47 protein-coding genes and 4 tRNA genes (1 of these 51 running past the window's edge) are annotated in these 57,671 nt (G+C 48.6%); 26 read left to right on the top strand and 25 right to left on the bottom strand.

Going from position 1 to position 57,671, the window contains the following annotated elements; all coding sequences use genetic code 11:
• Nucleotides 1–1,334, top strand: partial view of a Re/Si-specific NAD(P)(+) transhydrogenase subunit alpha gene (gene pntA, locus P7M01_RS07350; protein ID WP_317483434.1) — the 3' portion only. Its footprint begins 199 nt before the window's first position; only the last 1,334 of its 1,533 coding nucleotides appear in the window; its start codon lies off the left edge, out of view; it ends in the stop codon at nt 1,332–1,334.
• 11 nt (nt 1,335–1,345) lie between these two features.
• The gene (pntB, locus tag P7M01_RS07345) at nt 1,346–2,797 is read left to right on the top strand and encodes a Re/Si-specific NAD(P)(+) transhydrogenase subunit beta (protein WP_317483433.1); all 1,452 of its coding nucleotides are present in this window, start codon (nt 1,346–1,348) and stop codon (nt 2,795–2,797) included.
• A gap of 100 nt (nt 2,798–2,897) precedes the next feature.
• Here the strand turns inward: pntB and recG are convergent, their stop codons facing one another.
• The 4 genes from recG to gmk are packed head-to-tail and all read right to left on the bottom strand — an operon-like array spanning nt 2,898 to nt 7,876.
• Nucleotides 2,898–4,979, bottom strand: coding sequence for an ATP-dependent DNA helicase RecG (recG, locus tag P7M01_RS07340; protein ID WP_317483432.1), 2,082 nt, complete (start codon nt 4,977–4,979; stop codon nt 2,898–2,900).
• 25 nt (nt 4,980–5,004) lie between these two features.
• Nucleotides 5,005–6,867, bottom strand: coding sequence for a RelA/SpoT family protein (locus P7M01_RS07335; protein ID WP_202935798.1), 1,863 nt, complete (start codon nt 6,865–6,867; stop codon nt 5,005–5,007).
• Nucleotides 6,868–6,914: 47 nt separating this feature from the next.
• Nucleotides 6,915–7,181, bottom strand: a complete 267-nt coding sequence (rpoZ, locus tag P7M01_RS07330; protein WP_202935797.1) for a DNA-directed RNA polymerase subunit omega — start codon at nt 7,179–7,181, stop codon at nt 6,915–6,917.
• A gap of 56 nt (nt 7,182–7,237) precedes the next feature.
• Nucleotides 7,238–7,876, bottom strand: a complete 639-nt coding sequence (gmk, locus tag P7M01_RS07325; protein ID WP_317483431.1) for a guanylate kinase — start codon at nt 7,874–7,876, stop codon at nt 7,238–7,240.
• Between the two features lie 275 nt (nt 7,877–8,151).
• On the opposite strand from gmk, the gene gap reads away from it, so the two are divergent.
• The gene (gene gap, locus P7M01_RS07320; protein ID WP_317483430.1) at nt 8,152–9,171 is read left to right on the top strand and encodes a type I glyceraldehyde-3-phosphate dehydrogenase; all 1,020 of its coding nucleotides are present in this window, start codon (nt 8,152–8,154) and stop codon (nt 9,169–9,171) included.
• 173 nt (nt 9,172–9,344) lie between these two features.
• Here gap and mrcB read toward each other — a convergent pair whose 3' ends face one another.
• From mrcB to erpA, 3 genes are all read right to left on the bottom strand, one after another.
• Nucleotides 9,345–11,735, bottom strand: coding sequence for a penicillin-binding protein 1B (mrcB, locus tag P7M01_RS07315; protein WP_317483429.1), 2,391 nt, complete (start codon nt 11,733–11,735; stop codon nt 9,345–9,347).
• A 133-nt stretch (nt 11,736–11,868) separates the two neighbouring features.
• Complete coding sequence (locus P7M01_RS07310; RefSeq protein ID WP_202935793.1) at nt 11,869–12,237, bottom strand: YacL family protein; 369 nt, start codon at nt 12,235–12,237, stop codon at nt 11,869–11,871.
• Between the two features lie 20 nt (nt 12,238–12,257).
• Nucleotides 12,258–12,599 (bottom strand): iron-sulfur cluster insertion protein ErpA, encoded by a 342-nt coding sequence (erpA, locus tag P7M01_RS07305; RefSeq protein ID WP_202935792.1) that lies wholly within the window; start codon nt 12,597–12,599, stop codon nt 12,258–12,260.
• 128 nt (nt 12,600–12,727) lie between these two features.
• On the opposite strand from erpA, the gene map reads away from it, so the two are divergent.
• Entirely contained in the window at nt 12,728–13,531 is an 804-nt protein-coding gene (map, locus tag P7M01_RS07300; protein WP_317475900.1) for a type I methionyl aminopeptidase, read from the top strand.
• A 53-nt stretch (nt 13,532–13,584) separates the two neighbouring features.
• A complete protein-coding gene (glnD, locus tag P7M01_RS07295; RefSeq protein ID WP_317483428.1) occupies nt 13,585–16,161 on the top strand; it encodes a bifunctional uridylyltransferase/uridylyl-removing protein GlnD in 2,577 nt (858 codons plus the stop codon).
• A gap of 13 nt (nt 16,162–16,174) precedes the next feature.
• Here glnD and cueR read toward each other — a convergent pair whose 3' ends face one another.
• Entirely contained in the window at nt 16,175–16,573 is a 399-nt protein-coding gene (cueR, locus tag P7M01_RS07290) for a Cu(I)-responsive transcriptional regulator (protein ID WP_202935789.1), read from the bottom strand.
• Between the two features lie 100 nt (nt 16,574–16,673).
• Here cueR and P7M01_RS07285 point away from each other — a divergent pair, with 100 nt between their 5' ends.
• Nucleotides 16,674–19,415, top strand: a complete 2,742-nt coding sequence (locus tag P7M01_RS07285) for a cation transporter (protein WP_317483427.1) — start codon at nt 16,674–16,676, stop codon at nt 19,413–19,415.
• A gap of 145 nt (nt 19,416–19,560) precedes the next feature.
• Here the strand turns inward: P7M01_RS07285 and P7M01_RS07280 are convergent, their stop codons facing one another.
• The 9 genes from P7M01_RS07280 to P7M01_RS07240 all read right to left on the bottom strand — a co-directional run bounded on the left by P7M01_RS07280 (nt 19,561) and on the right by P7M01_RS07240 (nt 28,309).
• Nucleotides 19,561–20,928, bottom strand: coding sequence for a sodium-dependent transporter (locus P7M01_RS07280; protein WP_317475896.1), 1,368 nt, complete (start codon nt 20,926–20,928; stop codon nt 19,561–19,563).
• 78 nt (nt 20,929–21,006) lie between these two features.
• Nucleotides 21,007–21,642 carry an endonuclease III gene (gene nth / locus P7M01_RS07275; protein ID WP_317475895.1) on the bottom strand — a complete coding sequence of 212 codons (636 nt, stop codon included), beginning with the start codon at nt 21,640–21,642 and terminating at the stop codon, nt 21,007–21,009.
• A complete protein-coding gene (locus tag P7M01_RS07270) occupies nt 21,639–22,292 on the bottom strand; it encodes an electron transport complex subunit E (RefSeq protein ID WP_317483426.1) in 654 nt (217 codons plus the stop codon). The genes nth and P7M01_RS07270 overlap by 4 nt, the downstream gene beginning before the upstream one ends.
• Before the next feature lie 48 nt (nt 22,293–22,340).
• Nucleotides 22,341–22,943 carry an electron transport complex subunit RsxG gene (gene rsxG / locus P7M01_RS07265; RefSeq protein WP_317483425.1) on the bottom strand — a complete coding sequence of 201 codons (603 nt, stop codon included), beginning with the start codon at nt 22,941–22,943 and terminating at the stop codon, nt 22,341–22,343.
• A gap of 1 nt (nt 22,944) precedes the next feature.
• Complete coding sequence (gene rsxD / locus P7M01_RS07260; protein WP_317477571.1) at nt 22,945–24,012, bottom strand: electron transport complex subunit RsxD; 1,068 nt, start codon at nt 24,010–24,012, stop codon at nt 22,945–22,947.
• A gap of 66 nt (nt 24,013–24,078) precedes the next feature.
• Complete coding sequence (rsxC, locus tag P7M01_RS07255; RefSeq protein ID WP_317483424.1) at nt 24,079–26,289, bottom strand: electron transport complex subunit RsxC; 2,211 nt, start codon at nt 26,287–26,289, stop codon at nt 24,079–24,081.
• Nucleotide 26,290: 1 nt separating this feature from the next.
• Nucleotides 26,291–26,845, bottom strand: a complete 555-nt coding sequence (gene rsxB / locus P7M01_RS07250) for an electron transport complex subunit RsxB (RefSeq protein WP_317483495.1) — start codon at nt 26,843–26,845, stop codon at nt 26,291–26,293.
• A 6-nt stretch (nt 26,846–26,851) separates the two neighbouring features.
• Nucleotides 26,852–27,430 (bottom strand): electron transport complex subunit RsxA, encoded by a 579-nt coding sequence (gene rsxA / locus P7M01_RS07245; protein ID WP_202935781.1) that lies wholly within the window; start codon nt 27,428–27,430, stop codon nt 26,852–26,854.
• Nucleotides 27,431–27,568: 138 nt separating this feature from the next.
• Entirely contained in the window at nt 27,569–28,309 is a 741-nt protein-coding gene (locus P7M01_RS07240) for a SanA/YdcF family protein (protein ID WP_202935780.1), read from the bottom strand.
• A gap of 197 nt (nt 28,310–28,506) precedes the next feature.
• Here P7M01_RS07240 and metX point away from each other — a divergent pair, with 197 nt between their 5' ends.
• Nucleotides 28,507–29,580 (top strand): homoserine O-acetyltransferase MetX, encoded by a 1,074-nt coding sequence (metX, locus tag P7M01_RS07235; RefSeq protein ID WP_317475889.1) that lies wholly within the window; start codon nt 28,507–28,509, stop codon nt 29,578–29,580.
• A 57-nt stretch (nt 29,581–29,637) separates the two neighbouring features.
• On the opposite strand, the gene folK is transcribed toward metX, so the two are convergent.
• The 3 genes from folK to dksA all read right to left on the bottom strand — a co-directional run bounded on the left by folK (nt 29,638) and on the right by dksA (nt 32,099).
• Nucleotides 29,638–30,129 (bottom strand): 2-amino-4-hydroxy-6-hydroxymethyldihydropteridine diphosphokinase, encoded by a 492-nt coding sequence (folK, locus tag P7M01_RS07230; protein WP_317483423.1) that lies wholly within the window; start codon nt 30,127–30,129, stop codon nt 29,638–29,640.
• Complete coding sequence (gene pcnB, locus P7M01_RS07225; protein WP_317475921.1) at nt 30,129–31,430, bottom strand: polynucleotide adenylyltransferase PcnB; 1,302 nt, start codon at nt 31,428–31,430, stop codon at nt 30,129–30,131. Before pcnB ends, folK begins: the two co-directional genes overlap by 1 nt.
• Before the next feature lie 222 nt (nt 31,431–31,652).
• Nucleotides 31,653–32,099, bottom strand: a complete 447-nt coding sequence (gene dksA, locus P7M01_RS07220; RefSeq protein ID WP_202935777.1) for an RNA polymerase-binding protein DksA — start codon at nt 32,097–32,099, stop codon at nt 31,653–31,655.
• 232 nt (nt 32,100–32,331) lie between these two features.
• On the opposite strand from dksA, the gene P7M01_RS07215 reads away from it, so the two are divergent.
• The 8 genes from P7M01_RS07215 (at nt 32,332) to P7M01_RS07180 (ending at nt 41,751) form a co-directional block, all read left to right on the top strand.
• Nucleotides 32,332–34,707 carry a DNA internalization-related competence protein ComEC/Rec2 gene (locus P7M01_RS07215; RefSeq protein WP_317486335.1) on the top strand — a complete coding sequence of 792 codons (2,376 nt, stop codon included), beginning with the start codon at nt 32,332–32,334 and terminating at the stop codon, nt 34,705–34,707.
• 40 nt (nt 34,708–34,747) lie between these two features.
• On the top strand, nt 34,748–36,499 hold the full coding sequence (gene msbA, locus P7M01_RS07210; protein WP_317483421.1) for a lipid A ABC transporter ATP-binding protein/permease MsbA: 1,752 nt from the start codon (nt 34,748–34,750) through the stop codon (nt 36,497–36,499).
• 87 nt (nt 36,500–36,586) lie between these two features.
• Complete coding sequence (gene lpxK / locus P7M01_RS07205) at nt 36,587–37,564, top strand: tetraacyldisaccharide 4'-kinase (RefSeq protein ID WP_317483420.1); 978 nt, start codon at nt 36,587–36,589, stop codon at nt 37,562–37,564.
• A 1-nt stretch (nt 37,565) separates the two neighbouring features.
• On the top strand, nt 37,566–38,345 hold the full coding sequence (gene kdsB / locus P7M01_RS07200; RefSeq protein ID WP_317483419.1) for a 3-deoxy-manno-octulosonate cytidylyltransferase: 780 nt from the start codon (nt 37,566–37,568) through the stop codon (nt 38,343–38,345).
• Nucleotides 38,346–38,381: 36 nt separating this feature from the next.
• Nucleotides 38,382–38,993 (top strand): YidB family protein, encoded by a 612-nt coding sequence (locus P7M01_RS07195; protein WP_317477581.1) that lies wholly within the window; start codon nt 38,382–38,384, stop codon nt 38,991–38,993.
• A 111-nt stretch (nt 38,994–39,104) separates the two neighbouring features.
• A complete protein-coding gene (gene uvrC / locus P7M01_RS07190) occupies nt 39,105–40,931 on the top strand; it encodes an excinuclease ABC subunit UvrC (protein WP_317483418.1) in 1,827 nt (608 codons plus the stop codon).
• 47 nt (nt 40,932–40,978) lie between these two features.
• Complete coding sequence (locus P7M01_RS07185; RefSeq protein WP_317483417.1) at nt 40,979–41,569, top strand: DNA glycosylase; 591 nt, start codon at nt 40,979–40,981, stop codon at nt 41,567–41,569.
• A gap of 8 nt (nt 41,570–41,577) precedes the next feature.
• Nucleotides 41,578–41,751 carry a YoaH family protein gene (locus P7M01_RS07180; protein ID WP_202935770.1) on the top strand — a complete coding sequence of 58 codons (174 nt, stop codon included), beginning with the start codon at nt 41,578–41,580 and terminating at the stop codon, nt 41,749–41,751.
• Nucleotides 41,752–41,836: 85 nt separating this feature from the next.
• Here P7M01_RS07180 and tehB read toward each other — a convergent pair whose 3' ends face one another.
• Both tehB and P7M01_RS07170 read right to left on the bottom strand, forming a co-directional pair.
• Nucleotides 41,837–42,697 carry an SAM-dependent methyltransferase TehB gene (tehB, locus tag P7M01_RS07175; protein ID WP_317475880.1) on the bottom strand — a complete coding sequence of 287 codons (861 nt, stop codon included), beginning with the start codon at nt 42,695–42,697 and terminating at the stop codon, nt 41,837–41,839.
• Nucleotides 42,698–42,857: 160 nt separating this feature from the next.
• Nucleotides 42,858–43,466, bottom strand: coding sequence for a DedA family protein (locus P7M01_RS07170; protein WP_317475879.1), 609 nt, complete (start codon nt 43,464–43,466; stop codon nt 42,858–42,860).
• 203 nt (nt 43,467–43,669) lie between these two features.
• Here P7M01_RS07170 and rplY point away from each other — a divergent pair, with 203 nt between their 5' ends.
• The 5 genes from rplY to purF all read left to right on the top strand — a co-directional run bounded on the left by rplY (nt 43,670) and on the right by purF (nt 47,379).
• Nucleotides 43,670–43,957 carry a 50S ribosomal protein L25 gene (gene rplY / locus P7M01_RS07165; protein WP_317475878.1) on the top strand — a complete coding sequence of 96 codons (288 nt, stop codon included), beginning with the start codon at nt 43,670–43,672 and terminating at the stop codon, nt 43,955–43,957.
• A 142-nt stretch (nt 43,958–44,099) separates the two neighbouring features.
• On the top strand, nt 44,100–44,894 hold the full coding sequence (truA, locus tag P7M01_RS07160; RefSeq protein ID WP_202935766.1) for a tRNA pseudouridine(38-40) synthase TruA: 795 nt from the start codon (nt 44,100–44,102) through the stop codon (nt 44,892–44,894).
• Nucleotides 44,895–45,335 carry a terminus macrodomain insulation protein YfbV gene (yfbV, locus tag P7M01_RS07155; RefSeq protein ID WP_317483416.1) on the top strand — a complete coding sequence of 147 codons (441 nt, stop codon included), beginning with the start codon at nt 44,895–44,897 and terminating at the stop codon, nt 45,333–45,335.
• 73 nt (nt 45,336–45,408) lie between these two features.
• Nucleotides 45,409–45,900 carry a CvpA family protein gene (locus P7M01_RS07150; protein ID WP_202935764.1) on the top strand — a complete coding sequence of 164 codons (492 nt, stop codon included), beginning with the start codon at nt 45,409–45,411 and terminating at the stop codon, nt 45,898–45,900.
• A gap of 12 nt (nt 45,901–45,912) precedes the next feature.
• Nucleotides 45,913–47,379 carry an amidophosphoribosyltransferase gene (gene purF / locus P7M01_RS07145; protein ID WP_317477589.1) on the top strand — a complete coding sequence of 489 codons (1,467 nt, stop codon included), beginning with the start codon at nt 45,913–45,915 and terminating at the stop codon, nt 47,377–47,379.
• A gap of 339 nt (nt 47,380–47,718) precedes the next feature.
• On the opposite strand, the gene P7M01_RS07140 is transcribed toward purF, so the two are convergent.
• The 3 genes from P7M01_RS07140 to P7M01_RS07130 all read right to left on the bottom strand — a co-directional run bounded on the left by P7M01_RS07140 (nt 47,719) and on the right by P7M01_RS07130 (nt 50,212).
• Nucleotides 47,719–47,804 (bottom strand) — tRNA-Leu (locus tag P7M01_RS07140).
• Nucleotides 47,805–47,827: 23 nt separating this feature from the next.
• Nucleotides 47,828–48,178: a preprotein translocase subunit SecG gene (gene secG, locus P7M01_RS07135; RefSeq protein WP_202935757.1), complete on the bottom strand. Its 351-nt coding sequence runs from the start codon at nt 48,176–48,178 to the stop codon at nt 47,828–47,830.
• Nucleotides 48,179–48,277: 99 nt separating this feature from the next.
• Nucleotides 48,278–50,212 carry a DNA topoisomerase III gene (locus P7M01_RS07130; RefSeq protein WP_317483415.1) on the bottom strand — a complete coding sequence of 645 codons (1,935 nt, stop codon included), beginning with the start codon at nt 50,210–50,212 and terminating at the stop codon, nt 48,278–48,280.
• A 273-nt stretch (nt 50,213–50,485) separates the two neighbouring features.
• Here P7M01_RS07130 and P7M01_RS07125 point away from each other — a divergent pair, with 273 nt between their 5' ends.
• The 6 genes from P7M01_RS07125 to P7M01_RS07100 all read left to right on the top strand — a co-directional run bounded on the left by P7M01_RS07125 (nt 50,486) and on the right by P7M01_RS07100 (nt 57,589).
• Complete coding sequence (locus P7M01_RS07125; RefSeq protein WP_202937787.1) at nt 50,486–52,324, top strand: NAD(P)-binding protein; 1,839 nt, start codon at nt 50,486–50,488, stop codon at nt 52,322–52,324.
• Nucleotides 52,321–55,128 carry a formate dehydrogenase subunit alpha gene (gene fdhF, locus P7M01_RS07120; protein ID WP_317480845.1) on the top strand — a complete coding sequence of 936 codons (2,808 nt, stop codon included), beginning with the start codon at nt 52,321–52,323 and terminating at the stop codon, nt 55,126–55,128. The genes P7M01_RS07125 and fdhF overlap by 4 nt, the downstream gene beginning before the upstream one ends.
• A 111-nt stretch (nt 55,129–55,239) precedes the next feature.
• On the top strand, nt 55,240–57,171 hold the full coding sequence (locus P7M01_RS07115; protein ID WP_317483414.1) for an ABC transporter ATP-binding protein: 1,932 nt from the start codon (nt 55,240–55,242) through the stop codon (nt 57,169–57,171).
• A gap of 139 nt (nt 57,172–57,310) precedes the next feature.
• Nucleotides 57,311–57,387: transfer RNA gene (locus P7M01_RS07110), tRNA-Arg, on the top strand.
• A 28-nt stretch (nt 57,388–57,415) separates the two neighbouring features.
• A tRNA-His gene (locus tag P7M01_RS07105) sits at nt 57,416–57,491 on the top strand.
• Between the two features lie 21 nt (nt 57,492–57,512).
• A tRNA-Pro gene (locus tag P7M01_RS07100) sits at nt 57,513–57,589 on the top strand.
• Nucleotides 57,590–57,671: the final 82 nt, after the last annotated feature.

Below are 57,671 nucleotides of genomic sequence, written 5' to 3'. Positions count from 1 at the left end.
ACATTATTTTCAAAGTGAATGCCCCGACGGAAGAGGAAATCGCGCTGATAAAAGACGGGGCGACGCTGGTCAGTTTTATTTGGCCGGCGCAAAATCCGCAATTAATGGAAAAGTTAGCGGCGAAAAAAATTAACGTGCTGGCAATGGATGCCGTGCCGCGTATTTCGCGGGCTCAGGCGCTCGACGCCTTATCTTCCATGGCAAATATTTCGGGCTATCGCGCCGTGATTGAAGCGGCGAACGCTTTCGGCAGTTTCTTTACCGGACAAATTACCGCCGCGGGAAAAGTACCGCCGGCGAAAGTGCTGGTGATTGGTGCGGGCGTGGCCGGTTTGGCGGCTATCGGTGCGGCAAACAGTCTGGGCGCTATCGTGCGCGCTTTTGACTCCCGTCCCGAAGTGAAAGAGCAGGTGAAATCCATGGGCGCCGATTTCTTGGAAATCGATTTTGAAGAAGAAGGCGGTTCCGGCGACGGCTATGCCAAGGTGATGTCGGAAGAATTTAACCGTCGAGCCATGGAACTCTATGCGGCACAAGCGAAAGAAGTGGATATTATCATCACTACCGCTGCGATTCCGGGCAAACCGGCTCCGCGTTTAATCACTAAAGAAATGGTGGATTCCATGAAACCGGGTTCGGTGATTGTGGACTTGGCGGCGTTAACCGGCGGTAACTGCGAATACACCAAAGCGGGTGAAGTGGTCGTGACGGAAAATCAGGTCAAAGTCATCGGTTATACGGATTTTCCGGCCCGTCTGCCGACCCAATCTTCCCAACTTTACGGTACCAATTTAGTCAACCTGTTGAAATTGCTGGCGCCGAATAAAGACGGTCAGATTGATATTAATTTTGATGATGTGGTCTTACGTGGCGTGACGGTTATTCGCGACGGCGAAGTCACCTGGCCGGCTCCGCCGATTCAGGTTTCCGCCCAGCCGCAACAAAAAGCGGCGGCGGCACCGGCGGCGAAGAAAGAAAAAGAACCGATGAATCCGCGTGTGAAATACGGCATTATGGCGGCGATCGTTGTGCTATTCCTGTGGTTGGCGGCGGTGACGCCGGCGTCATTCTTGTCTCATTTTACGGTATTTGTGTTGTCTTGCGTGGTGGGATATTACGTAGTCTGGAACGTCAGTCATGCGCTGCATACGCCGTTAATGGCGGTAACCAATGCCATTTCGGGGATTATTATCGTCGGTGCGGTTTTGCAAATCGCGCAGGGCAGTTTTTATGTCAGCGTTCTGGCGTTTATCGCGATTTTAGTCGCCAGCATCAATATTTTCGGCGGCTTTAAAGTCACTCAACGTATGCTTTCCATGTTTAGAAAAGGTTAAGGAGAAATATAATGTCAGTAGGTTTAGTACAAGCCGCATACATTGTATCGGCATTGCTGTTTATTATGAGCCTGGCGGGTCTTTCTAAACATGAAACGGCAAAAGCGGGTTGTTGGTATGGTATCGTTGGGATGACCATTGCGCTGATTGCAACGATTTTCGGTCCGCAAACCGAAGGTCAGTTCTGGATTATTGTAGCAATGATCATCGGCGCGGTTATCGGTATTCATCGTGCGTTAAAAGTTGAAATGACGGAAATGCCGGAATTAGTCGCCATTCTGCACAGTTTTGTGGGTTTAGCCGCCGTTTTGGTCGGTTTTAACAGTTTTGGTCTGCATGTGGAGCCGGAATTTGTTGCGCCTGTCGGCACGGCGTTTGTCAGCGAAGCGGCGCAACAGGCGGCGAGAGAAGCGTTTGACGCGGAACAGACGGTGTTAAACAACATTCATAACGTAGAAGTGTTCTTAGGCATCTTTATCGGGGCGGTAACCTTTACCGGCTCAGTGGTGGCTTTCGGAAAATTGCGCGGTATAATCAATTCCAAAGCGTTGATGTTACCGCATCGCCATAAATTGAATTTAGCGGCGTTGGTGGTTTCTGCGTTGTTAATGGCGGCATTCTTGAATAATCCGGAAAATATTTTCCCGGTTTTATTGATGACGGCGATTGCTCTTGCTTTTGGCTGGCATTTGGTGGCTTCTATCGGCGGCGCCGATATGCCGGTGGTGGTTTCCATGTTGAATTCTTATTCCGGTTGGGCGGCCGCGGCGGCAGGTTTCATGTTAAACAATGACTTGTTGATTGTGACCGGTGCGTTAGTGGGATCTTCCGGTGCGATTCTGTCTTACATTATGTGTAAAGCCATGAACCGTTCCTTCATTAGCGTGATTGCCGGCGGATTCGGTAACGATATCGTTTCATCTTCCGGTGCCGAACAAGGCGAACACCGCGAGACAACGGCGGAAGAAGTGGCGGAATTGCTGAAAAATGCCGGTTCGGTCATTATTACTCCGGGATATGGTATGGCGGTGGCGCAAGCGCAATATCCGGTTGCGGAAATGACGCAAAAACTGCGCGAACGCGGCGTGAACGTGCGTTTCGGTATTCATCCGGTTGCGGGACGTTTGCCGGGCCACATGAATGTGTTGCTGGCGGAAGCGAAAGTGCCTTATGACGTGGTGCTGGAAATGGATGAAATCAACGATGATTTCGAAGATACCGACGTAGTGTTGGTTATCGGCGCCAATGACACGGTGAATCCGGCGGCATTGGACGATCCGAACAGCCCGATTGCCGGTATGCCGGTGCTGGAAGTATGGAAAGCACAAAATGTGATCGTATTCAAACGGTCAATGGCGGTAGGTTACGCCGGCGTGCAAAATCCGTTATTCTTCAAAGAAAACACTCAAATGTTATTCGGCGATGCCAAAGAACGTGTGGATGACATTTTGAAAGCGTTGTAATTAAGAAAAAAACGTTACGTTTTTCGCCCGTACTTTGATCATTACTGTAAAGTGCGGGCGATTTTTTTATCGTTTTTTAAAGGGATGAACAAGGAGGATGTCAGGCGTTGCTGTAAATTTCGCGGTTGTTCAACCAGCGTTTGATCAGCGCTTCGGCGGTGTCCGGGTATTTGGCTATAAGCTGTTTGGCGTAATGTTGGACTGTCGGGATCATGCGGCGATCGCGCATTAAATCGGCCACTCTGAATTCTGCGATACCGGTTTGTTTGGTTCCCAACACTTCGCCCGGGCCGCGGATTTCCAAATCTTTCTCCGAAATCACGAAACCGTCCTGACTGTCACGCAAAACCTGCAATCGCTTTCGGGAAATTTTACCCAGCGGCGGCTTGTACATTAATACGCAAAATGATGCGGTGCTGCCGCGTCCGACCCGTCCGCGTAATTGATGCAACTGCGACAAACCGAGCCGCTCGGCGTTTTCGATAATCATCAGGCTGGCGTTGGGAACGTCCACTCCCACTTCAATGACGGTGGTGGCGACTAACAGATCCAGTTCGGCCGCCTTGAAACGCGCCATAATGTCCTGTTTTTCGGCGGGCTTCATACGCCCGTGAACCAATCCGATCCGCAAATGGGGTAGCGCTTTTTGCAAATCTTCCGCGGTGGCTTCCGCCGCCTGCGCTTCCAGCACTTCGCTTTCATCGATAAGCGTGCAAACCCAATAAGCCTGACGTTTTTCATGGGCGCAGGCGTGGTGTACGCGCGCGACAATTTCCGCGCGGCGCTCTTCCGACATCACCACGGTGGTGATGGGCGTGCGTCCCGGCGGCAGTTCGTCGATAACGGAAGTATCCAAATCGGCGTAAACCGTCATTGCCAGGGTGCGGGGAATCGGGGTGGCGGTCATGATCAGCTGGTGTGGATAAACGCCCGAATTTTCGCCTTTTTCACGTAACATTAAACGTTGATGCACACCGAAACGGTGTTGTTCGTCGATAATCACCAAAGCAAGATCGGCGAATTTCACTTCTTCCTGAAACAGCGCGTGAGTGCCGACCACCATTTGTACTTCGCCCTGTTGAATTTCACTCAATACGGCCTGGCGCGCTTTACCTTTCACTTTGCCGGCCAGCCAGCCCACGCGGAGATTAAAAGGTTCCAGCCAGCGACGGAAGTTTTCCGCGTGCTGTTCCGCCAGAATTTCCGTCGGCGCCATTAACGCTACCTGCTTGCCGTTGTCGACAGCGGCGATGGCGGCTAAGGCGGCGACTAAGGTTTTACCTGAACCGACATCGCCCTGGACCAAACGCATCATAGGATGCGATTGCGCCAAATCCCGCTCGATATCGGCGGTGACGCGTAACTGCGCGTTGGTGGGGCGGAAAGGGAGTTGCGCCAGAAAGCGTTGTTTTAAATCCGTTTGATGAACCAGCGGCAAAGCGTAATGTTGCTGCGTACCAAGCCGGACTTTCTGCATCGCCAGATTATGCGCCAATAACTCTTCAAAAATTAACCGCACTTGCGCCGGATGTTGACCTTTTTCTAAGGTTTCCAGCGACACGTCCGGCGGCGGACGGTGCAGAAAACGCAGCGCCTCTTTCAGGCTGAAAGGATGCGGGTTAAATTCATCGGGCAAAATTTCCGTCAGCTGAACTTTATCCAGCAACGCCAGTGCCTGATCCGTTAATTTCCGCAATGACGCCTGTTTTAAACCTTCAGTGGCGGCGTAAACCGGAGTGAGCGTTTCTTCCAGTTGAATGGGGTGATTATCGCGAATGATTTGGTATTCGGGATGATGAATTTCCGCCATAAACCGGCCGCGCTTAATTTCGCCGAAAGCCTTAATCCGTGCGCCGATTTGAAAACCGTTGCGCATGCCGGCGTTAAAATTGAAAAAGCGCAACATGATTTTTGAGCTGCCGTCGGATAGGCTGACGGTCAGAATCGGTCGTCGTCCGAATTGCACTTCGCAAGTTTGCACCGTGCCTTCGATGGTGGCGTATTGTTCGGGACGGACATCGGCGATAGGCGTAATGTGGGTGCGATCTTCGTAACGGGCGGGCAGATGGAACAATAGATCCTGCAGATTATTGATGCCGATTCGGCTTAATTTGGCGGCAACCGCCGCACCCACGCCGGACAGTGTGGTAAGCGGAACGGCATCAAGTAATTGCGTAGTCATCGGTTCGGCACCGTTTCGAAAATTGTTAAGCGTTGATATTGCGTTTAACGCCCGTCACGCCCGATACGCGACGAATGAGATGAATAATGCGCGCCAAATGTTCCGTATCTTTTGCCGTGACTAACAGAATCGCCAGACTTTCTTCATCGGCGTCTTCGGTCCAAATGCTGTGTACCGTGCTTTGTGCCGCAGAAATCGCATTCATTAAACGGCCCAAAGTGGATTGGGTTTGCATCTGAATGCGTAATTCCGCTTCAAATTCGCTTTGTTCGTTATCCAGCGACACCGGCACAAGGTGGTCGGTATGTTTGCGTAAATTGATGCATTGCTGATGGTGCACGGTGATTTCTTTGGCCGACGTTTCATAACCGGCAACGGGATCGCCCGGAATCGGGTGACAACATTTGGCGCAATGAAGCGGCAGCTTATTGTCGGAAAGTGCGGTCGGATTTTCATGAGTTTTTAAGGTTTGACGGATTTTCGATTTGGCGCGTCCCGTCACCACAAAATTCAACCAACCGGCTTTTGGTCGGGCGTTCGGCGAAGTGATAATTTCAACGGTTTGTCCCGAAACCAACGGCTGAGACAGCGGATAATCGGCACGTTCCACTTTGGCGCCCACACAGGAATTGCCTACGTCAGTGTGTACCGCATAGGCAAAATCCACCGGGGTGGCGCCTTCCGGCAGCTCGATAATCCGTCCTTTCGGGGTAAAAACATAAATTTCATGAGAGAACAAATCGGATTTAACACTTTCAATAAATTCGAAAGAATTGCCCGCACTTTGCTGTAAATCGATGATATTCTGCAGCCAGTTTTGTGCTTTAATTTGAGCGGTCGTACCGTCGTTTTTGCCGCCTTGTTTGTAAACCCAATGCGCCGTCACGCCCATTTTGGCGATTTGATCCATTTCTTCCGTACGGATTTGCACTGCAACCGGCACGCCCTTCGGACCGATGGTAAAAGTATGTAAAGCCTGATAACCGTTGGATTTCGGCACGGCGATGTAATCTTTAATTTGGCCCGGTCTCGGTTTATAGAAACTGTGAATGCAACCCAGCGCCCGATAGCAATCGTCTATGGTGGTCACGACCACGCGAAAGTTGTAAATATCCAGAATCGAACGGAATTTTTGTTCGCGTTGGCGCAAGGATTTGTAAATGTAATACAACGGCTTTTCGCGACCGTACACCCGCGACGGAATATAGGCGGCGCGTAGTCGTTGTTCAAGTTCTTCCAGAATCGGTTCGATGAGCTCGTGCTGGTTGCCGCGGGTGTTTTCGATAACCTTGGTTAACACGGCGTAACGTTTGGGATGCATCGCCTGAAAGCATAAATCTTCCAGCTCGTTTTTCACATGTTCGATACCGAGACGATGAGCCAGCGGGCTATAAATTTCCAGGGTTTCTTTAGCGATACGGCGACGTTTATCGGGACGCAACGAACCCAGCGTTCGCATATTATGAGTGCGGTCGGCCAGTTTAATTAACACCACGCGAATATCTTTCGTCATGGCGAGAATCATTTTACGGAAACTTTCCGCCTGCGCTTCCTGGCGCGTCCGGAATTTCAGTTTGTCCAGTTTGGATACGCCGGCCACGATTTCGGCGACGTTTTGCCCGAATTCCGCGGCAAGTTGTTCTTCGGTATAAGGCGTGTCTTCGATGACATCATGAAGCAGTGCGGCCATGACCGCTTCGTGATCGAGGCGCATTTGCGCAATAATACTTGCGACGGCCACGGGATGTGTGATGTACGGTTCGCCGCTGGAGCGGAATTGTCCTTCGTGGGCGTCGCGCGCAATCACGAATGCGCGCTTCACCAATTCGATTTGCTCGGGGGGCAAATATTCCTGAATAATGTGATCTAAAGGTTCAAACAAATCCATAAGTCCCCCTTAAAATTATTCAAAAATCGACCGCACTTTTAATAGAATTAAGCGGTCAATAAAGAAATGGCGGCTTCTTCGCTCTGATTTTGCAATAACGCGTCCTGACGCTCTTGCGCATCCATAATATCGTCGTTGATTAAGCCTTTTTCGATTTCCCGTAACGCAATCACGGTCGGTTTGTCGTTGTCTTCCGGTACCAAGGGTTCGCGTTGATTTAACTGCAACTGTCTTGCTCGACGGGCTGCGGTTAAAATTAAATCAAAACGGTTACCGATTTTTTCCACTGCATCTTGCACTGTTACGCGCGCCATAATTATTTACTCCAAATTTATTCTTTTAAGTTCGTTTTAAAGGATTTTTAATCATACTAAAGTGCGGTCTGTTTTGCCAGTAATTCCTGAATTAATGCGCGATTTTGTGTTTCCTGATAAGCCAGAGTTAATTTTTCCGCCCGCAGAATGTGGACTAAATCCGCCAATGCCTGATGAAAATCGTCGTTTACGATCACATAATCGTATTCGTTGTAATGGGATATTTCATCCACCGCTTTCGACATGCGATCCGCGATTACCTCGGCGCTGTCCTGACCGCGTCCGATAAGGCGGCGCTCCAGTTCCTGCAAAGAAGGCGGAAGAATAAAAATACTTTTTACATTCGGCACTTTTTGGCGAATTTGTTGAGCGCCCTGCCAGTCGATGTCCAGAAAAACGTCAATCCCCGCGGCGAGGTTTTTTTCGATTGCCGGCAGGGAGGTGCCGTAATAGTTGCCGCCGAACACTTTGGCGTATTCCAAAAAGGCGTCCTGTTCAATCAGAGTTTCGAATTCTTCGACGTTCACAAAATGGTAATGCACGCCGTTTTGTTCGCCGGGACGGGGTGGGCGCGTGGTGTGGGAAACGGCCACCGTCATGGAGTTTTGCGTATCGTTTTTCAGCAGTGCCGCGATGAGTGACGATTTGCCCGCGCCGCTCGGGGCGGAAAGGATGTATAAATTGCCTTGAGCCATGGTTTTACCTCTGTTCTTTTTGCTTCATTATGCCAAATTTTACGCAAAAGTGCGGTGAAATTTTTCATAGTTTTTTGAATCGTTTGGAATTGTGCGGGGAAACGGGAAAATTTGACATAGATCACGAAATACTTATCTGTTATAGTTATTTCCGTAGTCTGGATTGTTCTGTAAGGAAACCGTGCTATAATCACGAAGTAACAGGTAGATACTTAATCATGAGTAAATCGGACTGTAATAATTTTGTTTAACTTAGAAAAGAAGGTGAAAATCTTATGGCAATTAAAATTGGTATCAATGGTTTCGGTCGTATCGGTCGTATCGTATTCCGTGCTGCACAACAACGTGATGATATCGAAGTTGTGGGTATCAACGATTTAATCGATGTTGAGTACATGGCATACATGCTGAAATATGATTCAACTCACGGTCGTTTCGATGGTTCGGTTGAAGTGAAAGACGGTAACTTGGTGGTTAACGGTAAATCTATCCGTGTAACGGCTGAACGTGATCCGGCGAACTTAAACTGGGGCGCAATCGGTGTTGATATCGCAGTTGAAGCGACAGGTTTATTCTTAACGGACGAAACCGCTCGTAAACACATTACCGCAGGTGCGAAAAAAGTAGTTATGACCGGTCCTTCAAAAGACGCCACTCCAATGTTCGTACGCGGCGTTAACTTCAACGCATACGCAGGCCAGGACATCGTATCCAACGCATCTTGTACAACTAACTGTTTAGCGCCGTTAGCCCGTGTTATTCACGAAACTTTCGGTATCAAAGACGGTTTAATGACAACCGTTCACGCAACAACGGCAACACAAAAAACCGTTGACGGTCCTTCAATGAAAGACTGGCGCGGCGGCCGCGGTGCAGCTCAAAACATCATCCCGTCATCAACCGGTGCGGCAAAAGCCGTGGGTAAAGTATTACCTGCATTGAACGGTAAATTAACCGGTATGGCGTTCCGTGTTCCTACACCAAACGTTTCCGTTGTTGACTTAACCGTGAACTTAGAAAGACCAGCTTCGTACGAAACCATTAAAGCGGCGATCAAAGATGCGGCGGAAGGTAAAACTTTCAACGGCGAATTGAAAGGCGTTTTAGGTTACACTGAAGATGCCGTAGTTTCTACGGACTTCAACGGTTGCGCATTAACTTCCGTATTCGATGCCGACGCTGGTATCGCATTAACCGATACTTTCGTGAAATTGGTATCTTGGTACGATAACGAAACCGGTTATTCAAACAAAGTATTAGACTTAGTAGCGCATATCTACAACTACAAAGGTTAATTCTCTTTGTTAGAATAAACGGAAGACCGCATGAAAGTGCGGTCTTTTTTTTGACTGTTTTTACGGCAATGATGAAATCGGTTTAAGAAGCGTTCGGTTATCAGCATAAAAAATGCGGCTAAATTTGCCCGCACTTTTGGATCAACGGTTAAATTATTTGCCGAGCCGCCGGATTATCCCGCCGGCTTGGCGTCTTCAATCGGGACATATTGAGGCGCTGCGGGTTGTGCCGGTTGAACGATAATCGGTGCGGCGCCGCCCGGTTGCGCTTCGACCACTTCCGGTCTGTCGCCGCTACAGAAATTCTGATTTTTATTCGCCCACACGGGGATATTTCTGACCGGACTGTAACAATCCCAACTGCCGTAACTGTTAATTCCCACCCATTTTATGTCATTCGGTTTGTTCGGTTTTAACGGTGTTGCCGTGGTGCGTTTTAGATAATCTTTATACAAATATAATGCGCCGCTGGCGCCGGTGAGTCTGGTTTCGCCGTTATCATCGCGACCCAGCCAAACCGTTGTCACATTTTCGCCGTCAATACCGACAAACCAGGTATCTCTTGCGTCGTTTGTGGTGCCGGTTTTTCCCGCCAAATGCAGATCGGCGTAATTTTCCTGCAGACTGCGTCCGGTGCCGCGTTCCACCGCTTGCTGCATGGCGTAAACGGTTTGGAACGCCGCTTCGGCAGGCACGACTTGTTCCGCTTCGGTATTATGCCGATAAATAACATTTCCTTGCCGATCGTTAACGCTTTCAATGGTGGAAAGCGGGATTTTGCCGCCGTTGTTGGCAATTACCTGATAAAGTTTCGTGACGTCGTAAGGCGAAATGGAATATGAGCCGAGCAGCATTGACGGCACCCGGGGAATTTTGACTCTGTCCCAGCCCATCGCTTGCTGAGTTTCGATGACTTTCTTCAAACCGACTTTCATGCCCAGATTGACCGTCGGAATATTGAGGGAGCGCGCCAATGCGTCAACCATCAGCACGGAACCGCCGTAATGTTTGTCATAGTTGCGCGGTTGCCAGGGCGGACTGCCTTTCACGTTGATGGTAATCGGACGATTGTTCAACGGCGTGTTTAAACGGAATGATTCCGGCTGAGTAAGTGCGGTCAAATAAACGGAAGGTTTTACCAGCGAGCCGATTTGTCGTTGCGCCATGGTCGCGCGGTTAAAGCCCGCGTAATTGGTTTGGGTGCCGCCCACCACCGCGCGAATTTCCCCTTTTTTATAATCGGCGATGATCATAGCCGATTGCAGCGCGGGATTTTTGGTGCGTAACTGTAATTCCGCCGTCGCGTTAATCACGGTTTGTTCGGCGTAACTTTGTTGTTTCAGATCCAGCGTGCTGAAAATCCGCGCGCCCTGTAAGCGACCTTCTCTGTTTTCGCCTAAATTTTCACGCAGTTCAGCCTGCATAGTTTGGATGAAAGCCGGATAATTTCGCGCAATTTTTCCTCGTTCTTGCACGCCAAGCGGGCGTTTGCTGAGCGTGTCGTACAATTCCTGATCGATCATTTGGTGTTCCAGCATTAAGCGCAGCACCACGTTTCGCCGTTCGAGAGCGTTGTTCGGATTACGCCAAGGATTGTACAAAGAAGGGCCTTTCACCATGCCTACCAGAAGTGCGATTTGATCCAGATTAATTTCGCGAACCGGTAATCCGAAATAGAAATGACTTGCCAGCTCGAAACCGTGTACTTGGGAATCGCCGTTTTGTCCGAGATAGACTTCGTTCAGATAGGTTTCGAGAATGGTATTTTTGTCGTAACGTAAATCCAGCATTACCGCCATAAAGGCTTCGTTGATTTTTCGGCTGAGCGAACGTTCGTTGGTTAGGAAAAGGTTTTTGACTAACTGCTGAGTGAGCGTACTGCCGCCTTGCACCGTGTGACCGGCGCGGAAATTGGTATACATGGCGCGCGCGATACCCAATGGGCTCACGCCGCCATGTTCATAAAAACGGCGATCTTCGGTTAAAATCAGTGTGTCGATCAATAAACGAGGATAGTTTTGCAGCGGTATCGCTAGGCGTTCTTCTTTTTCCTCTCCCGATTGCAGCATGGCAATGAGTTTAGGCGCCAGGCGAAATTCATCAATCGCTTTCAGATTGATTAAATCTTCAATGACGGCTAATTTTTGATTATCGTTGAAACGCAGACGAAAAACCCGCTGAGCTTCGGGATGTTCCGGAAATGGAAAGGCGCGGCGCAAAAGGACGATGGTGTTGTCTTCGATTTTGAAGTCGCCCGGCGCGGCAACCAGCGTGGTTTGGCGATAATCGTTATCAAGCAACAGTTGTTTGACTTGCTCGAGAGATAATTTATCCGCCAGGCGAATGCTCTGAATCCGGCTGTACACTTCGGCGGGCAGGCGCCAGACTTGTCCGTCCATTTTGGAGCGGATTTGACCGTCTAAATAAATTCCGTAAAACGCAAATAACGACGCGCCGGTAAATGCGATTTTTAGGGCGGTCATTTTCCAGGTTTGGGTCCAAGGTACCGTATTTTTGACGTTTTCGTTAGATTTTGAGGAAGTATTTCGTTGTTCGCCTGCCATATTAAATGCCGTTTTAACGTTTGTTTTTCTCGGAAACGAAAAGATTCTAGCATATTATTCTGAAAAACGAGTAAAAATTTGACCGCACTTTTTGGGTTAAACGGGCGCTTATGGCTTGTGCGGGACGGGTTGGTTATTGAATAAAGTCCTGATAGGAACGTAAAAAATGTTCGAAATCTTCCAAGCCGCAAAAAGCGATGCTTTCCGCGTCGTAATAATGAAAATTTTGCTCCAATTCCTGTTCGGGATCGGCCGTAATGTCGAGATTATTGGCTTTTACCATCACTTCGTCGGCGCGAATAAACAGACTGTATTCCTTGCCGATTAGGCAACTTTCCCGCTCGCCGTTATGGTTTTGCGCTTTGGCGATTTCCGCAAGTGCGGTGAAAATTAATGAAGAATTTGACCGCACTTCGATGTTAAACCAATTCGCCAGCGCAATGTGTTCCATGGAACATTTCGCCACGATATCGCCGTGCAAGGAGGTGAATTGGAAATCCATCGCGCGTACCCGGTCGCCGGTTAGATGCTGAAAGATGAACCGCAGCCGCAGGTGCTGGAGGCATTCGGGTTTTGCACCACAAAACGGGAACCTTCCAGGCCTTCGGTGTAATCTACCGTGCCGCCGATTAAATATTGCAAACTCATCGGATCAATCACCAGCTGCACGCCGGCATTTTCTACGGTCAGGTCGCCTTCGTTCACTTTTTCATCGAAGGTGAAACCGTATTGGAAGCCGCTGCAACCGCCGCCCGTAATATAAACGCGTAATTTAAGATCCGGATTTTCTTCGTCGGTAATTAAACTTTTTACTTTATTGGCTGCCGCGTCGGTAAAGGTGAGCGGCACTGAAATATCTGACATAATTGCTTTCCTACTTTCTACTCAAAAAATTAATTCGCTCATTATCTAATAACCGACTGATTCGTTCAAGGATATTTTCACTCCCGCCCGTTTAATGCTATGATACGCGCGCTATTTAGGAGATAATTATGGCTATTCCGTTAAGAACAGAAGAAGAACTGGAAAAGATTCGCATTGCCTGCAAATTAGCGTCTGACGTGCTGGTAATGATTGAAGAGCATATTAAAGAAGGTGTCACCACCGGTGAGCTGGATCGTATTTGTCACGAATACATCGAAAAAGTACAGGGCGGGAAGCCCGCCAACGTGGGATATCACGGTTTCAAACATGCAACCTGCATTTCTTTGAACGAAGTGGTGTGCCACGGTATTCCGAGTTTCGAGAAAAAACTGAAAAAAGGCGACATTCTGAATCTCGATGTCACCGTGATCAAAGACGGTTATTTCGGCGACAATTCCAAAATGTACGTAGTGGGCGAACCCAGCACGCGCGATAAACGTTTGTGCGAAGTGACGCAGGAATGCCTGTATCAGGGCATTCGGGCGGTGAAACCGGGCGCACGTTTGAATTCCATCGGCAAAGCCATTCAGGAATACGCGGAAAAGGAAGGATTCAGCGTAGTGCGCGAATATTGCGGCCACGGCATCGGCGACGTATATCACGCGGAACCGCAAGTTCTGCATTATTATGCGGACGACGGCGGCGTGATTTTGCGCAAAGGCATGGTGTTCACTATCGAACCGATGATTAACGCCGGCAAAAAAGAAGTGCGTCTGATGGGCGACGGCTGGACGGTAAAAACCAAAGACCGTAGCCATTCCGCGCAATACGAACACGAAATTGTGGTGACGGACGACGGTTGCGAAGTGATGACGATTCGCGAAGAAGAAGAAAAAGAAGGTCGCATTTCCCGTTTTATGGTGAATGCGTAATACGGCTTAAGGCGGGCTTGCGGGTTCGCCTTTTTATATTCAGGTGAACGCCCATGAATCCATGCTGTCCGAACGACATCAAATCCCAACTCCAGTCTTTAAAGCAAACGGAGCTCGATCATTTTCCGCAAACGGATGTGAATCGGCTCATTTGCCGGCGTACGGCATTTTATGACGATTTATTGATTCGCCTCTGGCGGCAATTCGGATTGGCGCAAACGGCGCTTTCGCTGGTTGCCGTGGGCGGTTACGGACGCAAAGAAATGTTTCCGTTATCGGATTTGGATTTTCTGATTTTGAGCGAACAGAAAAATACGCCGGAGATCGAACAAAAAATTGCGAGTTTTATCCAATTTTTATGGGATTGCGGTTTTGATGTGGGCGCGAGCGTGCGGACGCTGGCGGAATGTGCCGAGGAAGGACGGGCGGATCTGACTATCGCCACCAATTTGTTAGAAAGCCGTTTATTGACGGGCGATGAAAAAACGTTCAAAAAATTGACCGCACTTTTAAACCGGCCGGATTTTTGGAATCGCGAAACCTTTTTCAACGCGAAAGTACAGGAAAAAAACGAACGCTATGCCCGTTATCACAACACCAGTTATAATCTGGAGCCGGACATTAAATACAGTCCGGGCGGTTTGCGCGATTTGCATTTTATTTACTGGATCGCTTTGCGCCACAATAACACGCTGACGCTGGAAGAGATTTTGCAATCGGGCTTTATCTATCCGGAAGAATACGACATGTTGCAGCAAAGCCAGCAATTCCTGTTCAAAGTGCGCTTTGCCTTACATCTTATTTTGAAGCGTTACGATAACCGTTTGTTGTTTGATCGTCAGATCAAAGTCGCCGAATTACTGGGATTTCAGGGAGAAGGCAATCACGGCGTCGAACAAATGATGAAAATGTTCTTTCAGGCGTTGAGGACGATTTCCGGCCTGAGCGATATTTTAACCCGCCATTACCGCGAACATTTCCTGCAGAATAAAAGTGCGGGAGAAATTCAGCAGATTTTTTTGGATCGCCATTTTCTGCTACAAAATAACGAAATTCTGTTGATGCGGCAGGATATTTTTGAGCGACAGCCCGAAGTCATGCTGGATTTATTTTATCATTTAACCGCTTATCCGCATGCCGAAATTCATTCGGATACCTTGCGTAAGCTGCATATTGCGTTGCGTCAGCAACAAACGCCGTTGTGCGAATCGGCGGCGGCGCGGGAAAAGTTTTTGCGTCTGTTCAGTCAGCCGAAAGCCATCGCCCGCGCTTTGGTGCCGATGCACCAATACGGCGTGCTGACGGCGTATATTCCGCAATGGAAAGCCATTGTGGGGTTAATGCAGTTTGATTTGTTTCATGCATACACCGTAGACGAGCATACGATTCGGGTGCTGTTGCATTTGGAAAGTTTTCTGGATGAAAAAACGCGGGCCATTCATCCCATTTGTTCCGCCATTTTCTCGCAAAATTCCGACCGCACTTTACTGTATATCACCGCCTTGTTTCATGATATCGCCAAAGGGCGAGGCGGCGATCATGCCGCGCTGGGCGCGCAGGATATTGCGTCTTTCGCCGGGTTGCACGGTTTCGACGGGCGGGAAATCGAGACCATGGCTTGGTTGGTGAAAAAACATCTGTTAATGTCCGTTACCGCGCAACGGCGCGATATTCATGATCCGGAAGTGGTGATGGCGTTTGCGGAAGAAGTGCAAAATAAAGTGCGGCTGGATTGGTTGATTTGTCTAACCGTGGCGGACATTTGCGCTACCAATTCCAATTTATGGAACGATTGGAAGCGCGCCTTGTTCGCCACGCTTTATCAATATACCCGCCAGCAATTTGAACAAGGCATGGATCAGCCGCTCGACAGCGAAGAACAGGCGGAAGAAAATAAACGACGGGCGTTGGCGATTTTGCAAAACCAAGGTTTTTTAGAAGATGTTGCGCCGCTGTGGGCGCGCTGTCCGGACGACTATTTCCTGCGCAGCACGCCGAAAGAATTGGCGTGGCACGCCGCGTTGTTAACGGATTTCCGCGGGGAAATACTGGTAAAAATCAGCAATCGTTTTTCGCAAGGCGGAACCGCCGTTTTCCTGTATTGTCGGGATCAGCCGCAGCTTTTCCATAAAGTCGTCAGTACCATCGGCGCCAAAAAACTCAGTATTCACAGTGCGCAAATCAGTACCGGTTTAGACGGTTACGTGCTGGATACTTTTGTGGTGACGGAACTGAACGGCGCATTACTGAAAGGCGATCGTCGCCGCGAGCTGGAAAAAGCCGTTACCGAGACGTTGCTTTCCGGTAAAACCCCGAAACTCAGCACCTTAGGCAATCATAAATTACAGCCGTTTAATGTGAAAACGGACGTGCGTTTTTTAAATACGGAAAAAGAGACGCATACGGAAATGGAATTGGTAGCGTTGGATAAAGCGGGCTTGTTGGCGGAGGTCAGCCAAATTTTCAGTGAACTGAATTTGAATCTGCTGAATGCCAAAATCACCACGACGGGCGAAAAAGCGGAAGATTTTTTCATGTTAACCAATTTGCAGAATCAGGCGTTGAGTCAAAACGAACGCGACGAGCTGGAAGTGCGGTTAAAAAATCGATTAAATTTGCCGGCCCGCTAAGACCGGCAACAGTTTAAATGCAATGAGGACAGGATAACTCATTAATAATCGGGCAATTTTCGGAATCGTCTCCCGGACATTGCTGCGCCAGTTTCATCAGCCGTTCACGCATAGACTGCAACTGCCGAATCTGCGTATCGATTTCCGTAATTCGCGTCATCGTCCGTTCTTTCACATCCGCGCTACGACGGTGCGGATTTTTGTATAATTCCAGCAATTCCTTGCAGACAGGCAACGAAAAACCCACCTGACGCGCCTGATGAAGCAGAGTCAGCTCTTCAATGTGAGTCGAATTATATTGCCGATAACCGTTTGCCGCACGGGCGGGCGGCGTGATAAGCCCTTTTTCTTCGTAAAACCGAATGGATTTTGGCGTAAGCCGGGTTTTTCGTGCGATTTCCGTAATATTCATGATTTTTTATACTCGTTTGATTGGGAATAAGAAAATATATTGACTTTTCCCTTAGGTCAAGGTTTATCTTATGCTCATTGAAAAAAGAGAGGAGAACAGTATGACGATAATTTTAGCGCTCGGCGATCTTTCCTGCGGCCATTGCATTAAAGCCGTTAAAACGGCATTGGAAAAAGTTGAAGGCGTAGAAACGGCGGAAGTCACGTTAAATTTTGCTAAAGTGACGGGCGATGTAACGCCGGAATCGCTGATTAATGCCGTGCTGGACGCCGGTTACCGGGCAAAAGCGGCCGAACCGGATTTTACTCTGGCGTTAAGCGGATTGAATTGCGGACATTGCATTAAATCCACCGAAAAAGCATTAAGTGCGGTCGAAAATATTGAAGTTTTTGACGTCAGCAAAACCTCGGCAAAAATTTATGGTGCGGCGGATCCGCAAGCGGCGATTCAGGCTATTGTGGAGGCAGGCTTTGACGCATCGCTTGAAAATGCCGTCCCAAAGTCTGAAGACGCGGCGATTGACGTTTTAAAGGCTGACGAAGGCCCAAAGTCTGAACAACCGTTACAATCGGCGGCATCTCCCGAAGGCGTAGCGGTTGTGCAATCTTTTCAGTCCGAATCGCTTCCCGGCGAGCAAATCACTTTATTGTTAAACGGCTTGAGTTGTGCCGCCTGCGTGTTGAAGGTTGAACGGGCGTTACAGGCGGTGCCGAACGTTCGGTCCGCTCGCGTGAATTTGGCGGAACAAACGGCGTTTGTGATGGGAGATATCACGCCGGAAGCCTTGATTGACGCGGTTATTCAAGCAGGTTACGGGGCGGAATTGATTGAGGATGAAACCAACCGCCGCGATAAACAACGTTTGCAAATCGAACATGAAATCCGGCAGCGGAAATGGCAGGCGATTGTGGCGTTGATTATGGGATTCGGTCTGCTTTTCTGGGGGCTGGTGGGCGGTCAAATGCAAGTGACCGCAGAAAATCGCAGCAATTGGATAGGCGTGGGCGTGATTTCCTTAATTGTGATGGTTTTTACCGGCGGACATTTTTACCGGCGAGCCCTAAAAAATCTCGCCAACAAAACCGCAACCATGGACACGCTTGTCGCTTTGGGAACCGGCGCCGCCTGGCTTTATTCCATGGCGGTCACGCTTGCGCCGGATTTCTTCCCCGAAACCGCCCGTCATCTGTATTTCGAAAGCAGCACCATGATTATCGGCTTGATTAATGTGGGAAAAATGCTGGAAGCGAAAGCGAAACAGCGATCTTCCAAAGCTTTGGAACGGTTATTGGATCTCACGCCGAAAACGGCGTTAATTGTAGAAGGCGAGGGAGAACGGGAAATTCCGTTGAGTCAGGTTCAACAAGGCATGATTTTGCGGTTAAAAACCGGAAACCGCGTTTCCGTAGACGGTATCATTACTCAAGGGGAAGCCTGGTTGGACGAGAGTATGCTCACCGGTGAACCTTTGCCGGTGCATAAACGGGAAGGCGATAAAATCAGCGCCGGCACCTTGGTTACGGACGGCGCGGTTTTGTTTCGTGCGGAACAAATCGGTAATAAAACCACATTGGCGAACATTATCCGTTTAGTGCGTCAGGCGCAAAGCAGTAAACCGCAAATCGGCCAGCTTGCGGATCGTATCGCCGCCGTATTTGTGCCGGCGGTGATTGCGATTGCGCTGCTCGCCGCCGTGATTTGGTATGCCGTAACGAAAGAAATTTCTTATTCTTTCGTCGTATTAACGACGGTTTTGATTATTGCCTGTCCTTGCGCTTTAGGTTTGGCAACACCGATGTCGATTATTGCCGGCGTGGGACGCTCGGCGGAATTAGGCGTATTAGTGCGGGATGCCGACGCTTTACAGAAAGCGGCGGAGGCCGATACGGTAGTATTTGATAAAACGGGAACGTTAACAAAAGGTGAGCCAAAATTGACCGCACTTTATACCTTCAACGGGTTTGATTCGCAAACTGCGGTGCAATTTGCGGCGGATTTAGAGCAAAGCTCAACCCATCCGTTAGCCAAAGCGATTCTGGAACATGCGGCCGATTTGCGGATTTCGCCGAAAACCGTGTCGGATTTCCGCACCTTAAAAGGTTTGGGCGTGACCGCAACGATTCAGCACAAAGCTGTTTTGTTGGGAAACCGCGCATTATTAGAACAACATTCGGTCGCGCTGACGGAAGCCGAATCGTCGTTCCGGCAGGAAAGCGAAAAAGGTGCTACTGTGGTGTTTCTGGCGGTAGAACAAATGTTGGCAGCGGTGTTTGTTATTCGCGATCCGCTGCGCGATGACACGGCAGCGGCATTATCCCGTTTACACCGGCAGGGTTATCGCTTGGTCATGCTTACCGGCGATCAGGAAAAAACGGCGCAAGCTATTGCCAAAGAAGCCGGGATCGACCAAGTGATTGCCGGCGTGCTGCCGGAAGGTAAGGTGCAGGCTATCCGGCAACTTCAGGCGCAGGGACGCAAAGTGGTGATGGTGGGGGACGGCATTAATGACGCGCCCGCGCTGGCGCAGGCTAATGTCAGCATCGCCATGGGATCCGGTTCCGACGTGGCGATTGAAACGGCGGAATTAACCCTGATGCGCCACAGTATTCACGGCGTGGCGGATGCGTTGAGCTTGTCCAGAGGCACATTACGCAATATGAAGCAAAACCTATTTTTTGCTTTTGTGTATAACTGCCTAGGCATTCCGCTGGCGGCCGGCGTGTTTTATCCGTTGCTCGGCGTGCTACTGAATCCGATGGTGGGCGGAGCGGCAATGGCCTGTTCATCCATTACCGTCGCGACCAATGCCAATCGTTTATTGAAGTTTACGCCGCAAGCTTAAACGGATTTTATCAGGCTTTAATCCGGTATAAGTGCGGTCAAAAAAACGATCGTTTTTTTGACCGCACTTTTTTGTTTATGTTTTACAAAATTTTGTTCGGATAAAGGGCGAGAAAAAGGCTCCGGACGGAGCCTTGTTTTTGAAATTACATCAGAAAGTTGCTGATAAAAATGACGATAATAATCAGCGGCACCACAAATTTTACATAGTTAAACCAAACTGCGGTGAAAGTTGAGTCCGGCGTCGGCGATAATTCTTTTTTCGCCTGTTCTTTTAACACGAATCCTACGAATACGGCACAGCCAAGTGCGGTCAATAAAAACAGAATATTTCCGCTGACGTAATCGAAGGCATCAAAAATACTCATGCCGAACGGACGCACATTTTTCAGCAGATTATCACTCAACACGGACGGAATATTGCCCAGCAGGAAAATGCCGCCTAAGGTCAGAACAATGGCTTTACCGCGCCGCATACGCAGTTTTTCCTGCAACGCGGTGATAATCACTTCGTAAATGGTAATAGATGTGGTTAATGCGGCGATCAGTAATAAACCGAAGAAAACGATAGCAAAGAATGTACCGGCCCATAAATGGGAGAAGACAATCGGCAGACTCTGGAACACCAAAGTCGGGCCTGAATCCGGCGCAATCCCGAAAGTAAACAGAGACGGAAAAATCATAAATCCCGCCAATACCGCGATAATCGTATTAGTGAAACCGGTGATGACGGCGGTTTGAATCAGATCTTCTTCTTTGCTGAGATAGCTGGATAAGGTAATGATGACGCCGAACCCCAGACTTAACGCGAAGAAAACCTGTCCTAAAACTTTAATAAACAGTTGCGGAGTGATTTTATCGAAATCGGGTTTCAAATAATAAATAATCCCTTCCATCGCGCCGGGCAGAGTGACATTGCGGATAACCATGCCGATTAAAAACACAAATAATAACGGCATGAGGAATTTTACCGAACGCTCGATACCGCCGATAATACCTTTTGCCAGAATAATGTAGTTGACGACAACGAAAAGAAAGGTATAAAGGGCGATTTGCAACGGGCTGTCGCCGATACTCATATCATAGAAACTTTTGGCCGTGTCTTTGGTTATCGGGGAGGAAATGTCCAGGGATCCGGTGAGCAGGCTGATAATATAGTTGATAACCCAACCGCCCAGCACCATATAATACGCCATAATACCGAAGGCACCCAGCAATCCCATGTAACCCAGAATTTTCCACCATTTGGAAATATGTTTGTCATGGAGCTTGTCACCGAAGGCGTCAATAGAATTTATCCGCAAACGGCGTCCGATAACATTTTCCACCAGAATCATCGGAATGCCGATAATGATCATCGCGATACAAAAAAGCAGCACATAAGCGCCACCGCCGTTTTCTCCGACTAAATAAGGAAAGCGCCAGGTTGCGCCGAAACCGACCGTTGCGCCCGCCACGGTCATGACGTAGGTGAGTTTACTGGACCAGGTCTGGCGTTCTTGTTTTGAAGTCATTAATATTATTTCCGTTAAATTTTAAAAAAGTGCGTTATTTTAACCGCACTTGTACGGTTTGGCAAAATAAGACGGGAATCAGATATCGGTTTTATCTTTAAATTCGCACAAATCTTCAATAATGCAGGAGCCGCAGCGCGGTTTGCGAGCAACGCAGGTGTAGCGACCGTGCAAAATCAGCCAGTGATGAACGTCTACTTTGAATTCGGCCGGCACCACTTTATTCAGTTTCTCTTCCACTTTTACCACATCTTTACCCGGTGCGAAGCCGGTGCGGTTGGCGACGCGGAAAATGTGAGTATCCACCGCAATGGTGGGTTGTCCGAAAGCGGTGTTCAATACCACGTTCGCGGTTTTGCGCCCTACGCCGGCCAAACTTTCCAGCGCCGCGCGATCTTGCGGAATCTCGCCGTTAAATTTGTCGATTAAATCTCGACAGGTTTTGATGATATTTTCCGCTTTACTGTTATAAAGACCGATAGTTTTTATATATTCTTTCAATCCGTCAACGCCTAAAGCCAGAATGGATTGCGGCGTATTGGCCACGGCAAACAGTTTCTTTGTGGCTTTGTTTACGCCTTTATCGGTGGCTTGCGCCGATAAAATGACCGCAATCAGCAACTCAAAGGGCGAATTATAAGTCAGTTCGGTGGTCGGCTTGGGGTTTTGATCCCGCAATCGGGTGAGAATTTCAATCCGTTTCTGTTGATTCATGATTTACGCTGTTCCCAAATATTTTTCGCGGCTAAAATGATGCCTAATCCGATAAATGCGCCCGGCGGCAAAATGGCCAGCAACAGATTGCTGTCGTGGTGAAAAAATTCGATACGGAAGATTTTCGCCCAATCGCCGAGCAGTAAATGTAAGCCGTCAAATAATGTGCCGTTGCCGAAAATTTCCCGCAACGCGCCCAATAAAAACAAGCTGAGCGTCATACCCAATCCCATGGCAAAGCCGTCGAAAGCGGAATGCAATACGCCGTTTTTTGAAGCAAAGGCTTCCGCGCGGCCAATGACAATACAGTTGGTCACAATCAAGGGAATGAAAATGCCAAGGGATTGGTACAGGCTGTAAGTATAAGCGTTCATTAACAGTTGTACCGCCGTCACCGTGGTGGCGATAATCATCACATAAATGGGAATGCGGATTTCATGAGGGATCTGCTTGCGAAACAGCGCCACCATGGTATTCGTACAAATGAGCACAAGCAGCGTCGCCAATCCCAATCCCAGCGCATTGGTGGCGGAATTCGACACCGCTAACAACGGGCAGAGCCCGAGTAATTGGACGATGGTGGGATTATTGCGCCAAATTCCCTGAGTCAATAATTCGCGCCAAATAGTTTGGTTCGTTTGTTCTGTCATATAAAAAACTCTTGTAATTTTGACCGCACTTTGAAGGCAAAGTACGCATTATTTGTCCGATATTCCGCTCGATCGACGGCTTAACACCTCTAACGCCGTACGTTTCACTTGGTTAACCACCGCCCGCGGCGTGATGGTTGCGCCGGCGAATTGGTCAAATTTTCCGCCGTCTTTTTTTACCGCCCAATCCCGCAGGTTCTGCGGATCGATTTTCTGATGGCTGAAATTCAGAATCCAATCGGAAATGCGGGTTTCGATTTTATCGCCCAGGCCCGGCGTTTCATTATGTTCCAGAATGCGCACGCCGAGAATTTCGCCTTCCGGCGTCATCCCCATCAGTAACCGGATTTTGCCGGAATAACCGTCCGGCGCCGTGGCCTCAACAGCATAGGCGCGCACCTTATCGCCGGAAAGTGCGGTACAAATTTTATCGATTTCTTGTGAATCGGGAGTTTCGCAGTTTGCCGTCACATCGTTATCATAATAATCGGCGGGAATCACCTGAGCTAATAAAACCTGTTGTTGTTTGGCGGCTTCCGCGCCGATTTTGTCCTTGGTTAGAAAATGAACGCCTGCCGAAATTGCCGTGCAGAGCAAGGCGACAAAGCCTAGCATGACTCCGTATTTGGCTGAAATTTTGGTGGTATTCATATTAATTTCCTTTACTCAAGCCGTATCCCGTTACGCGAGGGCGGGTGTATTGATCGATTAACGGTACGCAGATGTTGGCGAGCAAAACCGCGAACGCCACGCCGTCCGGATAGTTGCCGAATTGGCGGATTAAGCACACCAGCAAGCCGATTAACGCGCCGAAAACCCATTTGCCTTTCGGCGTTACCGGCGCGGTAACGGGATCGGTTGCGATAAAGAACGCGCCGAACATCATGGCGCCGCTGACCAGTTGGCTGAAAAAGCTGACGCTGTGGGTGCCGCCGAATAGATCAAAAATCCCGCAAAAAATGCTAATGGTCAGCAACATAGCGAGCGGCGTTTGCCAGTGAATGATCTTTTTCCAGATTAAAAATAATCCGCCGATGAGAAAAGCGAGATTGATTTGCATCCAACCCAAGCCGGCGTCCAAGCTCGCCAGAAAAATCGGCTGATTCCGTAAATCCGCTGCCGATCCGTTTAGCTTAAACCAGGTTTTGGCGCTGTCTAACGGAGTTGCAGACGTGATGCCGTCAATGGAAGACACTAACTGCGACAAGCTGAAACCGTCATCGGTGACGCCGGCGAAAATCAGACCGACACTGTCGCTCAAAGTCGGCGGTTCGTGTAATAGCGAAATCGGCGGCATCCAACCCGTCATCTGTAACGGAAATGAAATTAACAGCACGACATATCCGACCATGGCGGGATTAAATAAATTCTGTCCCAGCCCGCCGTATACGTGCTTGCCTAAGAGCAGCGCGCAAAACGTGCCGATCAGAATCACCCAATAAGGTGCATAAGGCGGAATGGCCATGGCGAGAATCATGGCGGTTAATATCGCACTGAAATCGCTTACATAAAACAGCGACGGCTTTTGGCGTAATTTTGTCACGGCGAATTCCAGCGCCAATGCCAGAGTAACGGCTAAACAAATTTGAATTAACACACCGAAACCGAAGTAATAAATCTGCGCGGCCAATGCCGGCAGCATGGCAAAAATCACCCACAGCATGATGCGAGCCGTGAATTTGCCTGAGTGAATATGAGGAGAACTGGTCAGTTTAAACATTATTTTTACTCATTTTTAATGCGACTAAGCGATGGTTGTCAGCTGAAAACCTAGCCGTATTCCGTATTATTTTTTCTCATTTTCCGTTTGTTGTGCCGCTTTTTTCGCCTTAGCTCGCGTGATTGCCGCGGCAACGGCGGCTTTTTTCGCATCAAGTGCGGGCGAATTTTGCGATGTTTTTTGTGCGGCGGCTTCGACGTCGGCACTTTCCGTTTGAACTTCGTCCGCCACCGGCTGATTGGCTGAAACCGCTTCGCCATGTTGTGGCTGAGCCGCTTTTTTCGCCTTGGCGCGCGCGATTGCGGCGGCAACGGCGGCTTTTTTCACCTCAAGTGCGGGCGAATTTTGCGATGTTTTTTGTGCGGCGGCTTCGACGTCGGCACTTTCCGTTTGAACTTCGTCCGTCGCCGGCTGACCGGCTGAAACCGCTTCGCCATGTTGTGGCTGCGCCGCTTTTTTCGCCTTGGCGCGCGCGATTGCGGCGGCAACGGCAGCTTTTTTCGCATCAAGTGCGGGCGAATTTTCCGATGTTTTTTGTGCGGCGGTTTCAACGCTCGTTGCAACCGTATCGCCGGTTTTGTCGGTCGCCGGCGAATGGTCATTTGCCTGTTGACGGGCTAAGCGGCGAGCCCGACGCAACGCCGTCATTTCGCTGTTGTCCGGAACAGTTTCGCCTTTTTCCGTCAGAATGGTTTTGATTTGCGGCGTGCCTTTGGCGTTACCGAGGGTGTCGGGCGCTTCGCCGGCTTTTTTCGCTTTCAGACGAGCAAGCGCCGCTTGCACCGGATCTTCGCCTTCGCTGGCCGCCAATTCTTCACGGCGGGCGGCTGCGGCACGTTGACTACGCGCTTTGCGAGCTTGTTCTTCCTGTTCCAACCGCGCTTGGCGGGCTTCGAAACGAATTTTGGCCTCTTCCGCTTTCTTCGCTTTTGCTTCAATATCCCAGATTTTGGCTTTTTCCTGGCGGAAATATTGAATTAACGGAATATGACTCGGACAGACATAAGCGCACAGGCCGCATTCGATGCAGTCCATAAGCTGATATTGTTGCGATTTGTCGTGATCTTCCGCCCGTGCATACCAGTACATTTGTTGCGGCATCAGGTGCACCGGGCAGGCGTCCGAGCAAGCGGAGCAGCGAATACAGGCCTGTTCGGTAGCCTGCGGATCATATTCGAAATGATCCGGCGCCAGTAAACAGTTCGCCGTTTTTGTTATCGGCGCGCGCAAATCCGGCACGATCAGCCCCATCATCGGTCCGCCGAGGAAAACCGGAAAGCGATCGTCCGTTTGGTATCCGGCATTCTTCAGAATGAAATCGATCGGCGTGCCCAGGCGCACCCATTGATTGCCTTTATGGGGAATTTTGTCGCCGGTAAGGGTGACAACCCGTTCGATCAGGGGCTCGTCGTTGATAATGGCACGCTTGACGGCAAAGGCGGTTCCTACGTTTTGCATTAAAACGCCGATGCTGGAGGAGCGTTGACCGTGCGGTACTTCCATGCCGGTGAGAATGTAAATCAACTGTTTGGCGGCGCCGGAAGGATATTTGGTCGGAATGACGCGAATATCCGTGTCGTCTGCGCCCTGTAATGCGGCGCGCAGGGCGGCGACGGCTTCCGGTTTGTTATCTTCAACGGCGATCACCACTTTTTCCGGACGCAGAATATAGCGTAAGATTCGTATGCCCTCGATGATTTCGGCGGCATAATCGCGCATGAGCCGATCATCACAAGTGATATAGGGTTCGCATTCCGCGCCGTTAATAATCAGTAATTTTACCTTTCCCTGAGCGGAATCCACTTTTGCACCTGTCGGGAACGCGGCACCGCCTAATCCGGCGACGCCCGCCTGATAAATTTTTTCGATAAGTTGTTCGGGCGCTTGGGTAAAATAGTCCTCCGTCGGATGCTGCGCACGCCATTGGTCTTTGCCGTCGGCGCGAATATGCACGGCCAATTCGTTTAATCCGGACGGATGCGCGGCAATATAAGGTTCAATCGCCGTGACGGTGCCGGAAGTGGGCGCGTGTACCGGCAGCTCCCGCAGCCCGTCGCCTTGGGTGAGCGGTTGTCCTTTGAGTACGTAATCGCCCGTTTTAACCAGTAAATTACCGGCATTACCCGCATGTTGTTTGACGGGAACACAGTAATTTTCCGCTAAAAGTGCGGTAGAAATCGGCGTAGAATTAGATTGAGATTTCATTTCCGGCGGATGAATTCCGCCGTCGAAATCCCAAAGTTTGCCGGAATTGTAGCGGGTCAGCACATCTGTCATCTTATTTTTCCTCCGCTACGTTTTTGATGGGAATGACATTGGGAGCAAGTTTCCAGTCCCAATTTTCAATTTTCGGTTCGACTTTTTCCATGGTAATGCAATCGGTCGGGCAAGGTGCCACGCAAAGTTCACAGCCGGTACAGAGATCCGGAATAACCGTGTGTACGCTTTTATTGGTTCCGATAATAGCGTCTACCGGACAGGCCTGAATACATTTGGTACAACCGATACACATATCTTCATGAATGAAGGCGACTTTGATTTCCGGTTCCGCCATGCCGTCCGTCGCCGGAACGTCCACGCCGAGAATTTCTGCAATTTTTACCACGGTCGGCTGTCCGCCGGGTACGCATTTGGTAATTTCATCGCCGTTCACAATGGCTTCGGCGTAAGGTTTACAGCCGGGATAACCGCACTGTCCGCATTGACTTTGCGGTAATACGGCGTCAATTTTTTCCGCTAACGGATCCGCTTCCACCTTAAGTTTTACCGAGGCAAATCCTAAGATCAGCCCGAAAATTAAGGCAAGAGCGGCGACGGCAAGCAATACGTACATCATCATTTATGCTCTCACTAAACCGGCAAACCCCATAAAGGCAAGTGACATCAGCCCCGCGGTAATCAGCGCAATAGAGGCGCCGCGGAACGGCACCGGCACATCCGCCGCAGCGATGCGTTCCCGCAGAGAAGCGAATAAAATCAACACAAGGGCGAAGCCTAACGATGCACCGAAACCGTAAATAACGGATTGGGTGAGATTATGAGCGAGGTTAACGTTGAGCAGCGCCACGCCCAATACCGCACAGTTCGTAGTAATGAGCGGCAGGAATATGCCCAGCAAACGATAAAGCGTCGGACTGGTTTTATTGATCACCATTTCGGTAAATTGCACCACTACCGCAATAACCAGAATAAAGACTAAAGTGCGTAAAAATTCCGCCTGTAACGGGATAAGCAGATAAGTGTTCACCAAATAAGAGCAAAGTGAAGCCACGGTTAATACGAACATGGTTGCCAATCCCATGCCGGCGGCGGTTTCGACTTTTTTCGACACCCCCATAAACGGGCAAAGACCTAAGAATTTTACCAGCACAAAATTGTTAATTAAGGCGGTAGAAATGATGAGTAGAATATATTCCATAACTGCTTGTAAATTCGCATTTTGCGAGAGAGACGTAGAAATTAAACCGGTATTATCCTAGTTTTAAAGGCACAGAACAATAAAAAATTTGAGGTAATTTTGCGCTGTCTGATGCGATGAACGTAGGCCGATGCGCAATTACTGCTCCGACGATTGAGATAATGTCGCGCGCTGAATCGGCGGCGGTAACGGTTCGGGCGAACCTAAAAAGTGCGGGCGTTTTTCACGGAATAATTCCCACAGCATGAGAATGCGGGCGAAACTTTCCCGCACTCGGGTGACGGACGCGCTGTAAGGCGAATCGGCGACGAAACAGACGGCGTCGATATGATGATATTTGGCGATGAATAACGCCCGTTCGCAGTGAAAGCGTTGAGTGATAATCGTCATAGGTTCGGCGCGGAATATTTCTTTGGCGCGGATAATGCTGTCGAGGGTGCGGAATCCGGCGTAATCGGGGAATAAAAATTCGTCGCTAATCCCGAGTTTACGCAAATCCCGCGCCATCGTACGCGGTTCGTTGTATTGTAAGGTGCGATTATCTCCGCTCAGCAGCAGGTAATCGATTTTTTGCCGTTTGAACAGGGTGTCGGCGGCATAGATCCGATTGGTATAAAATGTGTTGGGCGTGCCTTTCGCCACGTATTTCGAGGTGCCGAGCAGCAGTCCGTAAGGGCGGTAGGGCAAGCGGGAAAGATCGGTATAAATGGCGTCTTTCACATAGTAGGCGATCATTTGATCGATAGCGGTGAGCAATACAATGAATGCCGTGGAACCGATAGCCAGGATGCCGATGAAACGTTTTAGGGAAAATATCGCTAAAATCGACCGCACTTTGGCGGCTGGCAAGGTGATGGTTCGGGAAATAAGGCTCGGCATTATGCAATTTTCTCCTACTCAGATGGCTTACCTTAAAGAAAAGTGCGGTCAAATTCAAGAATAAATTTCCGGCGAGGATTTCCGGCAGAATTTTTAGACGTTTAGACGTCTAAATTTTCTTGACAAAAAATAGTCTCGGCGGTAGCTTATACGCACCTTTTATCCTTTTAACTCTGTTTTTCGCTTTTGGATTTATCATGGCAGTACAAAAAGTGACGCTTTTCAACGATCGCCCGCTTAGTTTGATGTTCGGGGGAGAATTAGACCATATTGAGGTGGCATATCAAACCTACGGGACGTTGAATGCGGAAAAAAGTAATGCCATTTTGCTTTGTCATGCCTTAACCGGCGATGCCGAGCCTTATTTTCCCGATAACGGTCAGAGCGGCTGGTGGCAACAGTTTATGGGAGACGGACTGGCGTTTGATACGGCGAAGTATTTTTTTATTTGTTCCAATGTGCTGGGCGGTTGCAAAGGCACCACCGGGCCTTCTTCCGTTAATCCTAAAACGGGCAAGCCTTTCGGCAGTACTTTTCCCAATATTATCGTGCAGGATATCGTGCATGTGCAGAAAGCGCTGATTGATTATCTCGCTATTCCTCATCTTCATGCGGTAATCGGCGGATCTTTCGGCGGCATGCAGGCTACGCAGTGGGCCGTTTATTATCCCGATTTTATGGATAATATTATCAATCTGTGTTCCTCGTTAACTCTGAGTGCGGAAGCTATCGGGTTTAATCATGTCATGCGTCAGGCGATTATTAACGATCCTCATTTTTGTCACGGCGATTATTATGAGGGCGAAGCGCCGGAAAAAGGACTCGCCATCGCCCGTATGCTGGGAATGTTGACCTATCGCACGGATATTCAGCTGGCAAAAGCGTTCGGTCGGGCCACTAAAGCGGAAGGCGTGTATTGGGGCGATTATTTTCAAGTGGAAAGCTATTTAACTTATCAAGGGAAAAAATTCCTGGGACGCTTCGACGCCAATACTTATTTGCATTTGCTGCGAGCGTTGGATTTGTATGATCCGAGCCTCGGATTTGAAAATATGCATGCCGCGCTTTCCCGCATTAAAGCGCGTTATACGTTGGTGTCCGTCACGAACGATCAATTGTTCAAACAGGTGGATTTGCATAAAAGCAAAGCCTTATTGGAACAGGCCGGCGTGAATTTGTTGTATTATGAGTTCCCTTCCGATTACGGGCATGACGCGTTTCTGGTGGATTATGACAGTTTCGACGGCAAAATTCGCGCCGGGCTGGAGTAAAAAAACTATCGAAAAATCGCCCGCACTTTTATTCCGTGCGGGCTTTTTATGTAAAATTTATGAGCGGGAAGGGGCGATCACCTTCATTTGGTGATGGGCGAAATTTCGCATTAATTCGGCCACCGTTTTGCCGTCGGGCAGAATCCGTTCCGGCGCGATTTCAGCCAAAGGCACGATCACAAATTCGCGGTTTTGCATGTCGTAATGAGGAATCGTGAGGCGTTCGCTTTGCATTTTCAGATTGTCATATAACAAAATGTCCAAATCCAGCGTCCGTTCGCCCCAACGGCGTAAGCGAGCCCGTCCTTGTTCGTTTTCAATGCGCTGCAACTCATCCAATAACGCCGGCGGCGACAATTCGGTTTGAATTTGCAACACCGCATTGACGTAATCCGGTTGATCCTGCGGTCCCATCGGTTTGCTGCCGTAATAACTGCTGACTTTCTCAACGCTAGTTTGCGGCAAAGCGGCAATCGCCTTAACCGCCGCATTCAGTTGTTCCGCCGGTGCGTTCAGATTGCTGCCCAGGGCAATGTAAGCAACGGCCATTATGCCGCCGCCTTAGCTTTATTCCGTTTGCGCGGACGATAATAGCGCTTTTTCTTCGGCGCGTTTTTATTCTGTTCTTTCACCAGGTTATGACGCTGTTCTTCATTGCTGAACTGATATTCATGCCACCATGTCGCCAATTCAATGGCTTCGCCGCCTTCGATTTCAGCCCGCATCGCCAGCAGATCGTACGCCGCCCGGAATTTCGGGTGGCTCATGGTCACGGCGGGATATTTACCCGAACGTTTCGTTAATTGCAGCTGGAGGAACCAAATATCGCGGATAACGCCGGTATGACGGCGCGGCGCCGCCAAGGCGGAACAGCATTGATCTAAAACCTCATTACTTGCCAGCGCATAGGCATCATGATTATTCAAACCGCCTTCATTTTTCAGGATTTCCACTTTTTCGCGTAACGGATACCAGAAAAATGCGGCAAATAAAAATGCTGGATTAATCCGCAGTTTATCCGCTACGCGTTCATCGGTCGAGGTAAGGGCTTTTTCAATCATGCGTTCCGCAAAACTGTCGTTTTTTTCGGTGAAATAAGGCGTCAGTGAGGGGAAAAGCTGTTCAAACAGTCCGTATTCCCGCATCAAGCGATAAGCTTTGACGCCGAAACCCGCTTGCAGCAATTTCAGGCTTTCGTCGAATAATCTTGCCGGCGGAATATTTCTCAGCAATGGCGCCAGTTGGCGGATAGGTTCTTCGCTGGGTTTATCCAGAAACATATCCAGTTTTGCCATAAAACGAACGGAACGCAGCATGCGTACCGGATCTTCCTGATAACGCGTAGCCGGATTACCGATTAAGCGGAGTTTTCCCGCTTTGAGATCTTCAATACCCTGATAATAATCATGAATAGTGTTGTCTTTCGGATTGTAATACAGGGCGTTAACGGTAAAGTCGCGACGTTCGGCATCCTGCTCCAGGGTGCCGTACACATTATCCCGTAACAGCATGCCGTCTTCGTTCTGACGCGCCTGATTTTCGTTTTTACTTTCCGTATGATTGGCGCGGAAGGTGGCCACTTCAATAATGTCGCGACCGAACATAACATGCGCTAAACGGAAGCGGCGTCCCACCAACCGGCATTGACGCTGAAAAACGGCCTGAATCTGTTCCGGGCGGGCATTTGTCGCCACATCGAAATCTTTCGGTTTTTTTCCTAACAATAAATCCCGCAGACAACCGCCGACCACATAGGCTTCGTAGCCGTTGCGATTAAGTTTGTCTACTACCGTCAGGGCGTTTTTGCTGATCATGCGCGGAGAGATGCCCGCGATGTTAGCCTTAATGATATATTTTTTGTAATGAGAAGCTTGTTTTTCGGATTTGAAATTTTTTTTAGATGAACGAGCGGGTTGAGCCGATTGAGAAATAAAGTGCGGTTCGTTTCGTTCGGATTTTTTTTGTTTTTCCTGTTTTGAATGTTTAATAAACAGGTTTTTGAGATAAGTTAAAATAATCTACTACTCCAATAAAAAGAGTGGGCATAACGCGCCCACCGTATCATTAGAAAATTAATAACCCATTTGTTTTTCGCGAACTTCCGCCAGGGTTTTGCAATCGATGCATAAATCTGCGGTCGGACGCGCTTCCAAACGGCGGATACCGATTTCTTCTCCGCAGGAATCGCAATAACCGAAGTCTTCGGTATCTAATTTTTTTAATGTACTTTCAATTTTTTTCATTAATTTGCGTTCGCGATCACGGGCACGCAATTCTAAGCTGAATTCTTCTTCCTGGGTCGCACGATCGGCAGGATCCGGGAAGTTCGCCGCTTCGTCTTGCATGTGAGCCACTGTACGGCTTGCTTCTTCTACAATTTGATCGTGCCAGGCTTGCAGAATTTTGCGGAAATGAACGATTTGTTTTTCGTTCATATATTCTTCGCCGGCTTTTTCTTGGTATGGTTCAACGCCAGCCAACGCCAAAAGACTTAAAGATGCCGAGTTCGTAGTTGCCATGTTTTTCTCCAAAACAGTAAATAAAATCCCGTACCAAAAACCCATGGTTTTTGAAAGGCGTATAAATAGCAGAAGTCGGATAAATAATCAAATAAAATTATCACAAACTGGAAAATTTTACATTAAATTGACAAATTTGTGAGTGAGATTCCAATTTCGTTTTGATTAAGTTTATCCTGTCGCATTTTTCCGCCATATTGCGTTAAATGGCAAAGTGAAAGAGAGTTATGCGGTGGAAAAGTTTGCATTGGGTTGTATTGCCGGAGTCGCTACCATTCTGTTTTTACCGGAAAGGGGATTATTATCTTCGGATTTTCTGTTTGGCGTTTTGTGCGTTTTGGTGGGCCTCAATGTTTATTTTTATCGGCGGCGTCGATTTTCCGTTTGGGGTGGTATCGTTTTGGGCGGGGTAGGGCTTTGCGTGGGATTAATGATTTCCCACAGCCAAGTTCTTCATTTGTTGCAACAGGCGCAGGCGGTTTCCGCACAAAACGTCACGGCGGAATTTCGCATTCAGAAGATTCAGCATATCGGCGATTATCAAACCGCGATCGTTAAAAATACGGCGAACCGTCAACTGTATTATGTGACTTGGAACGATTCTTCCCCCGTAAAAGCCGGTGAAATCTGGCGGCTGGAAATACGTCAACGTCCGTTGTCTTCCCGCTTGAATCAGGGCGGCATGGATCGCCAGGCGTGGTATTTTTCTCAAGCGATTACGGCGACGGGAACGGTGAAAAGTGCGGTCAAAATCGGTGACGATTTTTCATGGCGGGAAGCATGGTTTCATCAATCGCTCAGGCAAACCGCAGACTTACCGCAGCAAGGATTGTTATTGGCGTTGGGTTTTGGCGAACGCGCTTGGCTGAAACCTGAAGCCTGGCAAGCCTATCAGCAAACCAACACGGCGCATTTAATTGCCATTTCCGGGCTACACATCGGTTTAGCGATGATGCTGGGAATGGGGCTGGGGCGGGCGTTTCAGTTTTTTCTGCCGACTTTATGGATTTCGCCGCTGTTGCCATCGCTTACCGGCGCGGGATTGGCATGGATTTATGTGAATCTGGCGGGCTTCGCCGCTCCCACTTCGCGCGCGTTAGTGGCGTTATTTTTGTTGTTAAGCCTGCGTTTTGCCCGGGGATACTGTTCGCCCTGGCAGCTTTTTGTTTACGGAGTCGCCGTTTTATTGCTGAGCAGTCCGTTGATGATTTTATCCGCCAGTTTTTGGTTATCGGTGGGCGCGGTATTTTGCCTGATTTTATGGTATCGGATTTTCCCGCTGCACGCCGTTCGCTGGCGCGAACAACCTATTCCGAGCAAAGTGCAGTGGATTTTTGCGCTGTTTCATTTACAGTTCGGTTTGTTATGGCTGTTTACGCCTATTCAGATTGCGTTATTTAACGGCGTTTCCTGGGCCGGATTCGCGGTGAATTTGATCGCGGTGCCGTTTTTCAGCTTTTTCCTGGTGCCATTGGTGTTATTTGCCGTGTTGACGAACGGCGCGCTCGGATCCTGGCGGCTTGCCGATCAATTTGCGCAATGGATTACTCATTTGATTATGCGGTTTGACGGTTATTGGCTGACGGTCAGCGAAAAAACAGGCTGGATTTTGACCGCACTTTTAACATTTTGCCTGCTGATTTTTATCCTTTGGCTTTATCGCGAACGTGCAGCGGTCGGCCCGCCGTTAGCGGCACACGGCCATTCGCGCTCGGGACGCGCCCGGCTTGGTTTTTCGCTGGAAAATAAACCGGCGGAACGGCCGTTTATTGTGAGCGGTTGTTTGTTATTGCTTTTATTCTGCGCCGTGCATTGGGGATATTTATGGTGGCGGGAACCGGATTGGCGGGTGGAAACTTTGGATGTCGGCCAAGGGCTGGCCACTTTGATCGTGAAAAATCAGCGCGCCGTTTTGTATGATACCGGCGTGGCATGGGAAGGCGGTTCTATGGCGGAAATTGAAATTCTGCCTTATTTGCAACGGCAGGGAATTGTGCCGGATAAGCTGATTTTAAGTCATGACGATAAAGATCATTCCGGTGGTGCACAGACGATTTTACAGGCTTATCCCGAAATTGAACTGATTACGCCGTCTCACGAAAACTATGGAAAAATTGACCGCACTTTTTGCCTGCGGGGGCAAAACTGGCGTTGGCAAAATCTGAGGTTTGACGTGTTATCGCCGGCGAAAATCGCGGTGCGTGCGGAAAATGCCGATTCTTGTATTGTGTCGGTTTCCGACGGTATTCACCGTGTTTTGCTGACGGGCGATGCGGACGTGGCGACGGAAAATCAGATTATCGATCGGTTGGGCAAAACGGATGTTTTGCAGGTGGGGCATCACGGCAGCAAAACGTCTACGGGCAGCCGTTTGGTTCGGCGAATTCGGCCGGAGATTGCGTTGATTTCCAGCGGACGTTGGAATCCGTGGCATTTTCCTCATCCGTCGGTGGTGGAACGTTTGCTGCGCGCGCAAAGTGCGGTCAAAAATACAGCAGTTTTTGGACAAATTTCCGTGCATTTTAACGGAGAAAAGATGTCGGTTGAGACCATGAGAACCGATTTTTCGCCCTGGTATCGCGGATTTATTGGCGAAAGTCGGAAATAACGGGTACAATGCGTTCAAATTTTTACGGACGATTCGATTTATGACACAAGAAAAAGACATTTCGACTTTTAAAACTTTTAAGCGTTTATGGCCGACCATTCAACCTTACAGCTGGGTGCTGGTGGGCGGCGGTGTCATGTTAATACTGAATGCGTTGATTGATTCGGGGTTGATCTATTTGCTTAAACCGCTGTTGGACGAAGGTTTCGGTACGGCGGATCACGATTTTCTGAAATTGATGGCGGTGGTCGTGGTAGTGTTTATTTTCTTCCGCGGGATTACCAATTATTTTTCCGCGTACGCCATTTCCTGGGTGTCCGGCAACGTGGTGATGAATATCCGCCGTCGTTTGTTCCGTCATATGATGTTTATGCCGGTGAGTTATTTCGACCAAAATCCGGCCGGCCGTTTATTATCCCGTGTGACTTATGATACGGAAATGGTCGCCAATTCGTCATCCTCCGCGTTGGTTACTATTGTACGTGAAGGCGTTTATTTGATTTCGCTGTTTGCGGTGATGATTTACACCAGCTGGCAGCTTTCCGTCGTATTATTTATTTTGGCGCCCATCATCGGCGGATTGATCGGTGTGGTGTCAAAACGTTTCCGCGAGTTAAGCCGTAATATTCAGGGGGCGATGGGGGAGCTAACCACGACCACCGAGCAAATGATCAAAGGGCATAAAGTGATTTTGTCTTACGGCGGGCAACAAGTGGAAGAACGCCGTTTTAACGAGGTGAGCGACGATATGCGTCGCAAAGGGTTAAAAATTGTTGCGGCGGACGGAATTGCCGACGGTGTGGTGCAGTTAATTGCGTCTTTAGCTTTATCCGCCGTGTTGTATGTGGCGACTATTAAAAGTCTGGCGATCGATAATCTGAGCGCCGGCTCTTTCACTGTAGTATTTTCTTCTATGATGGCGATGATGCGTCCGTTGAAATCCTTAACCAACGTGAATTCGCAATTTCAGCGCGGAATGGCGGCGTGTCAGACGTTATTCGATTTCCTGGATTTAGATGTGGAAAAGGATCAGGGAACAAAAGAAGTGACGCGCGCTAAAGGTGAGGTAACCTTCAAAAACGTATTTTTCGCCTATGAAGGCAAAGAAGAGTTGGCGCTGAAAAATATCAATTTTCAGATTAACCAGGGTAAAACCGTGGCATTGGTCGGGCGCTCCGGTTCGGGCAAATCCACTATCGCCAGCTTACTGACCCGTTTTTATGACGTCACGGACGGCGAGATTCTGTTAGACGGTGTGAATATTCGGGATTACAAGCTGTCTAATTTACGCGAGCAATGTTCCATTGTGTCGCAACAGGTTCATTTATTTAACGATACCGTTGCGAATAATATTGCCTATGCAGCGAATGACCGATATAGTCGAGATGAAATTATTGCCGCGGCGAAAGCGGCGCATGCCATGGAATTTATTGAAAAACTGGATAACGGATTGGATACGGTGATCGGTGAAAACGGCGCCAGTTTGTCCGGTGGGCAACGTCAGCGTCTTGCCATAGCCCGAGCTTTATTGCGTAATTCGCCGGTGTTGATTCTGGATGAAGCCACTTCGGCGCTGGATACGGAGTCGGAACGCGCGATTCAGGCGGCATTGGAGGAACTACAAAAAGATCGTACCGTCTTAGTGATTGCCCATCGTTTATCCACGATTGAAAAATCCGATGAAATTATTGTGATTGAAAACGGTGAAATTAAAGAACGGGGTACGCATGCGGATTTATTGGCGCAGGGCGGCGCTTACAAACAGTTGCATTCCATGCAGTTTTCCCATTAAATAAAGCGGGCGTTTGCCCGCCGTTTTGTTATTTAGAACGACATCAAATTCATACGAGCGCAAAAACGCCGTATCACGGAGACAATAATGAATTTCTGGTATTCCCGTTCCAAAATTGCCTATTTGTTGTTGCCTTTTTCTTTTCTGTTTTGGCTAATCAGTACCATTCGCCGTTTTTTATTTCAATCCGGCATTATTTCCGCTTATAAAGCGCCGGTTCCCGTTGTGATTGTGGGTAATTTGTCGGTTGGCGGAAACGGAAAAACGCCGGTGGTCATATGGCTGGTACAACAGTTGCAGGGACGCGGATTAACCTGCGGTGTAATTTCCCGCGGTTACGGTAGCCGGTCTGAAGTTTATCCTTTATTGGTGAATGCCGAAACCGATCCGATTCAAGGCGGCGACGAACCCGTTCTTATCGCCAAGCGTACCGGTGTACCGGTGTGTATTTCGCCGAATCGCCGACAGGCGGTAGAATTATTATTAAACCGTTATTCCTGTGATGTGATCATCAGTGATGACGGATTACAGCATTATAAATTGCAACGCGATATTGAAATTGTGGTGATGGACGCCGTCAGAGGGCTGGGTAACGGATGGATTTTGCCTGCGGGACCGTTGCGGGAATTGCCGCGTCGCCTGGCGGATGTGGATCTCGTTATTACCAACGGCGGGGAAAATGTTTATTCGGATGCGGTGATGCGGTTGGTTCCTCATTATGCGATCAATTTAGTGACAAATGAAAAGCGTGAATTAAGCGATTTTAAACAGGCGACAGCCATTGCCGGGATTGGCAATCCTTCTCGTTTTTTTAAAATGTTACAGGGTGAAGGTGTTCAACTGGTTGCCGCTCAGGCATTTCAGGATCATCAGAAATTCAGCGCGGATTTGTTTACTCGATTCGATCCGACATTGCCTTTATTGATGACCGAAAAAGATGCGGTAAAGTGCGGTGGATTTTCGCAACAAAATTGGTGGTATGTGCCGGTGGATGCCGAAATTTCAGGGGAAAAATCCGCCGCACTGTTAGATAAAATTCAACAAATGACACAGCAAGGAAAATAATATGACGACATTTACGGTAATCATTCCCGCGCGTTTTGCGTCAAGCCGATTGCCGGGCAAGCCGTTGGTGGATATTGCCGGCAAACCCATGATTCGCCATGTGTGGGAAAAGGCCCGTCAATCGGGTGCAAGCCGTGTTGTGGTGGCGACGGATAACGAACAAGTAAAAAATGCCGTATTGCAATTCGGCGGCGAAGTATGCATGACCTCGGAAAAACATAATTCCGGTACGGAACGTTTGGCGGAAGTGGTGGAAAAATTAGGGATCGCGGACGATGAAATTATCGTCAATATCCAAGGCGACGAGCCGCTGATTCCGCCGGTCATTGTGCGACAAGTGGCGGCAAATCTGGCGAAATATCAGGTAAATATGGCAAGCCTGGCGGTGAAAATTGAGGAGGCACAAGAACTCTTTAATCCTAACGCCGTTAAAGTGCTGACGGATCGGGCGGGTTACGTGCTGTATTTTTCGCGCGCGGCGATTCCGTGGAACCGCGACCAATTCGCCGGTATTGCGGCAAACACGAAAAGCCTTGACGATTTGCAGCTGGGCGACCATTATTTGCGCCACATCGGCATTTACGCTTATCGCGCGGGTTTCATCAAACAATACGTGCAATGGCAACCGACAGCGCTGGAAAAAATCGAAAGTCTGGAGCAACTGCGGGTGTTGTGGTATGGCGAACGCATTCATGTCGAACTTGCCGAAGAAGTGCCGGCGGTGGGCGTGGATACGCCGGAAGATTTAGAAAAAGTGCGGTCAATTTTGACGGCGTTTTAACAACTGAAATGGCAATTACATTAAAAGGAAAGCAAAATGTTAGACAAAATCATTGGTTCGGTATTAAGCAATGTATTGGGCGGCTCCGGTAACGGCGGGGCGCAAAGCGGTTCCGTCATTACGGATGTGTTGGGTTCGTTATTGAAAAATCAAGGCGGCATGGAAGGCATTTTCAACCAACTGCAAAAAGGCGGTTTGGACGATTTGCTGAATTCTTGGATTGGCACCGGTCAGAACAAGCCGATGAACGCCGAACAGGTGAACGAGGTGTTCGGTGACGAAACCCTTTCCGACGTGGCGCAACAAGCGGGCGTGGAAAAAGCGCAGGCGCAGGATATTTTGTCTCAGGCGTTGCCGCAAATTATCGATATGTTAACTCCGAACGGGCGCGAGGGCGGCGTGCAACCGGAAGTTATTACTCAGCGCGCCGAACAGGCGCAACAAGAGGGTTTCGGTTTGGACGATTTGTTAGGCGGATTATTGGGCGGACAACAAACGCAATCTCAGATTCAACAGGGCGGTTTGGGCGATATTTTAGGTCAAATCTTAAACCAACAACCGACCCGTACCAGCCGGACTTCCGCGCCAAGCAGCAATGATGAATTAGCGCAGGATATCGGTTCGGTATTAAATAATTTCTTTAAATAGCATTATCTTAACTCGATAAAAGGCGGCGGTTTTGTCGTCTTTTTATTTGCCGATTCTCGGTAAAAATTGTGCTAAAATTGACCGCACTTTTATCCTTCGGTGTTAAATTTTATGTTCGATTCCAAAGCTTTTCTTAAAAACGTCACCCATGATCCCGGCGTTTATCGCATGTTCGATAAAACCGATACGGTAATCTATGTGGGAAAAGCGAAGGATTTGAAAAAACGGCTGTCCAGTTATTTCCGCCCGAATTTAAGCAGCAAAAAAACGGAGGCGCTGGTGGCGTCTGTTGCGCGCATTGAAACCACCATTACCACTTCGGAAACGGAAGCTTTATTACTCGAACACAATTACATCAAAACTTTTCAGCCGCGTTATAACGTGCTGTTGCGCGACGATAAGTCCTATCCCTATATTTTGCTGACCAAAGAACGCCATCCGCGCATTACCGCTTATCGCGGGGCGAAGAAAATTCAGGGTGAATATTTCGGACCTTATCCGCACGCGGGCGCAGTGCGCGAAACGCTGTCATTGCTGCAAAAACTTTTTCCCGTTCGACAATGTGAAAACTCAGTGTATAAAAATCGCTCGCGCCCTTGCTTGCAGTATCAAATCGGACGTTGTTCCGCGCCTTGTGTCGCAGGTTACGTGACGGACGAAGAATATCAGGCGCAGGTGGAATACGCCCGTTTGTTTTTGCAAGGAAAGGATCAGCAGGTATTGGCTCATTTGATCGCTAAAATGGAAGCCGCCAGCCGGGATTTGAACTTTGAGAGCGCCGCCCGTTTTCGCGATCAGATTCAAGCGGTTCGCGCCGTCATTGAAAAACAATTTGTGTCTAACGATCGCTTGGATGATATGGATATTATTTCCATTGCCTATCAGCACGGCGTGGCTTGCGTACAAGTGTTGTTTATTCGTCAGGGCAAAGTGCTGGGCAATCGCAGTTATTTTCCGAAAGTTCCGGCAAATACGGATTTATCCGAATTAACGGCAACCTTTGTAGGGCAGTTTTACTTACAGGCGCATCAGGGACGCACGGTGCCGAACAGCATTGTGGTGGATCATAAGCTGGAAGCCAAAGAGGAAATCGAACAACTGCTTTCCGAACAGGCGGGGCGCAAGGTCGGTATTCAGGATAAAGCCAAAGGCAGTAAGAGCAAGTATCTGTCGCTGGCGCAAATGAATGCAAAAGCGGCGCTGACGTTGAAACTCAAAGAAACGACGCTGATCGGAGAACGTTATCGGGTATTGCAGGAACTGCTTGGCATGGACAAAATCAACCGGATGGAATGTTTTGATATCAGCCATACCATGGGCGAACAAACCATCGCCTCTTGCGTGGTGTTTAACGAGGCGGGACCGTTTAAATCCGAATATCGCCGTTTTAATATTGAAGGCATTACCGGCGGCGATGATTACGCGGCGATGGAACAGGCGCTGAAGAAACGTTATGACCGCGATTTGCCGCCGGAAAAAATTCCCGACGTCATTTTTATTGACGGCGGTAAAGGCCAGTTAAATCGCGCTTTAAGCGTGTTTGAAGGACTGAATGTAAAATGGGATAAAAATCGACCGCACTTAATCGGTGTGGCGAAGGGCGTGGATCGCCGGGCAGGGCAGGAAACCCTGATTTTAAGCAAAGAAGGACGGGAAGTGAATTTGGAGCCGGATAATCCGGCATTGCATTTGATTCAGCATATTCGAGACGAAAGCCATAATCACGCGATTTCCGGACACCGTAAAAAACGTCAGAAAGCATTCACCCAAAGCGGGCTGGAAACCATTGAAGGCGTTGGACCGAAACGTCGTCAGGCATTGTTAAAATACCTCGGCGGCATGCAAGGGGTAAAAAACGCGACGCAGGATGAAATCGCCTCCGTGCCCGGTATTTCACGGGCGTTAGCCGAAACCATTTTTGAGACGTTAAAGCACTAGAAACCGTTTACGAAATAAAAGTGCGGTCAAAATTAAGGAAGTTTTTTATGTCAGAATCTGTGATTGAAAGTCATCCGTTTCCGCCTCTGTTGCCGCCGCAGGCCACCGTTATGATGATGGGCACGTTCCCGCCGCCTGCGGACAAACGCAGCATGGCGTTTCATTATCCGAATTTTCAAAACGATATGTGGCGGATTTACGGAGCGATTTTCTTTGGCAATAAAGATCATTTTGTGGTGAAGAACGAAAAGCGGTTTGATGCGGAGCGCATCAAAGCTTTTCTGACGGAGCGCGGAATCGCTTCTTGTCCCACCGTTTTAAAAGCCATTCGCGAACGGGGCAATGCTTCGGATAAATTTCTGGAGATTGTGGAACCTGTTCCGCTGGCGGAAATTTTAACCCGGCTTCCGCAATGCAAATGGATTTTCACCACCGGCGGCAAAGCGACGGAAGTGTTGTGCAGTTTGTCGCCGGAAAAACCGAAAGAACCGAAAACCAACGAAGCGATTGATTTCCCTTTTGCAGGACGAAAACTGAAACTTTACCGTGCGCCTTCCACTTCCAGGGCTTATCCGCTGAGTTTCGAGAAAAAAACGGCGGCATATCGCACATTTTTTCAATTAGCCGGTATTTTATAGGAGCCGATATGTTAGACAGCGCTTTATTGGGGTTAACCCACGCCCAGCAACAGCAGGCGGTAGAACAAATTCAAAAACTGATGGCGACAGGCGTTCCCGCCGGACAAGCGATTAAACTTGTGGCGGAAGAACTGCGGAAACGGCACGAGGAAAAAGGAATGAATTGCCCGTCTGACGATTGACCGGCAAAGACGAAATCCGAAAAGTGCGGTAAAAAAACACAAGATTTTTTCACCGCACTTTTTGTTCACTGGGGTTATCGGCGGATTATTTTTTGCGCGCCAGCATGGTCACGAACTTCATTTTAATCCGATTGCCGTTTTCATCGGTTTTGTGTAATTCGCCCGGTTCTTCGTTGTATTTCACCAATTCCCAATCGCGATAATAATCGCTTAATTCCCCCGCTTTGAAGGTAAAGGAAAACGGAACCGGGCAAGGCGCGTCCGCCGTATCCATCGCGGCGACAATCAGATTGTAGCCGCCGCTGTTGGTGTGTTGTTGCATATTCTGAATGATGGCGGGCACGGCGTCGCGGTTTAAAAACATAAACACCACGGTGGATAAGATAAAATCGTAATTTTCCCGAATATTTGCCGAGTTAATGTCGTAAAGTGCGGTGGAAATCGGCAGGTTTTCTTTGTGTGCCGTTTCCCGTAAAAACGTCAGACTGGCTTCATTGTGATCCCAGGATGTTACCTCATACCCCAACAGGCTTAAAAATAACGAATTGCGTCCCTGCCCGCAGCCTAAATCCAGGGTTTTGCAAGGCTGAATCCGTTCCGCCGCCGCTTTCACTTCGGAATGAGTTGCCGTCATATTGTATTTTTTGCTGAAGTAATCCGCTTTGGTGCAATAAAATTCCAGATAGCATTCCAAGTCGTCGGACGCCGCTTCCACGCGGTGCCATAATTGCGGTTCGACGAACGGCGTTTCGTCTGCCGGCGTAAAGAGATGTTCGCTGATCGTTTCGCCGTTTTCCGTCAGCACGTAAAATTTCAATCGGCCTTTTAATACGGTGATTTTGCCCCAGGTGCCGGCTTTGGTGTTGTGTTTTTCCCGAAACATGCGGGGAAGGCTGTCTTTGGTCCACACCGGCATTTTTTTGTAGCTGATTAATTCTGTTTTCATGATGGTTCTCATTGTGGTTATTTAAGGTTTATAGCTGAGTGTTATAGTAGGTTATTTAATGAATGATTTCAAGCGAAGAACGGAAAGGAAAAGTGCGGGCAAAATTTGAAGCGTTTTTTGCTAAAGAAAAATCCGCGCAGAAACGCGGATTTTGTCCTATTTATTCTTTCGGAGATTTGCGGGCTTTATAAATTTTCCAACCTACGAATAACGCGATTAAACCGATAAGCACATAAATTCCCGATTGACCGGTTTTGATCTGTTCCGCCAGCCATTCCCGATTATTAGCGCCGTGTTCGCCGAGATATACCCAAATCGGCACGGAAATAATGGCGGCGCAGAAATCCAGAAATAGGAAACGGACAAAACTGACGCGGCGGGTAATACCGGATACCATATAAATCGGCGCGCGCAAACCCGGTAAAAAACGGGCGACGAATAGGACGCGGTTGCCGTACCGTTCGAATTTATCCCGCACCATGCGTAACCGTTGCAAGGTGAGAATTCGCCGCATCGGACGGAAACGCAGGATTTTGACGCCGTAAATGCGTCCCAGCCAATACATGGTGCTGTCGCCGATTAATACGCCGAGCATACTGACGACCAGCATAATATGCACATTGACGTTTTCGGGATACAATCCTGCGATAATGCCGCCGGAAACCAAAGTAATGTCTTCCGGAATCGGCACGCCGAACCCACAAATAATTAACACGAATAACACGGCCCAATAGCCGTAATCGGTAAAAAAATTAACCAGTAAATCCATAAAATGTACACATCAAAGTTGTTGAACAAAATTGTGTGTATTTTGCCTTTTTTAGCGTTTAAATGCCAGTTTAAATTTGCTTTCGCAGGATAAATTCATTATAATTCACGGCCTCAAAGCCGGTCTTTGAGCAAGTTACGGGAAATTGCTGGGTCGCCTGCAATTTCTGAGATTTCATTTTACAATTTTAAGAGAACATTAACATGGCATTTAAATTTAACGCTGAAGTTCGTACGGCGCAAGGTAAGGGTGCGAGCCGCCGCCTGCGTCATAACGGCCAAATTCCTGCAATCGTCTACGGCGGCAGCGAAGCGCCGGTTTCCATCGTATTAAACCACGATGAATTAAACAACGCGCAAGCACAGGATAATTTCTATTCGGACGTGATCACTTTAGTGATTGACGGCAAAGAAGTTGCGGTAAAAGTTCAGGCTATGCAACGTCATCCGTTCAAACCGAAATTAGTACACATCGACTTTAAACGTGCTTAATTTTCCGTTGTTGAAGAACACCAATAATCCTCGATTGTTGGTGTTTTTTTGTTTTTGGCGTAAAGTGAGCCGATAAAGTGCGGTCAAAAAATACGATGTTTTTTGAAGAACAATAGGATTTTAGGAGTTTTTAGCGCGATCTATGAAAATTGCTTTAGGTGTGGAATATAACGGTAAAGGTTATTTCGGCTGGCAGCGACAGGAGAAACTTCCGAGCGTGCAGGAAGAACTGGAAAAGGCGCTGTCTTTTGTGGCGAACGAAAAAATTGAAGTGTTTTGTGCCGGCCGGACGGACAGCGGCGTGCACGGAACTGGGCAGGTGGTGCATTTTGAAACCCGTGCGGTGCGCCCCGCGCGTGCCTGGGAGTTTGGAACGAATGCCAATTTGCCCGACGATATTGCAATAAAATGGGCGAAAACCGTGGATGACGAATTTCACGCCCGTTTCAGTGCCACGGCGCGTCGTTACCGTTACCTGATTTACGCCAATCATTTGCGCTCCGCCGTTTTGCCCGAGGGCATTACTCACTGCCATTTGCCGCTCGATCATGAAAAAATGCACGCAGCGGGGCAGTTTTTGTTGGGGGAAAATGATTTTTCTTCTTTCCGCGCGGCGCAATGTCAGTCTAAAACGCCTTGGCGTAATGTGCATCATTTACGGGTAACGCGACACGGTCATTATATTGTGGTGGATATTCAGGCGAACGCGTTTGTGCATCATATGGTGCGTAATATTGTCGGCAGTCTGATGGAAATCGGATGCGGCCGTCAGCCTGCGGAATGGATGAAATGGCTGTTGGAGCAACGGGATCGCAAGCTTGCCGCGCCGACGGCAAAACCGGAAGGATTGTATTTGGTGGGGGTGACGTATCCCGACTGTTTTGCGATTCCGCGTTTGCCGCTTGGTCCGTTATTTTTACCTGACGAGTTGATATAAATGGCATTTTTTCAAACCGTAAAACGCGGACAGCGTTATCTTGAGCGTTGGCCTTTACACCCGAAATTGGCGGCGATTTTCCCGGAAAACCGCGTGATTATCGCCACCCGCTTCGCCCAAAAAGCCATGCCTTTTCTGGCGGTTTTTGCCGTGGTATGGCAGCAGCTTTTTGCCAAAGGCAATAATGTGGCGTTTTCTGCGGCGATTCTGACCGCAATTTTTGCCTTATGCTTACCTTTTCAGGGGCTGTATTGGTTGGGAAAACGGGTGAATACGAAATTACCGCCTCAAAGTGCGGTCAAATTTCAGGAGATTTTTTCCCGTTTGCGGGAAAAGCAAGTGACATTAACGCCGATCGAGCAGCCCGGTTACGGCGATTTGGCGGATCTTTTACAAAAAGCGGAGAAACACCTGGACGAAAGCTTTTGGGACGATCTGTAATTTTCTTATTATTTGGACTACGCAAACGGTTACTTTTTCTGTAAAATAGCCGAGTTAATTTGGGGAGCGTTTAATGATTGACTATATTATCATCGCAATTATTGTCTTTTCTATTGTTGTCAGCCTGCTGCGCGGTTTTGTGCGCGAAGTGATGTCGCTGGCAAGCTGGGTGGTGGCGTTTATCATTGCCAGTCAATTCTATCCTTATCTAGCCAATTTACTGACGCAAATCGAATCGGAATATATTCGCAACGGTACGGCAATCGGTATTTTATTTATTCTGAGCCTGATTGTGGGCGCCGTGGTGAATTATGTCGTCGGGCAATTAGTGGATAAAACCGGTTTATCCGGTACCGATCGTGTGCTGGGCGGTTGTTTCGGTTTTCTGCGCGGCGTGTTGATTGTCGCGGCGTTATTGTTCTTTCTCGATACCTTCACTAATTTTAACCAGACGGACATGTGGAAAACGTCAAAATTAATTCCGCACTTTGGTTTTATTGTGGAATGGTTTTTCGAGCAGCTTCAAACGAATTCCAGTTTTTTAAATTTACCTACAACGAAATAAGAGGGTGAGCAAATGTGCGGTATTGTCGGGATTGTTAGTCAAAGCCCAGTAAATCAATCAATTTATGACGCCTTAATGGTGTTGCAGCACCGCGGCCAAGATGCGGCGGGGATTGTGACGGCGGATGAAAACCGTTGTTTCCATTTACGTAAGGCGAACGGATTGGTGACCGATGTATTCCAGCAGGTTCATATGGAACGTTTGCGCGGAAATGCCGGTTTGGGGCACGTTCGTTATCCGACGGCGGGCAGTTCGAGCGAATTTGAGGCGCAGCCTTTTTATGTGAATTCGCCTTATGGCGTAACATTGGTGCATAACGGCAATTTAACCAATTCCGAAGAGCTCAAAGAAAAACTGTTCAAAGTCGCCCGCCGCCATGTCAATACCAAATCCGATTCCGAAGCATTGCTTAATATTCTCGCTTATCACATCGATCAAACCGCTAAATATCATCTCTCTCCCGAAGACATTTTTTCCGCCTTACGGTTAACCAATCAGGATATTCGCGGTGCCTATGCCTGCGTGGCCATGATTATCGGGCACGGTTTGGTCGCGTTTCGCGATCCGCACGGAATTCGCCCGTTGGTATTGGGTAAACGGGAAGATAACGGCAAAACGGATTATATGTTTGCCTCCGAATCCGTTGCATTGGATACCGTGGGATTTGAATTCGTACGGGATATCGCGCCGGGCGAAGCGGTATATGTTACTTTTGAAGGCGAAATTTATTCGGAAATTTGTGCGGACAATCCGAAGTTATGTCCTTGTATTTTCGAATATGTGTATTTTGCTCGTCCGGATTCCACCATTGACGGCGTTTCCGTTTATGCGGCGCGTGTTCACATGGGAGAACGTCTGGGACAAAAAATTGCCCGCGAATGGACGGATGAACAGATTGACGTAGTTATTCCCGTGCCGGAAACCTCGAACGATATTGCATTGCGTATTGCTCATGTATTGGGCGTGCCTTATCGTCAGGGATTTGTGAAAAACCGTTATGTGGGACGCACTTTCATTATGCCGGGACAAACTCAGCGCGTAAGTGCGGTGAGACGCAAATTGAACACTATTGCGGCGGAATTCAAAGGCAAAAATGTATTGTTGGTGGATGATTCCATTGTGCGCGGTACCACATCCGAACAGATTGTGGATATGGCGAGAGCGGCCGGCGCTAACAAGATTTATTTTGCCTCCGCCGCACCGGAAATCCGTTATCCGAATGTGTACGGTATCGATATGCCGACCAAACACGAACTTATCGCTTACGGTCGTACGACGGAAGAAATCGCTAAACTCATCGGTGTAGATCGCTTGGTTTTCCAGGATCTTTCTTCTCTCGAAATTTCCATCCAGCAAGAAAATCCGCATATTCGCGAATTTGATACTTCCGTTTTCACCGGAACCTATGTCACCGGCGACATCACCGCGGAATATTTAGACGAAATCGCCGATCAGCGTAATGATAAGGCCAAGAAGTAATTTATTCTTAACCTAATTGAAAAAGAAAACTAAGTTCCGTTATTGCGTAACTTAGTTTTTTTGTTTTTTGAAATCCGTAGTAACGATTGTATTGAATAGCCTATGAATATTTAGCGTTACCCGAAAAAATTCAATGTCGCAGTATTCAAAGTGCGGGCAAAATTTTAAACGTTTTTTTACAATTTAAAACGGTAGATAAAATCGAGCCGACAGCCGATTTTAATATCATTTGGCATATCGACCGAGCTTTAACAACCAAAGAAAAAAGCCCGTAAACGTTGATTTTACAGGCTTTTTTATGATTTTTCGTTTAGCTTTGTTGAGCTAAATTTAATTGTTTGGTGCTCTGGGCGAGACTTGAACTCGCACGACCTGCGGTCACTACCCCCTCAAGATAGCGTGTCTACCAATTCCACCACCAGAGCGTTATTGTTTAAATAGTTAATTTTTAGTTTTGAGGAATATCGGCGTTTTTATTTTCTACTGCCGGTGCAACGGTTTTTTGTTGCTGTTCAATTTGTTGAGCGGCTTGCGATAAATCATCAAATTTGCCTTGTTTAACGTTGTCGCGGTGAGAGTTAATGTTTCCGATGACAATGCTGATAACAAAAAATGCAACGGCCAAAATACTGGTTGAACGGGATAAAAAGTTGGCAGAACCGGCCGAACCGAAAACCGTGCCGGACGCACCGCCGCCAAAGGACGCACCGGTATCGGCGCCTTTGCCTTGCTGAATCAAAATTAAGCCAATCATAACGATTGAAATAATTAAATAAACAAATAATAAAACGCTATACATTGAATCTTCTCTGCGGATATTCGCAATTAACAAAAACGGGTCGAATACTACCGAATATTTGTAGGCTTCGCAAGTATTTTTTGTCCGAATGCCGAAAATCTAAGCGGATTTGACCGCACTTTTACCGGCTGTTTTTCTTGTTTTGCGTTTGACCGCCGGTTTCGGTTGATTGGCGACCGCACTCAGTTGGCGCAAGGCGGAAAAATTCACGAATTGCACCAGATCCGGCAGCATTTGCGTCAAATGAAACATAAAGGATTGATAACTGGTTTCTTTTTGACTGATGCCGTTCAGCTGCGCTTCCCATTGCGCCGTCATATCGGGTTGGGTCGCCGAATCCGGCAAGGCCTGAATCAGAATACGTCCCGCTTCCGTGCTGTGAATGTTGCGTCCTTTTTTATATAGAAATCCGCGTTTGAATAACAGTTCGATAATGCCGGCTCGGGTGGCTTCGGTACCCAGTCCGTCGGTTTCGCGTAAGATTTTTTTCAATTCTTTATCCTGCACAAAGCGGGCAATTCCCGTCATAGCGGAAAGCAGGGTGGCGTCGGTAAAGGGTTTGGGCGGTTGAGTTTTCTTACTGACGATTTCGCCTTTCTCGCAAAACAATATTTGTCCTTTTTTTACTTCGGGCAAAGGCGGTTCCGGTTGATCGTCGTCATCTTCTTTACCGAGCAATTCTTTCCAGCCGGCAATTTGCAGGTTACGCGCCTGCGCAATAAATGTTCCGCCCGTAATATTCAGCGTGATTTTACTTTTGCGGTATTCGGCGTCCGGGCAGAACTGCATGAGATATTGGCGGGCGATTAATTCGTAAATATTTTGTTCCTGCGCGGTTAAATTGACCGCGTGTTTTTTGGCGGTAGGAATGATGGCATGGTGCGCTTCCACTTTTTTATCGTTCCAGCAACGGTTTTTCTGCTCGGAATCGATTGCTTTCGGTAATGTTTGATAGGTCTGACAATGCACGGAAATGGCGTTCATTACCGCGTGGCGATCGGCAAAATGCTCATTAGGCAAATAACGGCAATCGGAGCGCGGATAGGTAATCAGCTTGTGTTTTTCATACAAACTCTGGCAGCTATCCAACACATCCTGAGCGGACAGACCGAATCGTTTTGCCGCGTCGATTTGGAGTGCGGAGAGCGAATAGGGAAGCGGCGCGGTTTCCTTTTCCCGCTTGTCTTCGTATGCCGTCACTTCCGCGGGTTGTTGCGCAATGCGTTTCACCACGTTTTCCGCCAGCGCGCGGGAAAGCACGCGGCCGTCTTCGTCCTGATAATCTTCGCAGGCTTTCGACGGTTGCCACAATGCGGAGAAGGAAAGTGCGGTAGAATTTTGCTCAGTTTTTATGTGAGCCAGCACTTCAAAAAAATCTTTCGGCTGAAAATTTTCGATTTCCTGATCGCGGCGCACAATCAGTCCCAGCACGGGCGTTTGCACGCGTCCTACGGATAATACGCCGTTGTAGCCGGCTTGACGCCCTCGAATAGTGTAGGCGCGCGTCATGTTGATGCCGTACAGCCAATCGGCGCGGGCGCGGGCAAGGGCGGAGGTCGCCAAGGGAATAAAATTGCGGTTCGGTTGTAGCTTGTTGACGGCTTTTTCCACCGCATTCGGGTTGAGATCGCTCACCAGACAGCGTTGAATTTTGTCCTTTTTATCGGCGGGCAAATTGGCGTAACTGAATACTTCGTCCACCAATAACTGACCTTCCCGATCCGGGTCGCCCGCGTTAACCAGTTCGTCGGCCTGATGAATCAGTTTTTCCACAATTTTCAGTTGCTTCGCCACTTCCTTGCGCGGGATCAGCTGCCATTTTTGCGGAATAATAGGTAAATGTTCCAACCGCCATTGTTTATAAATCGGGTTGTAGGCATCGGGTTCCGCCTGTTCCAGCAAATGCCCTACGCACCAGGTGACATAATCGTTTTCGCCGCAGCGAATAAAGCCGTCGCCGCGACTGTGCGGTTTCGGCAAAACATCGGCGATGGCGCGGGCAAGGCTGGGTTTTTCGGCTATAAACAGGCGCATTTTTCGCTCCGGATTAAAAAAGTGCGGTCGATTTTAGCGTAATTTTTATCGGATGCAAAATGCGGCGGAAATATCGGTAGGATTGGTTCGTGTTTGCACGAAAACTTTTTGCAAAAGCGAAACACATATTTATTGTGTGGGAATACTGATGTGGATCAAAATAAATGCATTTTCCGGTCGGGGGAAATTTACACATCTACATGTTTGCTATAGATTGGAACGGTTACTTTTTGATTTGCTTTTTTTACCTGAAACTATGTTGGAGTGATTGCTATGGCGAAGTTTTTTCTGATGCCGGAGGACAACTACGATACAAAAATCGGTGTGTTAATCGATAAATTTGTCAGTAAAGTCCAGAGTTTTCCGCCCGGTACTTGTCCGTTAGTGGTGCAATATGCGTCTTTGCGTTCTTCCGTCAGCCAAACATGTGGTAAATGCGTGCCTTGCCGTGACGGCATCCCGCAGTTATCGATTTTGGTAAGAAAAGTGCTGGACGGCGAGGGTGACGAATCCACCATGAAACAAATTCGAGCGCTGGCGGAGATGATTCGCGACGGTTCCGACTGCGCTATCGGCTATCAACCCGCTTTTGAGATTCTTGACAGCATTGAAGAATTCAAAGACGAATACGAAAGTCATATTCATAATAAATCTTGCCTGAAAAGCGTCGGACAAAAGATCCCCTGCATTAATATGTGCCCGGCGCATGTGGATATTCCCGGTTATATCGCCCATATCGGCGACGGCAATTATGCCGAAGCCATAAATCTTATCCGTAAAGATAACCCGTTGCCGACCGCTTGCGGATTGGTTTGCGAACATCCCTGCGAAGAACGTTGTCGTCGCCGTTTGATTGATGACGCCATTAATATCCGCGGGTTGAAAAAATACGCGGTGGATCAAGTGGCGGCAGACACCGTTAAGGTGCCGCAACCGTTGCCGGATACCGGTAAAAAAGTGGCGGTAATCGGCGGCGGGCCGGCAGGGTTAACCTGCGCTTATTTCCTTGCCCAAATGGGGCATCGCGTCACGATTTTCGAACGACAGAAAGCTTTGGGCGGGATGCTGCGTTACGGGATTCCGAATTATCGCTTCCCGAAAGATCGGTTAGATCAGGATTTGAATGCGATTTTATCCGCCGGTAATATCGAAGTGAAATACGGCGTAATGGTCGGTGAAGATATGCCGATTGAAAAAATTAAAGCGGATTACGATGCCATGTTCGTCAGTATCGGCGCGCAAAAAGGTAAAAGTTTGCGTATTGAAGGTGCCGATGCAAACAATGTTTTTTCCGCCGTGGAAATGCTGGACGGCATCGGTAACGGCAATATTCCGGATTACAGCGATAAAGTGGTGGTGGTGATTGGCGGCGGTAACGTTGCTATGGACGCCGCCCGTTCCGCAGTACGTTGTAAAGCCAAAGACGTGCGCATTGTGTATCGTCGCCGTCAGGATGATATGACGGCGTTGCATGCGGAAATTGAAGCGGCGATTATGGAGGGGATTGAATTAATCACTTTAGCCGCGCCGCTCGCCATTGAAAAAGACCAACAGGGCAACTGTACGGGGTTAACGGTGCAGCCGCAAATGACGGGACCTTATGATCACGGCGGTCGTCCGAGTCCGGTGGCGGTGAAGAAACCGCCGTTTACCATTGATTGTGATGTGATTTTAATCGCGGTGGGGCAGGATATTATCAGCCGTCCGTTTGAAGAATTCGGGATGCCGGCGAATCGCGGCGTATTTCAATCCGAATTGACTACCGCGGTGCCGGAGATCCCCGGTGTCTTTGTGGGGGGGGACTGCGCCACCGGTCCGTCGACGGCGATTAAAGCCATTGCGGCGGGTAAAGTGGCGGCGCACAATATCGACGAATACTTGGGTTACCATCATAAGTTCCCTTGTGAAACCCGGGCGCCGGAGCCAAAAGAAAATATGCGCATTCAGGTCGGTCGCGCCAATATTACGGAACGACCGGCTTACATTCGTAAACGCGACTTTGAACATGTAGAAAATCCGTATACTTATGAAGAAGCCATGCAGGAAGCCGCCCGCTGTCTGCGTTGCGATCATTTCGGTTGTGGAGTATTACAGGGAGGACGTGATCTATGATTAATTTAACCATTGACGGATTAACTGTTCAGGTCGAAAAAGGAACAACCGTGCTCGAAGCGGCAAAATCCGTAGGTATCAATATTCCTACGCTTTGCTATTTAAAAGATGTGAGCAATATCGGTTCCTGCCGCGTTTGTGTGGTGGAAGTGGAAGGCTATGACAAATTGCCGACTTCCTGTAATACTTTGGCGCAGGACGGCATGGTGGTTCGAACCCAAACGGATCGCGTAGTGAAATCCCGTCGCATGGCGCTGGATTTAATTCTTTCTCATCATAATCTGATTTGTTTTTCCTGCCCGTCTAACGGTGCCTGCGAGCTGCAAAACGTCTGTCATCAATGCGGCATTTCCGAATCAAGTTACGAAAATATTCGCGTAGCCGGCATTGAAGTTCCGCATGTGGAAGACAACCCGTTCCTGGGATATCGTCCGGATTTGTGCATTCATTGCCAACGCTGTATTAATACTTGTGCCAACGTGAGCGGCTGCGATTCCATTAAACTGACTTCACGGGGCATTTTCCGCACTATTGAAACGCCGTTCGGAAAGAACTGGAAAGAAACGGATTGCGAATCTTGCGGTAACTGTGCGGAAGCCTGTCCGACCGGCGCGATTTATAAAAAAGAAGCAAAATCGTACCGCACTTGGGAAATTTCACGGGTGCGAACCACTTGCCCGCACTGTGCCGTGGGTTGTCAATACGAATTATTGGTAAAAGACAACAAACTGGTAGGCGCGGAAGCGGTGAACGGGCCGTCTAACGGCGGACGTTTATGTGTGAAAGGGCGTTTCGGTTCCTATAAATTCGTGATGTCCGGAGATCGGTTGACGGATCCGCTGATTAAAGATCGCGCGACGGGTAAATTCCGTAAAGCAAGCTGGGATGAAGCGCTTGATTTGGTCGCCTCCAAATTTATGACGTTGAAACGCCAATACGGCCCGGATTCTCTGGCGGGATTTGCCTGTTCCCGTTCGCCGAACGAAGATATTTATATGGTACAGAAAATGGTGCGCACCTGTTTCGGTACCAATAACACCGATAACTGCGCTCGCGTCTGTCATTCCGCATCCGTAGAAGGCTTGGCAAAAACCCTGGGTTCCGGAGCGATGACCAATCCGATTTACGATATCACGCATGATGTGGATGCGATTTTGTTGGTGGGATCCAATCCGGAAGAAGCGCATCCGGTGGTGGGGATGCAAATCCGTGAAGCGGTACGCAAAGGCACCAAATTGATTGTGGTGGATCCGCGCGACATCGGATTGACCAAGCAGGCGGACGTGCATTTAAAATTGCGTCCGGGCACCAATATCGCCTTTGCCAACGGGATGTGTCATATTTTCATCAAAGAAGGATTAATTGATGAACAATTCATCGCCGAACGCACGGAAGGATTTAAAGAGCTGAAAAAAATCGTGAAAGATTATACGCCGGAACGCGTAGCGAAAATCTGCGGAATTGATCCGGACGATTTGCGTGCGGCGGCAAGAATTTACGCTTCAGCTAAAAAAGCGCCGATTATTTACTGCCTCGGCGTGACCGAACATTCCACCGGTACGGAAGGGGTGATGTCCATGTCCAACATGGCCATGATGGTGGGCAAACTGGGACGTGAAGGTTGCGGCGTTAACCCGTTGCGCGGACAAAACAACGTGCAAGGGGCCTGCGATATGGGCGCAATGCCGGATAAATTCCCCGGCTATCAACCGGTGACCAACCCTGAAATCCGCGAAAAATTTGAGAAAGCCTGGGGCGTTGAGTTACCGGCGCATGTGGGAACGCACGCCACCGATATTTTCCCGAAAGCCATTAAAGGCGAAGTGAAGGGGTTGTACATTTGCGGTGAAGATCCGGTGGTGACGGATCCGGACAGCGCTCATGTCGTGAAAGCATTGAATGCGTTGGATTTCCTCGTCGTGCAGGAATTATTTATGACGGAAACCGCGTTACTGGCTGATGTGGTGCTGCCGGGACGTTCCTATGCGGAAAAAGACGGCACCTTCACCAACACGGAACGTCGCGTGCAACGGGTTCGCAAAGCGGTGACCTTGCCGGGAAACTCTCGCCTCGATACGGATATTATCTGCGAACTGATGCGCCGCATGGGCTATAACCAACCGACGCTAACCGCCTCGGAAATTTTCGATGAAATGGCCTCGGTCACACCGTCGTTCCACGGTATGAGCTATGCGCGTTTGGAAAACGAACCGACTCAATCCTTGCAATGGCCGTGCACGGACAAATATCACCCGGGCACATCGATTATGCATGTAGGCAAAATGGTCCGCGGATTAGGCTTATTCTATCCGACGGAATATAAACCGGCGAAAGAATTACCGGATAAAAATTATCCGTTAATGTTAACAACCGGACGGATTTTGTATCATTACAACACTTCGGCAATGACGGCAAGAACCGAAGGCCTGATGGAAATCGTCGGACATTCTTTCGTGGAAATCAACACGGCGGATGCCAAATCTTTAGGTATTGTGGACGGCGAACGGGTCAGCGTTACGTCGCGTCGGGGGCGAATTACTTCGGAAGCGCGCGTATCGGATAAAACCAATCCGGGCGAATGCTGGATGCCGTTCCATTTTGCCGACGGCAACTGCAACTGGCTGACCAATGCCGCGTTAGACCAATTTGCGCGCATCCCGGAATATAAAGTGTGCGCTTGCCGCATTGAAAAACTGCCGAAAGAAGAAGCTTTCAATGCCAAAGGCAAATACGTGTCGCAAAAAATGGTGGCGCAGCAATGGCGCAAACGCATGGATAAAAACATCGCGCGGGCGTTAGGTTGACAGCCGTTTCATAAAGTGCGGGAGAAAAAACGATCGTTTTTTTGCCCGCACTTTTACATAAAAGATGCTAAAATCCCCCGACATTATGATTTAACCGGAATTTTTTACTTTATGCCACTGATCAGTTTAACCAACGGATATCTTTCTTTTAGCGACGCGCCTTTGTTAGATCACGCTGATTTACATATCGAAGCGAACGAACGGGTTTGTTTGGTAGGACGCAACGGCGCCGGTAAATCGACCTTGCTGAAAATTTTGTCCGGCGAAGTGGTGATGGACGACGGCAAACTGCAATTTGAAAAAGATTTGGTTATTTCGCGTTTAGAGCAGGATCCGCCCCGCCACGCCGAAGGGAATGTGTTTGATTATGTGGCGGAAGGCATTGGCCATCTGGCGGATTTACTAAAAGAATATCACCGAATTTCCGTACAGCTGGAAAACCGATACGACGAGGCGACGCTGAGCCGGCTGTCTCAGGTTCAGGCGAAACTGGAACACGAAAACGGCTGGCAGTTCGAAAATAAAATTAAGGAAGTATTGGGAAAACTGGAATTAAATCCGGAGGCGTCGCTGTCGGAATTGTCCGGCGGTTGGCTGCGGAAAGCCGCATTGGCGCGGGCGCTGGTGTGTGATCCCGATATTTTGCTGTTAGATGAACCGACTAACCACTTGGATGTGGATGCCATTGAATGGCTGGAAGAATTTCTGTCGGGCTTTGGCGGCAGCATGGTGTTTATTTCTCATGACCGTTCTTTCATCAAGAAAATGGCGACCCGAATTGTGGATTTGGATCGCGGGCGTTTGGTGTCATATCCGGGAGATTATGACACTTATCTCGCTGCAAAAGAGGAAAATCTGCGGGTCGAAGCCTTACAAAACGAATTGTTTGATAAAAAATTAGCGCAGGAAGAAGTGTGGATTCGCCAAGGCATTAAAGCGCGGCGTACCCGTAACGAAGGACGAGTGCGCGCGCTGAAAGCGTTGCGCGAAGAACGGCGTCAGCGCCGCGATGTGTTGGGTTCGGCGAAATTACAGCTGGATACCTCAAGTCGTTCGGGAAAAATTGTGTTTGAAGTGAAAGACGCCGGTTATGAAATTGAAGGAAAAACCTTGCTTTCCCATTTTAGCACCACGATTTTGCGCGGTGATAAAATTGCCCTGGTGGGGCCGAACGGTTGCGGGAAAACCACGTTTATCAAGTTATTGCTGGGGCAATTGCAACCTACTTCGGGCGCCATTCGCTGCGGAACAAAACTGGATGTTGCGTATTTTGATCAATACCGTGAGGATCTGGATCCGGAAAAAACCGTTATGGACAATGTGGCGGACGGCAAACAGGATATTGAGGTTAACGGCGTAAAACGCCACGTGTTGGGCTATTTACAGGATTTTTTGTTTCCGCCTAAACGAGCGATGACGCCGGTGAAAGCGCTGTCCGGCGGCGAACGTAACCGCCTGCTATTGGCAAAATTATTACTGAAACCGAATAACCTGCTTATTCTGGACGAACCGACCAACGATTTGGATGTAGAAACCCTTGAGCTGCTGGAAGAAATTTTAGCGGATTACCAAGGTACATTGATCATTGTCAGCCACGATCGTCAGTTTATCGATAATGTGGCGACGGAATGTTATCTGTTTGAAGGCAACGGCGTGCTCAATAAATATGTAGGCGGTTTTTTCGATGCTAAACAGCAGCAGGCGAACGTGCTGGCGAAAAAAGCGGAAGAAGAATCAAAACAGAAAAAAACAACGAAAAGTGCGGTCGAAATTAAAACAGTTTTTCAACCTGAGCGCCAACGCCCGTTGAAACTTTCTTACAAAGAACGACAGGAACTGGAACAACTGCCTCAATTATTAGAAAATTTAGAAGAAAAATTGACCGCACTTCAGAACGAAGTGAGTGCGCCGGAATTTTTCCAGCAACCGCATGAATATACGACGGCAAAATTACAGGAATTAGCCGAACAGGAGCAAGCGCTGGAGCAAGCCTTTGAACGCTGGGCAGCCCTGGAAGAAAAGAAAAATCAGACCGAAAGCTAAAATTTAAGCAAAAAAATGTTGAATTCTAAACAATTTGAATAAATAAGCAGCAAAAGAAAATAAATGTTCGATTTTTTCAAAAAAATGCTAGACAAGCATAAGGAAAATCCTTAATATACGCCCCGCAACGACGCGCTGAGCGCTCGTAGCTCAGTTGGATAGAGCGTTGGCCTCCGGAGCCAAAGGTCGCAAGTTCGAATCTTGTCGAGCGCGCCAGAGTCAGCGTATATACAATAAATCAATGGTGGCTATAGCTCAGTTGGTAGAGCCCTGGATTGTGATTCCAGTTGTCGTGAGTTCGAGTCTCATTAGCCACCCCATCTTATTTTTTAAGATTCTAACGGCGAGTAGCGCAGCTTGGTAGCGCAACTGGTTTGGGACCAGTGGGTCGTAGGTTCAAATCCTATCTCGCCGACCAATTTTTGCTCTTTAACAATTTATCAGACAATCTGTGTGGGCACCGATAAGATTCGTTTTAAAAAAAACAGAAGACTTAAGGT

Source organism: Exercitatus varius (assembly GCF_029577735.1).
Classification (GTDB): Bacteria; Pseudomonadota; Gammaproteobacteria; order Enterobacterales; family Pasteurellaceae; genus Exercitatus; species Exercitatus varius.
Note: the sequence above shows the minus strand (reverse complement) of the source record. Positions and strands in the feature narration are given on the sequence as shown.

What these genes read in the sequence shown, in the direction of transcription:
- P7M01_RS07285 (WP_317483427.1), top strand. Translation starts at nt 16,674, where the DNA reads ATGACGATAATTTTAGCGCTCGGCGATCTTTCCTGCGGCCATTGCATT.
- P7M01_RS07310 (WP_202935793.1), bottom strand. Translation starts at nt 12,237, where the DNA reads ATGGATTTCCAATTCACCTCCTTGCACGGCGATATCGTGGCGAAATGT.
- rsxB (WP_317483495.1), bottom strand. Translation starts at nt 26,845, where the DNA reads ATGTACGTATTGCTTGCCGTCGCCGCTCTTGCCTTAATTTTCGGGCTG.
- rsxC (WP_317483424.1), bottom strand. Translation starts at nt 26,289, where the DNA reads ATGACAGATGTGCTGACCCGCTACAATTCCGGCAAACTTTGGGATTTC.
- cueR (WP_202935789.1), bottom strand. Translation starts at nt 16,573, where the DNA reads ATGAATATTACGGAAATCGCACGAAAAACCCGGCTTACGCCAAAATCC.
- glnD (WP_317483428.1), top strand. Translation starts at nt 13,585, where the DNA reads ATGAATCCATGCTGTCCGAACGACATCAAATCCCAACTCCAGTCTTTA.
- P7M01_RS07170 (WP_317475879.1), bottom strand. Translation starts at nt 43,466, where the DNA reads ATGGATTTACTGGTTAATTTTTTTACCGATTACGGCTATTGGGCCGTG.
- lpxK (WP_317483420.1), top strand. Translation starts at nt 36,587, where the DNA reads ATGAATTTCTGGTATTCCCGTTCCAAAATTGCCTATTTGTTGTTGCCT.
- rpoZ (WP_202935797.1), bottom strand. Translation starts at nt 7,181, where the DNA reads ATGGCGCGCGTAACAGTGCAAGATGCAGTGGAAAAAATCGGTAACCGT.
- pntB (WP_317483433.1), top strand. Translation starts at nt 1,346, where the DNA reads ATGTCAGTAGGTTTAGTACAAGCCGCATACATTGTATCGGCATTGCTG.
- purF (WP_317477589.1), top strand. Translation starts at nt 45,913, where the DNA reads ATGTGCGGTATTGTCGGGATTGTTAGTCAAAGCCCAGTAAATCAATCA.
- gap (WP_317483430.1), top strand. Translation starts at nt 8,152, where the DNA reads ATGGCAATTAAAATTGGTATCAATGGTTTCGGTCGTATCGGTCGTATC.
- msbA (WP_317483421.1), top strand. Translation starts at nt 34,748, where the DNA reads ATGACACAAGAAAAAGACATTTCGACTTTTAAAACTTTTAAGCGTTTA.
- dksA (WP_202935777.1), bottom strand. Translation starts at nt 32,099, where the DNA reads ATGGCAACTACGAACTCGGCATCTTTAAGTCTTTTGGCGTTGGCTGGC.
- P7M01_RS07180 (WP_202935770.1), top strand. Translation starts at nt 41,578, where the DNA reads ATGTTAGACAGCGCTTTATTGGGGTTAACCCACGCCCAGCAACAGCAG.
- tehB (WP_317475880.1), bottom strand. Translation starts at nt 42,697, where the DNA reads ATGAAAACAGAATTAATCAGCTACAAAAAAATGCCGGTGTGGACCAAA.
- secG (WP_202935757.1), bottom strand. Translation starts at nt 48,178, where the DNA reads ATGTATAGCGTTTTATTATTTGTTTATTTAATTATTTCAATCGTTATG.
- P7M01_RS07115 (WP_317483414.1), top strand. Translation starts at nt 55,240, where the DNA reads ATGCCACTGATCAGTTTAACCAACGGATATCTTTCTTTTAGCGACGCG.
- rsxD (WP_317477571.1), bottom strand. Translation starts at nt 24,012, where the DNA reads ATGTTTAAACTGACCAGTTCTCCTCATATTCACTCAGGCAAATTCACG.
- folK (WP_317483423.1), bottom strand. Translation starts at nt 30,129, where the DNA reads ATGGCCGTTGCTTACATTGCCCTGGGCAGCAATCTGAACGCACCGGCG.
- nth (WP_317475895.1), bottom strand. Translation starts at nt 21,642, where the DNA reads ATGAATCAACAGAAACGGATTGAAATTCTCACCCGATTGCGGGATCAA.
- P7M01_RS07280 (WP_317475896.1), bottom strand. Translation starts at nt 20,928, where the DNA reads ATGACTTCAAAACAAGAACGCCAGACCTGGTCCAGTAAACTCACCTAC.
- P7M01_RS07270 (WP_317483426.1), bottom strand. Translation starts at nt 22,292, where the DNA reads ATGACAGAACAAACGAACCAAACTATTTGGCGCGAATTATTGACTCAG.
- P7M01_RS07335 (WP_202935798.1), bottom strand. Translation starts at nt 6,867, where the DNA reads ATGGATTTGTTTGAACCTTTAGATCACATTATTCAGGAATATTTGCCC.
- yfbV (WP_317483416.1), top strand. Translation starts at nt 44,895, where the DNA reads ATGGCATTTTTTCAAACCGTAAAACGCGGACAGCGTTATCTTGAGCGT.
- P7M01_RS07185 (WP_317483417.1), top strand. Translation starts at nt 40,979, where the DNA reads ATGTCAGAATCTGTGATTGAAAGTCATCCGTTTCCGCCTCTGTTGCCG.
- P7M01_RS07240 (WP_202935780.1), bottom strand. Translation starts at nt 28,309, where the DNA reads ATGCCGAGCCTTATTTCCCGAACCATCACCTTGCCAGCCGCCAAAGTG.
- rsxG (WP_317483425.1), bottom strand. Translation starts at nt 22,943, where the DNA reads ATGAATACCACCAAAATTTCAGCCAAATACGGAGTCATGCTAGGCTTT.
- uvrC (WP_317483418.1), top strand. Translation starts at nt 39,105, where the DNA reads ATGTTCGATTCCAAAGCTTTTCTTAAAAACGTCACCCATGATCCCGGC.
- rsxA (WP_202935781.1), bottom strand. Translation starts at nt 27,430, where the DNA reads ATGGAATATATTCTACTCATCATTTCTACCGCCTTAATTAACAATTTT.
- rplY (WP_317475878.1), top strand. Translation starts at nt 43,670, where the DNA reads ATGGCATTTAAATTTAACGCTGAAGTTCGTACGGCGCAAGGTAAGGGT.
- kdsB (WP_317483419.1), top strand. Translation starts at nt 37,566, where the DNA reads ATGACGACATTTACGGTAATCATTCCCGCGCGTTTTGCGTCAAGCCGA.
- P7M01_RS07130 (WP_317483415.1), bottom strand. Translation starts at nt 50,212, where the DNA reads ATGCGCCTGTTTATAGCCGAAAAACCCAGCCTTGCCCGCGCCATCGCC.
- erpA (WP_202935792.1), bottom strand. Translation starts at nt 12,599, where the DNA reads ATGTCAGATATTTCAGTGCCGCTCACCTTTACCGACGCGGCAGCCAAT.
- truA (WP_202935766.1), top strand. Translation starts at nt 44,100, where the DNA reads ATGAAAATTGCTTTAGGTGTGGAATATAACGGTAAAGGTTATTTCGGC.
- P7M01_RS07150 (WP_202935764.1), top strand. Translation starts at nt 45,409, where the DNA reads ATGATTGACTATATTATCATCGCAATTATTGTCTTTTCTATTGTTGTC.
- mrcB (WP_317483429.1), bottom strand. Translation starts at nt 11,735, where the DNA reads ATGGCAGGCGAACAACGAAATACTTCCTCAAAATCTAACGAAAACGTC.
- gmk (WP_317483431.1), bottom strand. Translation starts at nt 7,876, where the DNA reads ATGGCTCAAGGCAATTTATACATCCTTTCCGCCCCGAGCGGCGCGGGC.
- map (WP_317475900.1), top strand. Translation starts at nt 12,728, where the DNA reads ATGGCTATTCCGTTAAGAACAGAAGAAGAACTGGAAAAGATTCGCATT.
- P7M01_RS07195 (WP_317477581.1), top strand. Translation starts at nt 38,382, where the DNA reads ATGTTAGACAAAATCATTGGTTCGGTATTAAGCAATGTATTGGGCGGC.
- fdhF (WP_317480845.1), top strand. Translation starts at nt 52,321, where the DNA reads ATGATTAATTTAACCATTGACGGATTAACTGTTCAGGTCGAAAAAGGA.
- P7M01_RS07125 (WP_202937787.1), top strand. Translation starts at nt 50,486, where the DNA reads ATGGCGAAGTTTTTTCTGATGCCGGAGGACAACTACGATACAAAAATC.
- metX (WP_317475889.1), top strand. Translation starts at nt 28,507, where the DNA reads ATGGCAGTACAAAAAGTGACGCTTTTCAACGATCGCCCGCTTAGTTTG.
- recG (WP_317483432.1), bottom strand. Translation starts at nt 4,979, where the DNA reads ATGACTACGCAATTACTTGATGCCGTTCCGCTTACCACACTGTCCGGC.